General features: G+C 70.1%; 50 protein-coding genes and 1 pseudogene (1 of these 51 running past the window's edge). 27 read left to right on the top strand and 24 right to left on the bottom strand.

The window, feature by feature from the left end:
• Positions 1 to 152: 152 nt before the first annotated feature.
• Positions 153 to 1142, top strand: a complete 990-nt coding sequence (locus tag FNH04_RS02370) for a DUF5926 family protein (RefSeq protein ID WP_152779810.1) — start codon at positions 153 to 155, stop codon at positions 1140 to 1142.
• Between the two features lie 276 nt (positions 1143 to 1418).
• Here the strand turns inward: FNH04_RS02370 and FNH04_RS02375 are convergent, their stop codons facing one another.
• Together FNH04_RS02375 and FNH04_RS02380 are read right to left on the bottom strand one after the other, a co-directional pair.
• Positions 1419 to 2282 (bottom strand): hypothetical protein, encoded by an 864-nt coding sequence (locus FNH04_RS02375; protein ID WP_386575336.1) that lies wholly within the window; start codon positions 2280 to 2282, stop codon positions 1419 to 1421.
• A 55-nt stretch (positions 2283 to 2337) separates the two neighbouring features.
• Complete coding sequence (locus tag FNH04_RS02380; protein WP_152779812.1) at positions 2338 to 3003, bottom strand: bifunctional DNA primase/polymerase; 666 nt, start codon at positions 3001 to 3003, stop codon at positions 2338 to 2340.
• 620 nt (positions 3004 to 3623) lie between these two features.
• Between FNH04_RS02380 and FNH04_RS02385 the strand changes: the two genes are divergently transcribed.
• Complete coding sequence (locus tag FNH04_RS02385; RefSeq protein WP_152779814.1) at positions 3624 to 5027, top strand: PP2C family protein-serine/threonine phosphatase; 1404 nt, start codon at positions 3624 to 3626, stop codon at positions 5025 to 5027.
• Between the two features lie 100 nt (positions 5028 to 5127).
• Complete coding sequence (locus FNH04_RS02390; protein WP_152779816.1) at positions 5128 to 6618, top strand: aminopeptidase P family protein; 1491 nt, start codon at positions 5128 to 5130, stop codon at positions 6616 to 6618.
• A gap of 85 nt (positions 6619 to 6703) precedes the next feature.
• Here FNH04_RS02390 and FNH04_RS02395 read toward each other — a convergent pair whose 3' ends face one another.
• From FNH04_RS02395 to FNH04_RS02405, 3 genes are all read right to left on the bottom strand, one after another.
• Positions 6704 to 7540 (bottom strand): triphosphoribosyl-dephospho-CoA synthase, encoded by an 837-nt coding sequence (locus tag FNH04_RS02395; RefSeq protein WP_152779887.1) that lies wholly within the window; start codon positions 7538 to 7540, stop codon positions 6704 to 6706.
• Between the two features lie 39 nt (positions 7541 to 7579).
• Positions 7580 to 8518 (bottom strand): intradiol ring-cleavage dioxygenase, encoded by a 939-nt coding sequence (locus tag FNH04_RS02400; RefSeq protein ID WP_152779818.1) that lies wholly within the window; start codon positions 8516 to 8518, stop codon positions 7580 to 7582.
• Positions 8519 to 8675: 157 nt separating this feature from the next.
• A complete protein-coding gene (locus tag FNH04_RS02405) occupies positions 8676 to 9173 on the bottom strand; it encodes a bifunctional DNA primase/polymerase (RefSeq protein ID WP_228030999.1) in 498 nt (165 codons plus the stop codon).
• Between the two features lie 371 nt (positions 9174 to 9544).
• Here FNH04_RS02405 and FNH04_RS02410 point away from each other — a divergent pair, with 371 nt between their 5' ends.
• Complete coding sequence (locus tag FNH04_RS02410) at positions 9545 to 10834, top strand: MFS transporter (RefSeq protein WP_322722477.1); 1290 nt, start codon at positions 9545 to 9547, stop codon at positions 10832 to 10834.
• A gap of 161 nt (positions 10835 to 10995) precedes the next feature.
• On the opposite strand, the gene FNH04_RS02415 is transcribed toward FNH04_RS02410, so the two are convergent.
• Entirely contained in the window at positions 10996 to 11448 is a 453-nt protein-coding gene (locus FNH04_RS02415; protein WP_152779822.1) for an ATP-binding protein, read from the bottom strand.
• Positions 11449 to 11760: 312 nt separating this feature from the next.
• On the opposite strand from FNH04_RS02415, the gene FNH04_RS02420 reads away from it, so the two are divergent.
• The 9 genes from FNH04_RS02420 to FNH04_RS02460 all read left to right on the top strand — a co-directional run bounded on the left by FNH04_RS02420 (position 11761) and on the right by FNH04_RS02460 (position 22629).
• The gene (locus tag FNH04_RS02420) at positions 11761 to 12624 is read left to right on the top strand and encodes a hypothetical protein (protein ID WP_152779824.1); all 864 of its coding nucleotides are present in this window, start codon (positions 11761 to 11763) and stop codon (positions 12622 to 12624) included.
• Between the two features lie 288 nt (positions 12625 to 12912).
• Positions 12913 to 13659: a YcnI family copper-binding membrane protein gene (locus FNH04_RS02425; protein WP_152779826.1), complete on the top strand. Its 747-nt coding sequence runs from the start codon at positions 12913 to 12915 to the stop codon at positions 13657 to 13659.
• A gap of 134 nt (positions 13660 to 13793) precedes the next feature.
• A complete protein-coding gene (locus FNH04_RS02430; RefSeq protein ID WP_152779828.1) occupies positions 13794 to 14540 on the top strand; it encodes an SCO family protein in 747 nt (248 codons plus the stop codon).
• Positions 14537 to 15091, top strand: a complete 555-nt coding sequence (locus tag FNH04_RS02435; RefSeq protein WP_322722482.1) for a copper chaperone PCu(A)C — start codon at positions 14537 to 14539, stop codon at positions 15089 to 15091. The genes FNH04_RS02430 and FNH04_RS02435 overlap by 4 nt, the downstream gene beginning before the upstream one ends.
• 23 nt (positions 15092 to 15114) lie before the next feature.
• Positions 15115 to 17376 (top strand): copper resistance CopC/CopD family protein, encoded by a 2262-nt coding sequence (locus FNH04_RS02440; RefSeq protein WP_322722516.1) that lies wholly within the window; start codon positions 15115 to 15117, stop codon positions 17374 to 17376.
• An 8-nt stretch (positions 17377 to 17384) separates the two neighbouring features.
• Positions 17385 to 18698: an iron uptake transporter deferrochelatase/peroxidase subunit gene (gene efeB, locus FNH04_RS02445; RefSeq protein ID WP_152779830.1), complete on the top strand. Its 1314-nt coding sequence runs from the start codon at positions 17385 to 17387 to the stop codon at positions 18696 to 18698.
• 232 nt (positions 18699 to 18930) lie between these two features.
• Positions 18931 to 19866: a prephenate dehydratase gene (pheA, locus tag FNH04_RS02450; RefSeq protein WP_152779831.1), complete on the top strand. Its 936-nt coding sequence runs from the start codon at positions 18931 to 18933 to the stop codon at positions 19864 to 19866.
• A 667-nt stretch (positions 19867 to 20533) separates the two neighbouring features.
• Positions 20534 to 21811 carry a serine--tRNA ligase gene (serS, locus tag FNH04_RS02455; protein ID WP_322722486.1) on the top strand — a complete coding sequence of 426 codons (1278 nt, stop codon included), beginning with the start codon at positions 20534 to 20536 and terminating at the stop codon, positions 21809 to 21811.
• On the top strand, positions 21808 to 22629 hold the full coding sequence (locus tag FNH04_RS02460; protein ID WP_322722488.1) for an HAD family hydrolase: 822 nt from the start codon (positions 21808 to 21810) through the stop codon (positions 22627 to 22629). Before serS ends, FNH04_RS02460 begins: the two co-directional genes overlap by 4 nt.
• 480 nt (positions 22630 to 23109) lie before the next feature.
• Here FNH04_RS02460 and FNH04_RS02465 read toward each other — a convergent pair whose 3' ends face one another.
• From FNH04_RS02465 to FNH04_RS02485, 5 genes are all read right to left on the bottom strand, one after another.
• Positions 23110 to 23367, bottom strand: a complete 258-nt coding sequence (locus tag FNH04_RS02465) for an SGM_3592 family protein (RefSeq protein ID WP_152779833.1) — start codon at positions 23365 to 23367, stop codon at positions 23110 to 23112.
• Positions 23368 to 23495: 128 nt separating this feature from the next.
• Positions 23496 to 24215: an ABC transporter permease gene (locus FNH04_RS02470; RefSeq protein WP_152779836.1), complete on the bottom strand. Its 720-nt coding sequence runs from the start codon at positions 24213 to 24215 to the stop codon at positions 23496 to 23498.
• Between the two features lie 10 nt (positions 24216 to 24225).
• Positions 24226 to 25137, bottom strand: coding sequence for an ABC transporter ATP-binding protein (locus FNH04_RS02475; RefSeq protein ID WP_322722492.1), 912 nt, complete (start codon positions 25135 to 25137; stop codon positions 24226 to 24228).
• Positions 25134 to 26075: an ABC transporter permease subunit gene (locus FNH04_RS02480; protein WP_152779838.1), complete on the bottom strand. Its 942-nt coding sequence runs from the start codon at positions 26073 to 26075 to the stop codon at positions 25134 to 25136. The genes FNH04_RS02475 and FNH04_RS02480 overlap by 4 nt, the downstream gene beginning before the upstream one ends.
• Positions 26065 to 27063: an ABC transporter ATP-binding protein gene (locus tag FNH04_RS02485; protein ID WP_322722517.1), complete on the bottom strand. Its 999-nt coding sequence runs from the start codon at positions 27061 to 27063 to the stop codon at positions 26065 to 26067. Before FNH04_RS02485 ends, FNH04_RS02480 begins: the two co-directional genes overlap by 11 nt.
• Before the next feature lie 395 nt (positions 27064 to 27458).
• Between FNH04_RS02485 and FNH04_RS02490 the strand changes: the two genes are divergently transcribed.
• The 5 genes from FNH04_RS02490 (at position 27459) to FNH04_RS02510 (ending at position 32948) form a co-directional block, all read left to right on the top strand.
• Positions 27459 to 29237 (top strand): SDR family oxidoreductase, encoded by a 1779-nt coding sequence (locus FNH04_RS02490; RefSeq protein WP_152779840.1) that lies wholly within the window; start codon positions 27459 to 27461, stop codon positions 29235 to 29237.
• A gap of 94 nt (positions 29238 to 29331) precedes the next feature.
• Positions 29332 to 30276, top strand: a complete 945-nt coding sequence (locus tag FNH04_RS02495; protein WP_322722495.1) for a MerR family transcriptional regulator — start codon at positions 29332 to 29334, stop codon at positions 30274 to 30276.
• Positions 30277 to 30425: 149 nt separating this feature from the next.
• On the top strand, positions 30426 to 30974 hold the full coding sequence (locus tag FNH04_RS02500) for an RNA 2'-phosphotransferase (protein WP_152779842.1): 549 nt from the start codon (positions 30426 to 30428) through the stop codon (positions 30972 to 30974).
• A gap of 79 nt (positions 30975 to 31053) precedes the next feature.
• Positions 31054 to 31956: an LLM class flavin-dependent oxidoreductase gene (locus tag FNH04_RS02505; RefSeq protein ID WP_152779844.1), complete on the top strand. Its 903-nt coding sequence runs from the start codon at positions 31054 to 31056 to the stop codon at positions 31954 to 31956.
• Positions 31957 to 32072: 116 nt separating this feature from the next.
• A complete protein-coding gene (locus tag FNH04_RS02510) occupies positions 32073 to 32948 on the top strand; it encodes an HAD family hydrolase (RefSeq protein ID WP_322722498.1) in 876 nt (291 codons plus the stop codon).
• A gap of 33 nt (positions 32949 to 32981) precedes the next feature.
• Here FNH04_RS02510 and FNH04_RS02515 read toward each other — a convergent pair whose 3' ends face one another.
• From FNH04_RS02515 to hisC, 6 genes are all read right to left on the bottom strand, one after another.
• On the bottom strand, positions 32982 to 34046 hold the full coding sequence (locus FNH04_RS02515; protein WP_152779846.1) for a M23 family metallopeptidase: 1065 nt from the start codon (positions 34044 to 34046) through the stop codon (positions 32982 to 32984).
• Between the two features lie 150 nt (positions 34047 to 34196).
• Positions 34197 to 34595, bottom strand: a complete 399-nt coding sequence (locus FNH04_RS49270) for an ATP-binding cassette domain-containing protein (RefSeq protein WP_386575379.1) — start codon at positions 34593 to 34595, stop codon at positions 34197 to 34199.
• Entirely contained in the window at positions 34546 to 37719 is a 3174-nt protein-coding gene (cydD, locus tag FNH04_RS02520) for a thiol reductant ABC exporter subunit CydD (RefSeq protein WP_386575346.1), read from the bottom strand. Before cydD ends, FNH04_RS49270 begins: the two co-directional genes overlap by 50 nt.
• A gap of 108 nt (positions 37720 to 37827) precedes the next feature.
• A complete protein-coding gene (gene cydB, locus FNH04_RS02525; RefSeq protein WP_152779848.1) occupies positions 37828 to 38832 on the bottom strand; it encodes a cytochrome d ubiquinol oxidase subunit II in 1005 nt (334 codons plus the stop codon).
• Between the two features lie 20 nt (positions 38833 to 38852).
• A complete protein-coding gene (locus tag FNH04_RS02530) occupies positions 38853 to 40361 on the bottom strand; it encodes a cytochrome ubiquinol oxidase subunit I (protein WP_322722500.1) in 1509 nt (502 codons plus the stop codon).
• A 376-nt stretch (positions 40362 to 40737) separates the two neighbouring features.
• A complete protein-coding gene (gene hisC, locus FNH04_RS02535; protein ID WP_322722502.1) occupies positions 40738 to 41817 on the bottom strand; it encodes a histidinol-phosphate transaminase in 1080 nt (359 codons plus the stop codon).
• Between the two features lie 418 nt (positions 41818 to 42235).
• Between hisC and FNH04_RS02540 the strand changes: the two genes are divergently transcribed.
• From FNH04_RS02540 to FNH04_RS02550, 3 genes are all read left to right on the top strand, one after another.
• Positions 42236 to 43348, top strand: a complete 1113-nt coding sequence (locus FNH04_RS02540) for a LacI family DNA-binding transcriptional regulator (protein ID WP_152779850.1) — start codon at positions 42236 to 42238, stop codon at positions 43346 to 43348.
• Between the two features lie 221 nt (positions 43349 to 43569).
• On the top strand, positions 43570 to 44664 hold the full coding sequence (locus FNH04_RS02545; protein WP_322722518.1) for a metallophosphoesterase: 1095 nt from the start codon (positions 43570 to 43572) through the stop codon (positions 44662 to 44664).
• 195 nt (positions 44665 to 44859) lie between these two features.
• Positions 44860 to 45732 carry a hypothetical protein gene (locus FNH04_RS02550; protein ID WP_152779854.1) on the top strand — a complete coding sequence of 291 codons (873 nt, stop codon included), beginning with the start codon at positions 44860 to 44862 and terminating at the stop codon, positions 45730 to 45732.
• Positions 45733 to 45953: 221 nt separating this feature from the next.
• On the opposite strand, the pseudogene FNH04_RS49275 reads toward FNH04_RS02550, so the two are convergent.
• Positions 45954 to 46262, bottom strand: a pseudogene (locus FNH04_RS49275) (DUF4241 domain-containing protein); the annotation flags it as partial.
• A 239-nt stretch (positions 46263 to 46501) separates the two neighbouring features.
• Positions 46502 to 48331 (bottom strand): phosphomethylpyrimidine synthase ThiC, encoded by a 1830-nt coding sequence (thiC, locus tag FNH04_RS02560; protein WP_152779856.1) that lies wholly within the window; start codon positions 48329 to 48331, stop codon positions 46502 to 46504.
• 221 nt (positions 48332 to 48552) lie between these two features.
• Here thiC and FNH04_RS02565 point away from each other — a divergent pair, with 221 nt between their 5' ends.
• Entirely contained in the window at positions 48553 to 50061 is a 1509-nt protein-coding gene (locus FNH04_RS02565) for a YibE/F family protein (protein WP_322722506.1), read from the top strand.
• 67 nt (positions 50062 to 50128) lie between these two features.
• On the opposite strand, the gene FNH04_RS02570 is transcribed toward FNH04_RS02565, so the two are convergent.
• The 4 genes from FNH04_RS02570 to FNH04_RS02585 form a co-directional block, all read right to left on the bottom strand.
• The gene (locus FNH04_RS02570) at positions 50129 to 50566 is read right to left on the bottom strand and encodes an SsgA family sporulation/cell division regulator (RefSeq protein ID WP_152779858.1); all 438 of its coding nucleotides are present in this window, start codon (positions 50564 to 50566) and stop codon (positions 50129 to 50131) included.
• 98 nt (positions 50567 to 50664) lie between these two features.
• Positions 50665 to 51456, bottom strand: a complete 792-nt coding sequence (locus tag FNH04_RS02575) for an IclR family transcriptional regulator (RefSeq protein WP_322722509.1) — start codon at positions 51454 to 51456, stop codon at positions 50665 to 50667.
• Between the two features lie 393 nt (positions 51457 to 51849).
• A complete protein-coding gene (locus tag FNH04_RS02580; RefSeq protein WP_152779860.1) occupies positions 51850 to 52062 on the bottom strand; it encodes a DUF5326 family protein in 213 nt (70 codons plus the stop codon).
• Positions 52063 to 52230: 168 nt separating this feature from the next.
• Positions 52231 to 52548 carry a cupin domain-containing protein gene (locus FNH04_RS02585; RefSeq protein ID WP_152779862.1) on the bottom strand — a complete coding sequence of 106 codons (318 nt, stop codon included), beginning with the start codon at positions 52546 to 52548 and terminating at the stop codon, positions 52231 to 52233.
• A 60-nt stretch (positions 52549 to 52608) separates the two neighbouring features.
• On the opposite strand from FNH04_RS02585, the gene FNH04_RS02590 reads away from it, so the two are divergent.
• The 5 genes from FNH04_RS02590 (at position 52609) to FNH04_RS02610 (ending at position 56355) form a co-directional block, all read left to right on the top strand.
• Positions 52609 to 52986, top strand: a complete 378-nt coding sequence (locus FNH04_RS02590; RefSeq protein ID WP_152779864.1) for a phage holin family protein — start codon at positions 52609 to 52611, stop codon at positions 52984 to 52986.
• 9 nt (positions 52987 to 52995) lie between these two features.
• Entirely contained in the window at positions 52996 to 53487 is a 492-nt protein-coding gene (locus FNH04_RS02595) for a low molecular weight protein-tyrosine-phosphatase (RefSeq protein WP_152779914.1), read from the top strand.
• The gene (locus FNH04_RS02600) at positions 53484 to 54620 is read left to right on the top strand and encodes a cystathionine gamma-lyase (RefSeq protein ID WP_152779866.1); all 1137 of its coding nucleotides are present in this window, start codon (positions 53484 to 53486) and stop codon (positions 54618 to 54620) included. The genes FNH04_RS02595 and FNH04_RS02600 overlap by 4 nt, the downstream gene beginning before the upstream one ends.
• Positions 54621 to 54835: 215 nt before the next feature.
• Positions 54836 to 55741 carry a LysR family transcriptional regulator gene (locus FNH04_RS02605; protein ID WP_152779868.1) on the top strand — a complete coding sequence of 302 codons (906 nt, stop codon included), beginning with the start codon at positions 54836 to 54838 and terminating at the stop codon, positions 55739 to 55741.
• A 131-nt stretch (positions 55742 to 55872) separates the two neighbouring features.
• On the top strand, positions 55873 to 56355 hold the full coding sequence (locus FNH04_RS02610; protein ID WP_152779870.1) for an NUDIX domain-containing protein: 483 nt from the start codon (positions 55873 to 55875) through the stop codon (positions 56353 to 56355).
• 11 nt (positions 56356 to 56366) lie between these two features.
• Here FNH04_RS02610 and FNH04_RS02615 read toward each other — a convergent pair whose 3' ends face one another.
• Positions 56367 to 57671: the 3' portion of a globin domain-containing protein gene (locus tag FNH04_RS02615; protein WP_152779872.1), read on the bottom strand. Its footprint extends 249 nt past the window's final position; the window shows 1305 of its 1554 coding nt (coding positions 250-1554); its start codon lies off the right edge, out of view; the stop codon is at positions 56367 to 56369.

Below are 57671 nucleotides of genomic sequence, written 5' to 3' on the forward strand. Positions count from 1 at the left end.
GCCCCGCCCCGGCCCACGGGCTTTCGCGCCCCTGTACAGAACCGGTGCTTCCGCGGCGGCTCGGTGCGTTGCTCGTAGGGTCCCGTCGGGTGCCGTACGAGCGGCTAGGCTCGCGCCCGTACGAGACGAGCCGTAACCGGGAGACACCCACCATGGCCAAGAAGCGACCCCAGACGAAGGCCAAGCGCCCGCAGACCGCAGGCGGAGCCCGCGCCGCAGGCGCTGATGGGCACGTTCCGGTCGTCGGCGCGCGCGAGCCCTGCCCCTGCGGCAGCGGCCGCCGGTACAAGGCCTGTCATGGCCGGGCCGCCGCGCACGCGGTGACCGAGTTGGTTCAGCGCCCCTTCGAGGGCCTGCCGGGGGAGTGCGACTGGGTCGCGCTGCGCGAGCTGGTGCCGGCCGCGACCGTCCAACTGACGCTGAAGGACGACCTCCCGGAGGACGTCCCGTCGGTCACGCTCGCCACCGTCCTGCCGATGGCGTGGCCCGCGCTGCGCCGCGACGACGGCTCGGTGCTGCTCGGCCTGCAGAACGACACGGCGTCGGGTGACATCAGCCGCGACCTGGCCGACACCCTCCAGCGCGCGCTCGTCGCGGAGCCCGGCACCCCGGTCCAGGGCCGCCGTACCCCGTCCGACGGCCCGCGCCTTCAGGATCTCCTCGCTCCTGAAGGCGCGTTCGAGCCAGTTGTACACACGGGCTTCGAATTCTGGGTTCCGGACGCGGAGAACGCGGCTCCGGAGGTCGCCGCGTCCCTGGAGCGGGCCAACGCCGCCGCCATCCCGACCGTCAAGCTCACGGGTGTGGACGCCGCGTACTGGTGCGAGACGCCCGACAAGAACCACCTGCGCTGGGTCATGCCGCACCCCGAGGAGCAGCTTCTGGACGCCCTCGCGCGGCTGCACGCGGCCGGGCAGTCGAGTCTCGGCGAGGGCACCCGCCTGGTGGGCTCCTTCCGCGCGCACGGTCTCACGGTGCCGGTCTGGGACCTCCCGAGCGGTGTCGGCGCGGAGGACGTGGAGAAGCCCGCCGCCGAGTTCGGCGAGCGCCTCGCCACCGCCCTGGCCTCGGACGCGCTGCTCACCGCGGACGAGCGCCGGGCGCGCGGCGGTCTCACCAACCGGCAGGTCACGCTCAGCTGACGCACCGAGCCGGCTGACCGAACAGTCAGCCGGCTCAGCACCTACGGAATGGGTGACTCCTGTCACAACTCCCCGTCGTGACAAGGGAATCCGTGTCCGAATAGGCGAGATCGAATTTGCGAACCGCCGATCTCTTGTTACCGTTCCAGTAGCCCGGTTGCTGGTGCATCCCCCGTCGCCAGCAACCGGGTCTTTTCATGTTCGGGTCATGCCTGGGTCATGTCCCAGTCATGTCCGGGTTCGGACGCGGCCGACCGGGCGGAACGGGGCCGGTCGTCAACCGACCTGTCCCCCGGGCGAGTTGCTGCCGGCGCGCAGGAGCAGCGGCCCGCGCCCGGAACTCGACGCGAACTCCGCGACGGCCGTGTACGCCTCCAGACCGCCCTGTGCGCGCTCCTTCGGGGTCTCGCACACTCCTGGCTCGTCCTGCGCGCCCACGAGGCAGTGCATGCGCACGGAGTGCCCGTCCGGGGACATGAGGCTGAGTACCAGGCTCAGCTCCTCGCCGGTGGCGTTGCGGTAGTAGGTGCGGGCCCAGGTCTCCTCGCCCTGCGTCAGTACACAGGTCTGGGCCTCGATGCCGTCGGGCGAGGTGAGCTCGGCACCGCACCGGGTGGCGGTGGCGAGCCCGATGCCGAGCGACAGAGGCGACCGCGAGGGGGCCTGCGCCTCCGCGCCGCCCGTTTCGCCGACAGGCCCTTCTTCGCCGCCGCGTGACTCGCCGCCGCGTGACTCGCCGCCGCGTGACTCGTCGGTGCGTGACTCGTCGCCGCGTGACTCGTCGGTGCGTGACTCGTCGCCGCGTGACTCGTCGGTGCGTGACTCGTAGGCGGGCCATTCCTCGCCGGACACCTTGCCGTCACCCGATGCCGCGTCCCACGTCGTCCCGTCATGACGCGCCTCGCCGTCACGCGAGCCGCTCTCCGCGGCTCGCGCCCTCTCGTCGGCGAGTCCGGACACACGGGCGACGGCGCGCCCCGCGTCACCGAGGGGCCCCGCGGATGCCACGGCGAGCGGCAGGGCGATGGCGGCCACCGCGAGGCCGGCCAGCGCCACCAGGCGAGCCCTGCGGGCCCGCGGTCCGCCGCGCCGCGGCCATGAGGCCCTGTGCCGCCCGTGCCGCCCAGATTGAAGATTCATGAACGGAAGATAACGGCCCAGAACGGACGCCCGGCTTCCCGCGCGCCCAAACCCCTCACATCTCGGGGGCGCTCACACCCGTACGAGTGAGGGCCTCCACGACCGCGTCGACCACGGCCTCCACATCGGGCACCCAGGGCGCGGCCGAGCCGGGCAGCGGCGCCCGCTCCCAGCAGACCTGACCGAGACCGGTCTCGGAGGGGGGCAGCGCCAGATAGCCGCCCTCGCCGTGGAAACGCAGGGAGCCCGGCACGAAGTCCTTGGCGTACAGCAGCTCGCCCAGCTGCTCCATGGAGTACGGCGCCACGAGGATCGCCCAGCGCGCGCGGGTCGCGACGACCGGGCCCAGACGCATACCCATGCGGCCGAGGGCGTCGAGGGCGCGGGCACCCGCGAGGGCCGGCAGGCTCACCGCGCAGGGTGCCTGGCCTCCGGTCGCCATCACGATGGGCGCCGAGGGCCGGTTGGTCCACCACCAGCGCACCATGCGCTCGTCGGTGGTGGCCGCGAGGAGGCCCGGGTCGAAGGGGTGGGCCCCGGGCACCACGCACTCCGCGTCGGGACATCCGCACCGGTCCCGTCCCTGCGGGTCAGGTGCCACACCGGGGAGTACCGGCCACTGCCATTCGCTCGCGAACGTCAGGGCCTGCTGGAGCATCTCCGGCCTCCCGCCGTTTCGCCTGGACAGGAGCCTGCGTCGCCTTCCGAGGATCTCGCGCATGAGCGCTCGTTCCTTTCCGTTGCACGCCTGGCAACACTGTGGGCCACATCACATCATGTGTCGATCACTTCACTGTGCGTACCTGCTGGCGCATCACACCCTTGTCTCGGACAAGGGGAACCCCTATGGGTCGAGCGTTGGCTGCGTCCGCGTCCATACTGCGTCTATCAAAAGCATGGGCATGGCGTGGGGGTGGCGACGCCTGGCGTTTTGCCGTCCCGCTATTGCTCGGCGCCTCCGCCACGGGAGGATGGGGCACGGTCGTCGGTGGATAGGACGCCCGGTTCGGGCGCCAGGTTCCGGGCGGTTCCCCAGTACTCCTGGCCTTCACCGAGTACGTACCCATCACGACCGCTGTGACGCTCTGTTGAACAAGGCCAGTCGACCGCAGCACCTCGTTCCCTAAGGCAGTTTCAAGCCAACTTTGCCATTTCGCAAGAGACTCACACAGCCCCACGGACACCACTAATCCCAGCAGGACAATGCTGGACATCCCCTCACGAGTCCGTGTAGATGTGGAGACACTGCTAGCGGCGCAAAACGACATGGGGGTTTGCGATGCTATGGAGCAATACGCACCGGTCGGAAAGCCGGGAACGCCGGTCGGAAAGCCGTGAAACATGAACGCCCCTCATCTTCCGAAAGTGGCCGGAATCGATTCAACCGTTCCCTCGCCCGCACACACTGTCGCGCCCTCGCCCACCTCCACGGGCCCCTCCCGAGTCACGCCGCGCATGGCCCCAGGGGCCGCTCTCCAGGACAGACTCGCCGGCTGGGTCTCCGATCTCACGACCCTCCACGAACTCACCGAGCGCCTGGCCCGCACGGACGCACTCGCCGACACGCTCCAGGAGCTGTTGCGCGCGGGAGCCGCCCTCGTGGGCGCCCGGCGCGGTCTCGTCGTCCTGGAACCGGGCGACGGACTCGGCCCGGACACGACCATCGGCCTCGGCCTCGCCCGCGCCGATCTCGGCCATATCGAGACCGTGCCGCGCGCCTCCATGTCGTACGGAAGGCTCCTCGACACACCGGCCGGGCTGCCCGGCGGTCTGGGCGAGATCGCGCAGCCGGATCTCTTCGCCGAGGACGGGCTCGACCCCCGTCACCGCGAGGTGGCCGCCCGTCTCGGCTACGCCGCCAGCTACGCGCTGCCCCTCGCCACTGAGGCGGCGGGGCGTCTGGGCGCCGCCGTCTGGCTCTACGACGAGCCGACCGCACCGGTCGAGCAGCAACGGCACCTGATCGGCCTCTACTGCCGCTATGCGACCGAGCACCTGGCCAGGATCGTCGAAACAGAGCGCACGCGCGCGTGCATGACGACGCTCTCCGAGGAGCTGCTGCCCTCACGGCTCCCCCGGATCGCCGACGTCCAGCTCGCCGCCCGGCACCGCACCGGTCCGCGCGGGGGCGGCGACTGGTACGACGCGCTACCGCTGCCCGACGGCGCGCTCGGTCTCGCGGTCGGGTCGGTCACCGGATCCGGGCCCAGCGCGATCGCCGCGATGGGCCGACTGCGGGCCTCCCTGCGGGCGTACGCCGTGATGGAGGGCGAGGACCCCGTCGCCGTCCTGTCCGATCTGGAACTGCTCCTCAGGCTCACCGAACCCGCCCGCTCGGCCACCGCTCTCTTCGCCTACTGCGAGCCCGCCCTGCGGAAGATCACGCTGGCGGGCGCCGGACACAGTCCGCCGCTGGTCATCGGGCGGCGGCGCACGGAGTTCGTGGAGACGTCGCTGTCGGCCCCGCTGGGGATGCTTGCCTGCTGGGAGGCGCCAAGTGTCGAGCTGTGCGCCGAGCGGGGCGAGACGGTGCTGTTCTACACCGACGGTCTGCTGCGGCGTACCGGCGACTCCATGGACCGCGCCTTCTCACGGCTGCACGCCGCGGCGGTGAGCACACCCAGGGCGCTGCGCGACGACGCGGGGGCCGTCGCCGACCACGTGCTGCGGAGCGTGCTGCCGGACGGTCTGGACGAGGCCGACAGCGAAGAGGACGTGGTGCTGCTGGCGGCACGCTTCGAGTGATTCGAGTGAGCCGCCGGGGCTCGCGCACAGGTCTCGAAGGCACCGGGACGTGTACCGCACGACCGTACGATGGAGCAGGTCCTGTGCCGTATCGAGGAGGATGACCGTGGCGGACGAGCTCGAGCCGGAGACCCCGGAGACCGAGGCGGCCGAAGCCGAACAGCCAATCAAGCAGCGCAAGAACGGCCTGTACCCGGGAGTGTCCGACGAGCTGGCCGAGAACATGAAGTCCGGCTGGGCCGACACGGAGCTGCACGGCCTGGAGCCGGTCCCCCAGGCGACCGAGACGGCCGCCCGCCGCGCCGCGCTCTCCGCGCGGTTCCCGGGCGAGCGTCTGGTCGTCCCCGCGGGCAACCTGAAGAGGCGCTCGAACGACACGGACTACCCGTTCCGTGCCTCCGTCGAGTACGCGTACCTCACCGGCGACCAGACCGAGGACGGCGTCCTGGTGCTGGAGCCCACCACCTCCCCGAACGGGGAAAGCAGCCACAAGGAGACGATCTACCTCCTGCCGCGCTCGGACCGCGAGAACGGCGAGTTCTGGCTCTCCGGCCAGGGCGAGCTGTGGGTCGGCCGCCGTCACTCGCCGGCCGAGGCGGAGCAGCTGTACGGCATTCCGGCCGGTGACGTGCGCGAGCTGCCCGACAAGCTGAAGGAGGCCACCGGGCCCGTCCGGGTGGTGCGGGGACACGACGCCGGCATCGAGGCGGCGCTGCACGACAAGGTGACCGCCGAGCGCGACGCGGAACTGCGCGTCTTCCTCTCGGAGGCCCGGCTCGTCAAGGACGAGTTCGAGATCGGCGAGTTGCAGAAGGCCGTCGACTCGACCGTGCGCGGCTTCGAGGACGTGGTGAAGGTGCTCGACAAGGCGGAGGCCACGTCAGAGCGCTATATCGAGGGAACGTTCTTCCTCCGCGCGCGCGTGGAGGGCAACGATGTCGGCTACGGCTCCATCTGCGCCGCCGGTCCGCACGCCTGCACCCTGCACTGGGTACGCAACGACGGTCCCGTCCGTTCCGGGGACCTGCTGCTGCTGGACGCGGGCGTGGAGACGCACACGTACTACACGGCGGACGTCACGCGCACGCTGCCGGTCAACGGCACGTACAGCGAGATCCAGAAAAAGGTCTATGACGCCGTGTACGACGCCCAGGAGGCCGGTATCGCGGCCGTGCGGCCGGGTGCCAAGTACCGGGACTTCCATGATGCCGCGCAGCGGGTGCTGGCCGAGCGGCTGGTGGAGTGGGGGCTCGTCGAGGGGCCGGTGGAGCGGGTCCTGGAGCTGGGGTTGCAGCGCCGGTGGACACTGCACGGCACCGGTCACATGCTCGGCATGGACGTCCACGACTGCGCCGCGGCGCGTGTCGAGTCGTATGTGGACGGCACGCTGGAGCCGGGCATGGTGCTGACCGTCGAGCCGGGACTGTACTTCCAGGCCGACGACCTGACGGTGCCCGAGGAGTACCGCGGTATCGGTGTCCGTATCGAGGACGACATCCTGGTGACCGAGGACGGCAACCGGAACCTCTCGGCCGGGCTGCCGCGCCGGTCCGACGAGGTCGAGGCGTGGATGGCGTCGCTCAGGGGCTGATCGCTCAACGGTCCGGGGCGCGTGTGGGGCGTGCGTGACGCGGTGGCCTTCCTCGACACGCACGCGCACCACCGCGCCGCGGGCGCTACGCGGCCGGCGACGGCGTGCCCACCAGGGGCAGCGAGTCGGCGAACAGGGCGCCCGCCAGCAGTGAGCCGCTGCCGCGCGGGCTCCACGCGCGCGCGTGGAGGTCGGCGTCGAGAGCCGTCAGGGCCTCGCGGCCGGCGTCCGTGGACGTTCCGCCGGCCTCCAGGACCGCTCGGGCGCCCGCCTGCACATGGCGGAGTCCGTGGGGGCCCGCGGTGTACAGCAACTCGGTGTCCTGAAGTGTGGACATGACGGTCAGGAGGGCGTCGAGCCGGGCGTTCGGTTCAAGGGCGCCCGAGGAGCGGGTCCTGGACAGGGCGTCCAACGCCCGGCGCACATGCGGGAATCCGGCCCGTGCCTCGCCCCGCGCCCCGGCCGCACCGTACTTCGCGGAGACGGACGAGCCCCGGGAGGGCCGCCGTGGCGCCCGGCGGTCGGGGTGGGCGGCGATCTTCTTGGCGATCGCGGCGAGTTCACGGCCCCGGGCGCGGGGGTCCATGGCCGCCGCGGCGACCAGGAGCCCGAGCACCCAGGTGGCGCCGCGGTGGCCGCCGCCGGCCAGGGCCACCGAGTGCTCGCTGGCCCGGCCGATGTCCCCCAGTTCGGCCCGGAGTTCGGGCGTCGGGGCTCCGGAGCGGCGCGCGGCAGCCGCCATCGCCGCGAAGCCTGGTGCCAGCGCCTTCGCCGACCAGCGCAGGGCGCAGTGGTCCTGGCGGGTGACGCGGGCGCCGAGGTCACGCGGATCGGGGAGTCCGGGCTTGGGGGCCAGCTCCAGCTGCCGGGTCAGCGCGGCCACGGCTGCCTGCGCCAGCGCCTCGTCCTCGCGGCTGCCCATACCCGCCGCCTCGCCCACGTGGCTGCTCATCCCGTCACCTTACGAGGAGGCCGGGGTGGACGGGGTGTCGCTCGGGGCGTCGGCCGGTGGCTCGCCCGAAGGCGGGGTGCCGCCACCGCCTTCGCCGCCACCGCCGGCACCGGTGTTCTCGGCGTCCGGGTCGATCCCGACGGTGATGTAGCCCTTGTAGCCCTTGGACGGGTCCTTCTTGTGGACCGGCTTCAGGGTGAGCAGGCCGCTGGAGGCGCCGCCGCCGTCGTAGACCATGTCGTCGTCGAGCTTGGTGTAGGTGCCCGAGTGCTGGTTGTACGGCTCCAGTTCGAAAATCTGCTCGACCACATCGTCGTCGAAGAAGAACTGGCCGGTGAAGTTCACCGTGCCGCCCTCGTAAGTGCCGTCCTCCTTCTCACCGCCGGTGTGCACCTTGACGTGGATGTGGCAGGTCCGGGGCGTGTACCAGCCGGGGATGATCGTCTCGAACTTCACGACGCCATTGGCATTGGCGATCTGGTAACCGCGCAGGTAGGTCTGGTCGTTGGCGTCCGAGCCGTCCTCACTCTCGGCGGGTGCGGAGCCTCCGGGGTTGGCCGTGGTGTAGCCGGAGTAGTAGCCCCAGGCGTCGCAGTGCCAGATCTCGACGGCCGCGCCGGCGACCGGGGCGCAGGAGTCGGTGGTGTCCTGCACGACGATGCGCAGCGTCAGGGGGACGCCGGACTTGCCCTCGGTGATGTCCTTCCGCACCAGGGCGCCGTCCAGGTAGTACGGCCCCTCGGTGACACTCGACATCAGCACGCACTGGCTGCTGCTGGTGGAGGTCGTCGAGGCGGAGGCCGCGGCTTCCGTCGTGGTGGTGGCCGTCTCGTCGGCGAAGGCCGCCTGGTATCCGGCGACCGCGAGGCCACCGGCCGCAACCGTGCCTCCGGTCACCGCGAGGGCGCGGCGCCGGGTGAGCGTCTTGTTCCTGTGGTTTCCCGTCATGGCCGAGAAGTTAGGGAGGCCGCCAGTCAGGGGGCTGAGGGAATGCTGTGAGTGCCCTGAGAGTCCGTAGCCGCACAGCCGTCCCCCGCCTCCGAACGCGGGTGCCGCCTGATCCGGTGCGGTGCGTGGCGGGGCGCCGGCGTACCAGGTGGTGAGGTCAGTCGGGCCGGTCGTCGGCGTGGGGCGCCGAACCCGTGGCCGGGGCACCGCAGGTGGGACAGGGGCGCTTTGTTTCGCTTTGGGCTGCCAGTCTGCCGAGGGCCAGGTGCAGGGCCAGTTCCACCGCCGCGGGGACGAACAGGGCTCCGGTGCCGTCGGGTGGGACCAGCCAGCGCAGGCGTCCGGCGGCCTGGTGCGGGGCGGGTGCCGCAATCCACGAGCCCTTGCCCGCGTACCGGATGCCCGAGCCGATCCAGCGGCTCTCCGGGTCCGGCGGCAGGAAGAAGGCCACTCTGCGGGAAGCGGCGTCCGCGAGGACGGGGCCTGGCGCCTCCGGAATGCGCAACAGGGCGTCCAGGGCCAGCACGCCCAGGTCCTCCGGCACGCTCAGCACATCCCAGAGCCGTCCGCAGGCCAGCACCGCGGTTCCGCTCTCGTCGTGCCACTGCCGCTTGCAGGCCCGCGGGTCGGTCGCGGCGGCGGCGAGCCACTCCATGGCCTGCTTCGTGCCTGTTCGCAAGGTGTCCCTCCGGGATCCGTTGCCCGCGCCAGCGGAACGCGCTCTTTCTCTCACTGCCAGGGCGGCCGACCAGGCGTTTTCATGCTGGTGGATATCTCTCCCGCGCGGAAGGGGTGGCGAACCCTGGCGAATGCCTTCGGTGTGTTCGCCTCCAGCACAGCCGTTCCCACAAACCGGCCGCCCGGTGTGCGCGTTATGACGGTTTCACCGTCGCCCGCCCACCGGAAATTGCGCTTACACGCACCGCCTCAGGTGTTTGGCGCCGTCGAAGAGCGGTGCAGAGTCCGGGAGTTGGCGTGGTCGGCGAAGGCGGCACACGCCGGATGCGGGACGGAAAGGACATCGACGTGAGCCGGATCATCCCTCCTGGGGGCCCTCAGCGGGTGCTTGCCCTGGCACAGCTGACCAATTCGGTGGGTGACGGCGCGTACTACGTGTGCTCGGCGCTGTACTTCAGCCGGATCGTGGGCCTGACACCGACACAGATCGGCGGGGCCCTCACGCTCGGCTGGGCGATCGGGGCGTGCGCGGGTGTGCCGCTGGGGCATCTCGCCGACCGGCGCGGGCCGCGGGGCATCGCGATGCTGCTGTCGGGGGCGACAGCGGCCGCGGTGGCCTCGTTCCTCTTCGTGCGGTCCTTCTCGGCGTTCCTGTTGGCGGTGTGCGTGTACGCGTGCTGCCAGTGCGGGCTGGCGGCGGCGCGGCAGGCGCTGCTGGCGGGCCTGGTGGAGCCGGCACGGCGGACCGAGACCAGGGCGTACCTGCAGTCGACGGTGAACGCCGGACTGGCGGTCGGGGCGGCGCTCGGCGGTATCGCCCTGCATCTCGACAGCAAGGAGTCGTATCTGACGGCGCTGGCGATGGACGCCGCGAGCTTCCTGCTCGCGGTCCTGGTCATGCTGCGGCTGCCGGTGGTGCCCGTGTCCGGGGGGACCGTGAAGGGCGAGCCGCGGCTCGCGGTGCTCAGGGACGCGCCGTACGCGGTGGTGTCGCTGCTGAACATGGTGATGCTGCTCTACATGCCGCTGCTGAGCGTCGTACTGCCCCTGTGGATCGTGGAGCGCACCGAGGCGCCCGGCTGGATGGTGTCGGCGCTCCTAGTGCTCAACACCGTGGGTGTCGTGCTGTTCCAAGTGAGGCTGGCCGCCCGGGTGAAGGACCTGGCGTCGGCGTCCCGGACGGTGCGGCTCTCGGGAGTCGTGCTGTTCCTGGCGTGCGCGGCCTTCGCGCTGTCCGCCATGGGCACCTCGCCCTGGATGGCGGTGGTGGTGCTGGTGGTCGCCGCGTGTGTCCAGGTCTTCGGGGAGATGCTGCTCGGCTCGGGCTCCTGGGAGATCGGCTTCGGGCTGGCACCGGCGGCGAAGCAGGGCCAGTACCAGGGCTTCTACGGCAGCGGGACCGCGGTCGCACGTCTGATCGGCCCGCTGCTGCTGACCACGCTCGTCCTCGGCTGGGGAGCCCCGGGCTGGCTGGTTCTCGGGGGGCTGTTCCTCGCCGCGGGTGCGGCCATGGGCCCGGCGGTCCGCTGGGCGGAGCGGGCACGGGCGGCCGCACCGCAGCCCCGGGCGACGCCCGTCGCGGTGCCACGGTCGGCGGAGGCGCAGCCGACGGAGCCGCAGCCCACGGAGCCGCAGTGAGAAGCGGCAGGTCAGGGCTGGTGAGCGGCTTCGGCCGACGGTGCAGTCCTGGACCGCTCCGCCACGCCGAGGCCTTCGCCATGATCAAATCTGTCGGCGTTGACCACACTCGTGATCGATACACCGGGCGCCAGACCGACCGCCGCCGGCTGTGCCGTCAGCTATACGGCCATCAGCGGAGCGTCCTCGCGCCACTTGAGGATCTTGTCGAAGCTCACCACCGCACCGCCCCGGCCCGGCTTGTTGCCGATGTGGACATGGTCGGCGAGTTCCTGGATGAGGCAGAGACCGCGGCCGTGCTCGGCGTCGGTGCGGGCCGGACGGATCGACGGGCGGTCTCTCGTGGCGGGGAACCCGGGTCCCGAGTCGGTGACCTCGATGCGGCACTTCTCGCCGTCGAGGTACGCCGTCACCCGGTAGGCCTCGGACGGGCCGTCAGGTGTGTCCCCACCATGCTCGACGGCGTTGGCACAGGCCTCACTGAGCGCGACGGAAAGGTCGTAGGAGACATCCGGGTCGACGCCCGCGGTCTCCATCGTGCCGAGCAGAAGCCGCCGGGCGAGCGGCACGCTGGCGGCGTCGCGCCGCAGATGGAGTGACCACCAGATGCTCATGCTCCAGCCTCCTGGCCGCGGCTCGACATACCGTTACGTATTGCCCTCGGCGCGGGGGTGTAAGCCCCTGGATCGCGTGATACCGCCCATACAGCGGATGCGCGGACGGCGGACATCGGTGTATGCGGGGATTCGTCCACAGCGGGATGCGTCACGGATCCCAATTCGTTACTTACCCCCTTCCGCCACCCTGAACATCCAGCTCAGCAGCCACGTGCGGATCTCGGTGAACAATGCCCCCCTTCCACCCGTACGTCACGTCGTGGACCTGCCGTACGGGGCTGGTACGGCCAGTGCGATGATGAGCCGGCCATGACTGCCCCCCACCAGTGCACGCGCGCGGGAGATGATCTCCGGCTGCTGAGGGCCGCGATGTTCGCCGCGGTCTGCGTCGTGCTGGCCGCGGCAGGTCACGCGCTCGCCTCCTGCGACACGATCCCGGCGTGGAGCCTGGGCGCCGGATTCGTCGCCGTCTTCGCCGTCGCGGCGCCTCTCGCCGGAAGGCAGCGCTCGCTGGCGGGCATAGCGGCGATGCTGGCGGTGGGCCAGACCGTGCTGCACACGCTGTTCGGGCTCGGCCAGCACGGTACGCCCGCGGCCACCGGCACCTCTGCCGCTCTGGATGCCGCCCTCGTCGAACGCGCCGCGCGCCTCGTGTGCGGGGCGACCGCGGCGGCGATCAGCCCGGCGCAGGCCCAGCGCATCCTCGCGGACGCCGGGCTCGGCACAGCCGGTCCCGGCACGGGCGGTCCCGGCGCGGGCGGTCCCGGCGCGGGCGGTCTTGGTGCCGGCGGTCTTGGTGCGCATGCCGCGCACGACCCCGCGGATGCCATGTCGACGGCCATGGGCTTCCCGATGTCCGTCCTGCCGTCCGTGCCGATGCTGCTCAGCCACCTCCTCGCGGCCGTCGCCGCCGGATGGGTGCTGCGGCACGGGGACCTCGCCCTGCTGCGGATCGCGAGACTGTCCACGGAAGGGACACTCGTAGGGTCCCTGCGCGCGGCCCTCTCGCTGGTGCGGGCCCTGTTCTCTGGTCTCCCGGGCACCCCGGACACGGCACCCCGCGGACCGTGTCCCGCACACGAGGCGGCACCGTCGCCCCGTACGACCGCGCTCCAGCACACGGTGATCCGGCGCGGGCCGCCGTCCGCCGCCGTACTCGTCCTCGCTGCCTGACGCGACGCGCCACTCCACCGGAACACCGGAACACCGGAACACCGGAACACCGGAACACCGGAACACCGGGAGGGGCCGCCGCCGTCGGCACGCGCGCGTGCCCGCCGTTCTCGACGCCCCAGGGACCCGGCCCGGTCGTTCTTCGCCGTCGCCGTTCCGGGGAGCTCGTTCCCGGCGGAGTCACCGGCGGACCTCCCCCGGAGCCGTTTCGCGCTCCCGGTGGCACCGTCGCGCACGCACACCCCTCTTCTTCTTCGGATCATCCGTCACAGTGGAGTGTCATCTGCCATGAAGGCTTCTCGTATCGCCGCCGTCGGCGCCGTCGCCGCCTCGGCCGTCGTAGTCCTGTCCTCCCCCGCGTTCGCGCACGTCAGCGTGGCGCCCGAGGGCACCGCGGCCAAGGGCGGGTACGCGACCGTCAACTTCAAGGTCCCCAACGAGCGCGACGACGCCTCGACCACCAAGCTCGAGGTGAACCTCCCCATGGACCACCCGCTGGCCTCGGTGCAGCCGCAGGCCGTCGACGGCTGGAAGGTCGAGGTCACCAAGTCCAAGCTGGACAAGCCGGTAGAGATGCACGGCGAGAAGATCGACGAGGCCGTGTCCAAGGTCACCTGGACCGCCACCGGCAAGGGCATCGAGCCGGGCTTCTTCCAGAAGTTCCCGCTCTCCATCGGCCAGCTCCCCGAGGACACCGACGAACTGGTCTTCAAGACACTCCAGACGTACTCCAACAAGGAGGTCGTGCGCTGGATCGAGGTGCCGCAGGAAGGCAAGGAGGAGCCCGAGAACCCGGCGGCGGTCCTCGCCCTGTCCGCCGCGACCGACGACCACCACGGCGCGTCCGGCGCCGACCAGGCGTCCGACTCCGACGACGCCGACGACTCCGAGGCCGCCTCCGCCGACACGTCCGCCGCCGAGCACACCGACAGCAGCGACACCACGGCCCGCGTCCTGGGCGTCGTGGGCATCGTCGTGGGCGCCGCGGGCGTGGCCTACGGCGTAATGGCCGGCCGTCGGCGTACGACCGCCTGATCCCCCGCCCCTCGGGGCGCACGCGGGGCCCGTACGACCTCGTCGGCACGGCAGAGGATCCGGAGGATCTCCGTCACGCCATGGCCGTACGGCCCCGGTGCGCGCCGGGACTCGAACACCTGGGACTTTTCTCTATGCACACCGAGAACACCAAGAGCTCGAAGACCGCCAAGGGCCCGAAGGCCGCCGCCAAGGGCCCGAAGGTTTCGAAGAGCTCGAAGCACACGTACGCCGCGGCCGCCCTGCTCGCCGTGGCCGCCCTCACCCTCTCCGGCTGCGGCAGCGGCGGTGACGACGCGAACGCGCCGGTCGCCGAGGTGTCCGCGGAGTCCGGCTCGGCCAAGGCGGCCACGGTGCTCGACAAGCCGTTCGAGAAGCCGGACCTCGTCCTGACGGACACGCACGGCAAGAAGTACGACCTCCGCAAGGAGACCGCGGGCAAGCCGACGCTGATCTACTTCGGCTACACCAACTGCCCCGACATCTGCCCCCTGACGATGAACAACATCGCCGTCGCCAAGAAGGAGGTGTCCAGGAAGCTGCCGAAGTCGGAACTGGCGAACCTGCGGATCGTGTTCGTCACCACCGACCCGGAGCGGGACACCCCGAAGGCCCTCGGCGAGTGGCTCAAGGGCATCGACACCGACGTCGTGGGCCTGACCGGCGACTTCGACACGATCCAGGCCGGCGCCCGCACCATCGGCATCTCCATCGATCCGCCGAAGAAGGAGAAGGACGGCAAGGTCACCTCGATGCACGGCACCCAGGTCATCGCGTTCTCGCCGAAGACCGACGGCGGATACGTGCTGTACGGGGAGGACGCAACCGTCGAGGACTACGCCAAGGACCTGCCGAAACTCCTCAAGGGAGAGAACCCGTGAGGCGTCTCACCGGGGCGGCCGTGGTCATGACCTGCGCCCTCGTCCTCGCCGGCTGCGGTGGCGGGGACACGGACGGGGACCAGGGGAGCGGGTTGCGGATCCGGTCCGCGTACATGCCCCAGCCGGTCACCGCCGCGATGGCGGCCGGTTACCTGGTCATCGAGAACGACAGCGACCAGCCGGACACCCTCCGGTCCGTCAGCAGTGACATCGCCCAGGAGGTCACCCTCCACAAGACGTCCGGACAGACCATGGAGAGCGCCGGCGGCGACGACCGCGCCATCCCGGCCCGCGGCAGGCTCGTCATGGAGAGCGGCGGCATGCATCTGATGTTCGAGAAGCTGAAGCGCAAGCCGAAGGAGGGCGAGACGGTGTCCGTGGAACTGCACTTCGGCAAGACCGATCCGATCACGGTGAAGATGCCGGTGAAGCCGGCCACGTACCGGCCGGCGTCGGACACCTCCGCGATGTCGGACACCGCCGCGACGTCGAACACATCCGTGATGTCGGACACGTTCTTTTCTTCGTCGTCCTTGTCGTCGCACCACTGAGGGAGAGACCACCGTTGAGCCCCGTGAGGCAGGCCATCACTCCCCGTATCCGGGCGCTGTTGCTGCTGTTCGTCGCCGTGATCGGCGCCCTGATCGCCGGCACGGCACCGGTCTCCGCGCATGCCGCGCTGACCGCGAGCGACCCACAGCAGGGCGCGGTGGTCGACAAGGCGCCGTCGCAGGTTTCGCTCACCTTCTCCGAGAAGGTCGCGATGTCCGACGGCTCGGTGCGGGTCTACGACCCCAAGGGCAAGCAGGTCGACACCGGCAAGACGTCCGACCTGGGCGGCAACAGCTACGGGGTGAAGCTGCACTCGGGGCTGCCCGAGGGCACGTTCACCGTCACCTACCAGGTGGTCTCGGCGGACAGCCACCCCGTCGCCGGCGCGTTCACGTTCTCCGTGGGCGCGCCCTCGAAGACCACGGCCCCGGTGCCTGAGCAGACGGCGGGTGGAGGTGTCGTCGGCGGGCTCTACGGGTTCGCGCGCTACCTCGCGTACGCCGGCTTCATCCTCCTGACCGGGGGTGCCGCCTTCGTGCTGGCCTGCTGGCAGCGGGGTGCGGGGGTACGGCCCGTGCAGCGGCTCGTGGTCGCCGGGTGGCTCGCGCTGACCTCGGCCACCCTCGCGATGCTGCTCCTGCGCGGCTCGTACACCGGCTCCGGGAAGATCGGTGACATCTTCGACCTGAGCCTGCTCGGTGCCGTACTGCAGACCAAGGCGGGCGCGGCACTGGTGTCCCGGCTGCTGCTGCTCGCGGCTGCGGCGCTGTTCATCGCGGTGCTCTTCGGGGCGTACGCGCGACAGGACGATACCGGGCAGGACAGCGGCGATCAGGGCGTCGACGGTGGTCAGGACGCTGACGCTGGTCAGGGCGCCGATGTCGACGCGGACTCGGACGCCGGCGCGGACTCGGACTCGGACTCGGACGAGATGGCCGGTCGGTACGCCTCCCAGAAGGACCTCGCCTTCGGGCTCGCGGTCGGCGGGAGCGTGGTGGCGGCGGGTCTGGCCGCGAGCTGGGCCATGGCCGAGCACGCCTCGACCGGCATCCAGACGGGGATCTCGATGCCCGTCGACGTGGCGCACCTGCTGGCGGTCGCCGCCTGGCTGGGCGGACTGGCCGCGCTGCTGGTGGCACTGTTCCGGGCGCCCGCCGACACCCAGATCGAGACGGCGGCCGTACGCCGCTTCTCGCGCGTCGCGTTCATCAGCGTGCTCGTACTGACGGCGACCGGCATTTACCAGTCCTGGCGCCAGGTCGGCACCTGGTCGGCGCTGACCGGGACGTCGTACGGACAGCTGCTGCTCGTGAAGATCGGGCTCGTCGCGGTGCTCGTGGGGATCGCGTGGATCTCCCGGCGGTGGACGAACCGGCTGGCCGAGGTGCCGGAGGGCACTGTGGCCTCCACCGCCGCGGCGGTCTCCGTGGAGGCCGTCGCGGGCCGGCGTGCCGGTGTGGCGCGTATGGCCGTGGCCTCGGGTGGGGCCACGAAGGGCTCGGGAGCCTCCGGGCAGAATCCCGAGGACGCCGAGCAGGACACCGAGAAATCAGGGCAGACCCCGCAGGACTCCGGGCAGGATGCGCAGGACTCGGGGCAGACCCCGCGGGACTCAGGGCAGGACGCGCAGGACTCAGGGCAGACCCCGCGGGACTCAGGGCAGGACGCGCAGGACTCAGGGCAGGATGCGCAGGACTCCGAACGCGCCGCCCAGCTCGCGCGGCAGCGGGCCGCCGTGGCCACCGCGCACGACAAGCGCGTCCGGGACTCCGATCCGGGACGCAGGGGACTGCGCCGGTCCGTGCTCGCCGAAGCGGGCGTGGCCGTCGTCCTGCTGGCCGTCACGACCGTGCTGACGTCGACCGAACCGGGGCGGACCGTGGAGGAGGCCAAGGCGGCCACCGCGTCGGCCGGGCAGCAGCCCGACGTGGCCGGGGAATCCGGGGCACTGACCCTGGACATCCCGTTCGACACGGGGGGCGAGGACGGCAAGGGAGTCGTACGGGTCGACATCGACCCCGCGCGCGTGGGCGGCAACGAGATGCATGTCTACGTGCAGCGGCCCAACGGCAGGGCCTTCGACGTCCCCGAGGTGAAGGTCGCCTTCACGCTCGAGGCGAAGGACATCGGGCCGCTGCCCGTGGTCCCCGACCGCATCGCGACCGGACACTGGACGGCCACCGGGGTGCAGATCCCCATGGCGGGCGACTGGGAGGTCGCCGTGACCGTGCGGACGTCCGACATCGACCAGGCGACCGTCAACAAGAACGCGCAGATCGGCTGAACCACACCATGGCTGAACAGTCCACACCCGAGGCTCCGGCACCGGGAACGCCCTCCCTGAGACCTTCGCCGAAGCCCTCCTCGGAGCCCGTCCCGAGCAGAACCATCTCGCGCCGTCAGCTGCTCGGGACCGCCGGGGCGACCGGACTGGCGCTGGGCGCGGTGGGCGGAGCCGCCGGATACGCGGCGGCTCCCCCGGCCGACCAGGCCACACCGCTCAGCTCGGTCGGCGCGGACCAGGCGATGTTTCACGGGAAACATCAGGCCGGGATCACCACCGCGCTCCAGGCCCGGGGGCACCTCGTCGCGTTCGACCTGGCGGCGGGCGCGGGCCGCAAGGAGGCCACGGCGCTGCTGCGACGCTGGTCGGAGACAGCCCGGCGCCTGATGGCCGGCGAGGCGGCCACACAGGACGACACGGACGTGGCGCGCGACGCGGGCCCCTCGTCCCTGACGGTCACCTTCGGCTTCGGCCACAGCTTCTTCGCCCGTACGGGACTGGAGAAGCAGCGCCCGGACTCCCTGGACCCGCTGCCCGACTTCTCCTCCGACCATCTCGACAAGGCCCGCAGCAACGGCGATCTATGGGTGCAGATCGGCGCCAACGACGCGCTGGTCGCCTTCCACGCCCTGCGCGCCGTCCAGAAGGACGCGGGTGGCGCGGCGCGGGTGCGGTGGCAGATGAACGGCTTCAACCGCTCACCCGGAGCCACCGCCCACCCCATGACGGCCCGCAATCTGATGGGCCAGATCGACGGCACCCGCAATCCGAAGCCGGACGACACCGACTTCGACGAGCGCATCTTCGTGCCCGCGTCGGGCTCCGGCGACCCGGAGTGGATGGCGAACGGCTCCTACGCCGTCGTACGCCGTATCCGCATGCTCCTCGACGACTGGGAGAAGCTCTCGCTCAAGGACCAGGAGGACGTCATCGGGCGCAAGAAGTCCAACGGCGCTCCGCTGACCGGGGGTGGCGAGACGGCCGAGCCGGACCTGGAGAAGACCGACGCCGACGACAGGCTGGTCATCCCGATCAACGCCCACGCGCGGATCACCCGCCCCGACCAGAACGGGGGCGCGGCCATGCTCCGCCGCCCGTTCTCCTTCCATGACGGCTTCGACGCGGACGGCCTGCCGGACGCGGGTCTGCTCTTCGTCTGCTGGCAGGCCGACCCGCTGCGCGGCTTCGTGCCGGTGCAGCGCAAACTCGACCGGGGCGACGCGCTGTCGAAGTTCATCCGCCACGAGTCGAGCGGCCTGTTCGCCGTGCCGGGCGGGGCGGCGGAGGGCGAGTACGTGGGGCAGCGACTGCTGGAGGGATGAGGGGGCTTGCCCTGGGGCTTGCTTGTTGCTGGGCTTACGGGGGCTTACGGGGGCTTTCTCCTGGGGTCGTGAGGGCGCCTCGGCGACCCCTTGGGGGCACTCTTGGGGGCCCGCCTTGCCCGGGCCGTCGCGGGCCGCTGGCCAAGTGCCTTGCCGCGCCGTGCCCGGCCTTCACGGGTGGCGCGGGCGGAAAGCGAGCGCCGGGTCACGCAAGGCCCATTAGGGTGAGGCCATGCCAGCCAGTTACGCGTACCTCGGTCCCGAGGGCACCTTCACCGAGGTCGCCCTGCGCACCCTGCCGGAGTCGGCCACCCGGGAGCTCGTTCCCGTGGTCTCCGTCGCCGCCGCACTCGACGCCGTCCGCAACGGCGAGGCCGAGGCCGCGTTCGTACCGATCGAGAACTCCGTCGAGGGCGGCATCACGGCCACCCTCGACGAACTGGTCGCGGGTGCCCCGCTGATGATCTACCGCGAAGTACTCCTCTCGATCACCTTCGCCCTGCTGGTCAGGCCGGGCACGAAGCTGTCGGACATCAAGACGGTCACCGCGCACCCGGCCGCCCAGCCGCAGGTCCGCAACTGGATGAAGGCGAACCTGCCGACCGAGGTCGTCTGGGAGTCGGCGGCCTCGAACGCGGACGGCGCCCGGCTGGTCCAGGAGGGCCGTTACGACGCGGCCTTCGCGGGCGAGTTCGCGGCGGCCCGATACGGTCTGGAGGCCCTGGAGACCGGGATCCACGACGCGGAGAACGCCCAGACCCGCTTCGTCCTCGTCGGCCGCCCCGCCCGCCCCGCGGCACCGACCGGCGCGGACAAGACGTCGGTGGTCATCTGGCAGCGCGACGACCACCCCGGCGCGCTGCGCGACCTGCTGGGCGAGTTCGCCGTGCGGGGCGTGAACCTCATGCTGCTGCAGTCCCGTCCCACCGGCCAGGGCATCGGCAACTACTGCTTCGCCGTCGACGCCGAGGGACACATCACCGACCGGCGGGTGGCGGAGGCCCTGATGGGGCTCAGGCGGATCTGCCTGGAGGTGCGGTACCTGGGCTCGTACCCGCGCGCGGACGCCACCGTGCAGGACGTCCCGACGCCGCGGCAGGGGACATCCGACGAGGAGTTCGTGGCGGCGGCCGACTGGGTTGCCCGCTGTCAGGACGGCAGGTTCTAGCCCGGCGGTTCCAGGGTCGGGCTGCGGTCCCGGGTGCGGCTCCGAGCTGCGGTCCGGCCTGCGGTTCCGGTTGTGCACAGCGTTGGCAGCCTGTCCTACCTGCTGATTTTCTCCACCCTCAGAAGTTATCCACAGGCTCGCTTCTCGACCTGGGGACAAGTCGACAACGGGGTGTCACTCAGTCGACAAATCCCCCTGGACACCCCAGCTCCCCAACGGCCCTGCACATCACCCCTCGCCCACTTGTTTCACGCAGGCAATCCCTCAAACGACCCTTTTCCACTCGAAAGTGAGCGCGGCGAGAGTTTGGGCAGGAAATTTCTCGCTTCGCACACCACTTCCGGGGGCGACGGTCTTCGTAGTCCACAGATCTTTCACACAGCCTGTGGATAACTCCATGAGCCTGTGGATTTCCCTGGGCACCCGATACGTGAGCCCCGCCCTCCCAAGGAAGTCGAGTCAACCCGAGACCACCACACCCACCCCCTTTCAGGGAACGGATCTTCTGCCCATTGACACTCGGCGACACTCGGCCTCACTCGGCAGCGACCTGAGGCCGATCCAAGAACGGCCTGAGCGGGATCGGCATTTCACTCAAAGGCAAATAAAATTCTCATATCGCCTTTTCAAGTCGTGGGCGGGAACCGCGCACCGGTAGCCTTGAGGGGTGATTGACCTTCGCCTGCTCCGTGAGGACCCCGACCGTGTGCGTGCGTCGCAGCGCGCCCGTGGAGAGGACGTCGCGCTCGTCGACGCCCTCCTGTCTGCCGACGAGCGGCGCAGGTCGTCCGGCGTCCGCTTCGACGAGCTCCGCGCCGAGCAGAGGTCGCTCGGCAAGCTGATCCCGAAGGCCTCGGGCGACGAGAAGGCCGAGCTGCTGAAGAAGGCGAGCCAGCTGGCCGCCGACGTCAAGGCGGCCGACGCCGAGCGGGACGAGGCCGCGGCCGAGACCCAGGAACTCCTGGTCCAGCTCGGCAACCTCGTCCACCCCGACGTGCCCGTCGGCGGCGAGGAGGACTTCGTCACGCTCGAGACGCACGGCGAGATCCGCGACTTCACGGCCGAGGGCTTCGAGCCCAAGGACCACCTGGAGCTCGGCCAGATCCTCGGCGCGATCGACGTCGAGCGCGGCGCCAAGGTCTCGGGCTCGCGCTTCTACTTCCTCACCGGCGTGGGCGCCCTGCTGGAGCTGGCCCTGGTGAACGCGGCGATCGCGCAGGCCACGGCCGCCGGTTTCACGCCCATGCTGACCCCGGCGCTGGTCCGCCCGCAGTCGATGGCCGGCACCGGCTTCCTCGGCCAGGCCGCACAGGACGTCTACCACCTCGACAAGGACGACCTGTACCTGGTCGGCACGTCCGAGGTGCCGCTGGCCGCGTACCACATGGACGAGATCATCGACGCCGACCGCCTCCCGCTGCGCTACGCCGGCTTCTCGCCGTGCTTCCGCCGCGAGGCCGGTTCGCACGGCAAGGACACCCGCGGCATCTTCCGCGTCCACCAGTTCGACAAGGTCGAGATGTTCTCGTATGTCGCTCCGGAGGACTCGCAGGAGGAGCACCGGCGTCTGCTGGAGTGGGAGAAGCAGTGGCTGACGTCGCTGGAACTGCCGTACCGCGTGATCGACGTGGCGAGCGGTGACCTGGGCTCCTCGGCGTCGCGCAAGTTCGACTGCGAGGCGTGGATCCCGACCCAGGGCAAGTACCGCGAACTGACGTCGACCTCGGACTGCACCGAGTTCCAGTCCCGTCGTCTGTCGATCCGTGTCCGCGACGGCAAGACGGTCCGCCCGCTGGCGACGCTGAACGGCACGCTCTGCGCCGTTCCACGCACCATCGTCGCGATCCTGGAGAACCACCAGCAGGCCGACGGCTCCGTACGGGTGCCCGAGGTACTGCGCCCCTATCTGGGCGGCCGTGAGGTCCTGGAGCCGGTAGCCAAGTGAGCGACGAGGCCGCTGACCGGAGTTTCCCCTACAAACTGCTCGCGACGGACCTCGACGGAACGCTGCTGCGCTCCGACGGAACCGTCTCGGAGCGCACCCGCGCCGCGCTCGCCGCCGCCACGGCGGCGGGCGCCGCGCACATCGTGGTCACCGGGCGTGCCGTGCCGTGGACGAAGCACATCCTGGAGGACCTCGGCTACCGGGGCCTCGCGGTCTGCGGCCAGGGAGCGCAGGTGTACGACGCCGGGGAGCACCGGCTGCTGACCGCGGTGACCCTGGACCGCCAGCTCGCGACCCTGGCCCTGGCCAAGATCGAGGCGGAGGTCGGTCCCCTGCTGCTCGCCGCGAGCCGTGCCGGCCTGGACGGCGACATCGTCGTCGCGCCCGGCTACCGCGTCCATGACGGCCCACTGCCGTACCAGCCGATCAAGGACGCGGAGGACCTCTGGTCGGCGCCCCTGAACAAGCTGTACGTCCAGCACCCGACCCTCTCCGACGACGAACTCGCCGACGTGTCCCGCCAGGTCGCGGGCGGCCTGGTCGGCGTGGTGATGGCCGGCAAGGGCATCGTGGAGATCCTTCCACTGGGCCTCACCAAGGCCACCGGCCTCTCTCTGGCCGCCCGCCGCCTCGGCTTCCGCGCCCCCGACACCATCGCCTTCGGCGACATGCCCAACGACATCCCGATGTTCTCCTGGGCCGCACACGGTGTCGCCATGGCCAACGCCCACGAGGAACTCAAGTCCGTCGCCGACGAGGTGACCGCCTCCAACGAGGACGACGGCATCGCGGTCGTGGTGGAGCGCCTGCTGGGCTAGAGGCTTGCCAGGCCACGCGGATGCCTCATGACGCGGATGCCTATGACTTCTGGTCAGCCTGCGTCATGGCGGGCACCGCTGTTCCTCGCCGGCCCGACCGGAAAGGCGGGCCGGCGAGGAACTCCGCCACGAAGCGGCGAACCGAAGTCCGCCGAACCCAGCGGCAGCGCCCGGGTGGGCGGCCCGCGCGAGATCGCGCGCTCGAAGCGGCCGCCCCGGGCAGCTCCCCGTGCGGAACGGGCTCGACGGAGGTAGCGCTCCGGAACCCGCCGCGGGCTGCCCTGTCGGGAACCTGACGCACGGATCGCCAGGCCCCGCTCCCAGACCGTGACACCGGCTCACACCGGCATCGGGGACAGATCCACTGTGCCCGGACGCCAAGTCGGACGCCACCGAATAAAACACCACCCAGCACCCAAAGCCCCCAGCGACCAGCGACCAGCGACCAGCGAGCCTCTATCGGGTGACCTGACCGGGCACCTACCGGCGGCGCCACTTCCGGCGGCGGGCCTTGCTGAAGAACCAGCCCGCGGGCGGCTCGTCGGACCGCCAGGGCTGAGGATCGGGGGCCTGGTCGCGCCAGCGGGCCGCGAGCATCCGGGCCCGCGCGGACGGCTCGGAACTCTCCGCGGACCGTATGAAGTCCTCGTCCAGGACCAGGTCGTCCCAGACGTCGTCAGACCCGGCGCCGTCCCCGGAAGCCCCCTGTGCCTCGCTCTTCGACTCCTCGGCTGCCATCCCCGTTCCTCCTGCTCGTCCATCCCCTTTGCCCAGTGTGCCCGGACACTTGTGAAGCCACCGTCAAGAGCGGCGTCTCCACGAGTGCGTGCCCCGCACGTGGCTTCCGCCCGGCCCGCAGGGCCCCGTCACTCCTCCCCGGCCAGTTTCAGCGTCCGCAGCTTCTGACCCGCGTACCAGGTCGCTCCCGCGGTGACCGCGGCCAGCAGGATCACCGCGGTGGACAGCCCCACGTCCGAGGTGACGAGGTCCCCGCCCGCGACCTTGTGGGCGACCGCGAGGGCCCACTGCTGGACGCTGAGGGTGCGCGCACCGGGCACCAGGGAACCGAAGAGAGCTTCCCAGACGAGCGCGTAGACGAGGCCGAAGATGACCGCGTGCCGGGTCACCGTCCCCAGCAGGAGGAAGAGCGCGGCGTACGCGATCGACGCGACCAGGGCCGCCACCGTGTACGCGAGCGCGATCTGCTGACCGTTGCCGTTGAGGATCAGTCCCGCGACGAGTGTCGGAACCGCCGAGAACACCATGGTCACGGCTATCGCCACGATCAGCTTGGTGAAGATGATCGTGGGCCGCTTCACCGGCTTGGACAGCAGGTACACCACCGAGCCGTCGTCGATCTCGGGCCCGATCGCGCCCGTTCCCGCGATGACACCGATGATCGGCACCATGGTGGCGAGCGCGAAACCGCCGAGCACGTCCGCGGCCACCTGGTCATCGGCCCCGCTGAAGGTGCGCACGGCCGCGGAGATCATGATCAGCAGAATGGGCAGCGCGCCGAGGATGAGGGCTCGGCGGCGGCCGAGCAGGGCTCGGTAGGTGAGCCGGGCGACTGTGGGGTCGTACATCTTCGGCCTCCTACGCCGCGACCAGATACGAGAAGACGGACTCAAGGGACTCGTCCGAGGGCGAGACCGTCAGCAGGCGGATGCCGTGATCCCTCGCCACCTGCGGCAGCAGGGCCGTGAACCGGCCGAAGTCGACGGCCTGGATGCGCAACGCCCCCTCCGCCAGGTCCACCTCGATCCCCGCCGTCGACGGGTCCGCGATCAGTGCGGACGCGAGCGCGCGGTCGTCGCTGGAGCGGACCAGGTAACGGTGCGGGCGGTCGGTCATCAGGCGGCGGATGCGCCGGAAGTCACCGCTCGCCGCGTGCCGCCCCGCGACGATCACCTCGATATGGGCGGCGAGTTGCTCGACCTCCTCGAGGATGTGGGACGAGAACAGCACCGTGCGGCCCTCGTCGCCCATGCGCCGCAGCAGGTCCATGAGCTGCATGCGCTGGCGCGGGTCCATACCGTTGAAGGGCTCGTCGAGCAGGAGCAGGGACGGGTCGTGGACGAGGGCGCTCGCCATCTTCACGCGCTGCCGCATGCCCTTGGAGTACGTCGAGATCTTGCGGTCCTGCGCGTACTCCATCTCGACCGTGGCGAGGGCCTTTTGGGCGGCCTTCTTGCCGAGGCCGTGCAACTCGGCGTTGGCGACGACGAATTCGCGGCCCGTGAGGAAGTCGTACATCGCCTCGCGCTCGGGAACGATGCCGATGTGCCGGTAGATCTGCTCGTTGCGCCAGACCGGCTTGCCGTCGAGGGTGACGGAGCCCGTGGAGGGGGCGAGGAAGCCGCCCATCATGTTGATGAGGGTGGACTTCCCGGCGCCGTTCGGACCGAGCAGGCCGGTGACGCCGGGGCCGATCGTCATGGTGATGTCGTTGACGGCGACCACGTTGCCGAACCAGCGGGACACGTGGTCGATGTTCAGCGTGGTCACAGCCCGACCTTTCGATAGCGGCGCATCAGCAGGCCGTAGCAGCCCGCGATGAGGCCCAGGACGACGAGGACGTAGACGACTCCCTGCCCGTTCGAGGGCCCGACTCCGCCGGGGAAGGCGGAGGATGCGCCCAGGAAGGCGGACTGCACCCCGTCTATGAGCGTGATGGGAGAGAAGAGGCCGAGCCAGGGGATGACGTCGCTGCTCGACTGTTCGAAGGCGATGGCCTGGACGACGGACACGGCTCCGTAGGAGATGGTCATGACGGCGATGACGGCCGCGACGCCGAAGCCGCGACGGGGTGTCACCGCCGAGATCACCAGGCCGATGCCGGCGAAGAGGAGCGAGAGCAGTGCCACGGAGAGCAGTCCCTGGGCGAATCCCTTTGTCTGGTCGGTGAAGTCGAGCTTGGCCAGCAGCGCGCCCACATAGAGCACGACGAGCGGCGCGGCGGTCAGGATGAACAGCGCCGAGGCCAGCCCCGCGTACTTCGCGCGCACGTAGTCGGCGGTCTCGATGGGGCGGGAGAAGTACAGCGGCACCGTCTTGAAGCGCAGGTCGCGCGAGACGGCCTGCGGTGCCTGCGAAGCGAGGTACAGGCCGATCAGGGCCTGCATGATGACCGCGTACCGCGTGTAGTCGACGGGCAGGTCGTTCGCCTGTGTGGCGACCGCGACCGCCACCATGATCAGTGCGGGAACGCACATCACTGTGAAGAGCAGCATCGGCAGCACCTTGGACTTGGCCGAGCGGCCCAGCCCGTACGCGCCGCGCAGGGACTGCGAGTAGAGGGACCGGCGGGCGTACGCGCGGCCCAGGCGCGGGCCGTCGTAGCTGCGGTAGCCGATGTCGTGGATGCGGGTCTGCTCACCCGCGCGCGCGGTGGGCTGCTCGCCCGCGCGTGCCGGGGCCTGGGTCCTGGACTGCTCAACCGCCATGGCCGACCGCCTCCTTCCGTACGTCCGTCGCGTCCGCCGGGACGTCCGCCCGCTCGTCGCCGTCCTTGAAGACCTCCGAGATGTGATGCCTGCGCTGCTCCATGCGGACCAGTCCGAGGCCCAGGTCGGCGACCACGTCGCGCACGAGGTCGTACGTTTCCTCCCCCTGTGCGGTGAGCAGCAGGATGTGGCCCGCGCCGGGAAGGCCGGCGCCCTCGTGGGTCTCCACCCCGCGCGCGTGGAGCGCCTCGCGCATCACACGTGTGCCGTCGGGGTGCTCGTCGGTGTCGGTGACCTCGATCGCGAGCGTGGTCGTGATCTGGGTGAAGTCCTTGGTGGAGCTGGACCGCAGGAGCTTGCCGCCGTCGATGACGACCACGTGGTCGCAGGTGCGCTCCAGCTCGCCCAGCAGGTGGGAGGTGACCAGGACCGAGATGCCGAAGTCCGTGTGGATACGGCGGATCAGACCGAGCATCTCGTCACGGCCGACCGGGTCGAGGCCGTTGGTCGGCTCGTCCAGGAAGACCATCTGCGGGTCATGGACCAGGGCCTGGGCGAGTTTGACGCGCTGCTTCATGCCTGTCGAGTAACCGCCGATGGGGCGGTAGCGCTCCTCGTAGAGACCGACGTGGCGCAACGTGTCCGCCGTGCGCTCGCGGGCCGCGGTCGGGGGGAGCCCGGACATACGAGCCATGTGCACGACGAACTCGGTGGCCGAGACGTCGGGCGGCAGGCAGTCGTGCTCCGGCATATAACCGACCCGCTCGCGGATGGCACCACCCGACGACGGGTCGGCGACGTCGAACCCGAGCACTTCGGCTCGGCCCTCCGTGGCGGGGGACAGACCCAGCAGGATCTTGATCAGTGTGGACTTGCCGGCTCCGTTGGCACCGACGAGTCCCGTCACACCGGGCCCGACGTCCACGGAGAGCCGGTCAAGCGCGGTCACCCTGGGGAACCGCTTGCTCAGGCTTTCGGTCGCGATCACAGTCACGCCTTCGACGTTAGTGGCGCAGACCACAGCCGTCGTCACCCCGCAGAGCTGTCTGCGAGTCAGCCTCGAGTAGTACGGGCCCGTAGGGGTCCACCCCTGAGGTCGAACAACCGGGCGAGTGCGACGGACATCGGCGGAAGGGGCCCTCATCCGTACGAGCCGGATGAGAAGAGGTACTGAGCGCATCACGACAAATACGGGATGGGTCAGAAAGGGCCAGACAGTGACGCCAGCCGGTCGGCCAGCCAGCCAGCCAGCCAGCCAGCCAGCCAGCCACGTTATCCACAGGCCTCGTACGCGGCTATTGACGCACCCGTCGGTCATTGTCACATTCGTCAGTGTCAAGTTCGGACACGTACCGAAGTCGGCATCGACCGGGGGGCAGGGCAATGGCGAGGGGACCGGTGACGGGCGAGGGACTCACGGCCGCGCGGGAACGCTGGGTGCGGACGGGTGGCATCGAGCTGTGCGTCGCGGAGCTGGGCGACCCGGGCCGGCCCACGGTCATACTCGTGCACGGCTACCCCGACTCCAAAGAGGTGTGGTCCGAGGTCGCGCCCCGCCTGGCCGACCGCTTCCACGTCGTTCTCTACGACGTCCGCGGGCACGGCAGGTCCACGGCGCCGCAGCCGCTGCGCGGCGGATTCACCCTGGCCAAGCTGACCGACGACTTCCTCGCGGTCGCGGACGCGGTCAGCCCCGACCGGCCCGTGCACCTGGTGGGGCACGACTGGGGATCGGTGCAGTGCTGGGAGTTCGTGACGGTCGGGCGCACCGAGGGGCGGATCGCCTCCTTCACCTCGATGTCCGGGCCTTCCCTCGACCACTTCGGGCACTGGATCAAGCAGCGCGTGAAGCGCCCGACGCCCCGCAAGGTGGGCCAGCTCCTCGGCCAGGGTGCCCGGTCCTGGTACGTGTATGTGCTGCACACCCCCGCCCTGCCGGAGCTCGCCTGGCGCGGCCCTCTCGGCAAGCGGTGGCCCGGGATGCTCCAGCGGACGGAGAAGCTCCCCCCGGGTGACTACCCGACCCCGTCGCTGGCCAAGGACGCGGCGCACGGCGCGTGGCTGTACCGGGACAATCTCAGGGCACGGCTGTCCACCCCCCGCGACGACGCCTACGCACACGCGCCCGTGCAGCTCGTCACGGCCCTGAAGGACACGTTCCTGTCGGAGCGGCTCTACGACGGGCTGGAGCTGTGGGCCCCGCGGCTCACCCGCCGTACGCTCCCCGCCAAGCACTGGGTCCCGCTGACACGGCCCGATCAACTGGCCACCTGGATCACGGAGTTCGTCACGGCCACCGAGAGCGGCTCGCCCGCCCCGGCGCCCACCGGCAAGCACGCCGACCGCTTCGGCGGGCAGCTCGTGCTGGTCACGGGCGCGGGCAGCGGCATCGGGCGGGCCACCGCCGTCGCGTTCGCCGAGGCCGGCGCGCGCGTGGTGGCCGTTGACCGCGACGCGGAGAGCGCGGCCCGTACGGCGGAGCTGTCACTCCTGACCGGCGCCCCCGAGGCCTGGGCCGAGCCGGCCGACGTCTCCGACGAGAAGGCCATGGAGGAGCTCGCCCGGAAGGTCGCCGCCGAGTACGGCGTGGTGGACGTGCTGGTGAACAACGCCGGGATCGGGCTGGGCGGCGCCTTCCTCGACACGACTCCCGAGGACTGGAAGAGAATCCTCGACGTCAACCTGTGGGGAGTGATCCACGGCTGCCGGCTCTTCGGCAGGCAGATGGCCGAGCGCGGGCAGGGCGGCCATATCGTCAACATCGCGTCGGCGGCCGCGTTTCTGCCGTCGAAGTCCCTGCCCGCCTACAGCACCTCCAAGGCGGCCGTGCTGATGCTCAGCGAGTGCCTGCGCGCGGAGCTGGCCGGGCAGGGGATCGGGGTGTCGGCGATCTGCCCCGGCTTCGTGAACACCAACATCACCTCGACCGCGCGCTTCGCGGGTGTCGACGCCGACGAGGAGAAACGGCTCCAGAAGAAGAGCGCGCGGCTGTACGGGCTGCGCAACTACCCGCCGGAGAAGGTCGCGGACGCGATCCTGCGTGCGGTCGTGCGCGACGAGGCCGTCGTCCCCGTCACCCCGGAGGCCCGCGGCGGCCGCCTCCTGTCCCGCTTCGCGCCGAAGGCGGTGCGCGCCCTCGCCCGAGTGGAGCCACCCCTGTGAGCACGCGAAGAGCGGCCCGGGCGGCGGGCCGGCCCAGAGGCATCACGCGCGTACGTGGCGGGACTTCACGCCCGGACGGGGAAAGGCAGGGGCCGTGAGCGACGGATCGGCCGGTGTCGCCCACCGCATCGAGGACCTGGCACACCACAGCGGCGCCACGGTCCGGACGATACGTGCCTATCAGGACCGCGGACTGCTCCCCCGCCCCGAGCGCCGGGGCCGGGCCAACGTGTACTCGGACGCCCACGTGGCCCGCCTCCGCCAGATCGCCGACCTCCTGGGCCGCGGATACACGCTGGCTTCCATCAAGGAGCTCCTGGATGCCTGGGACACGGGCCGTGGCCTCGGCGGGATCCTGGGCCTGGTCGCCGGGTTCGACAGGCCGTGGACCGGCGAGGAGACCCTGCGGATCTCCCGGGCCGAGCTGGAGGAGCGGTTCGGCGGCGGCCCGGGTGACGCGGCGGTGCCGGACGCGGTCGAGCTGGGCGTACTGGCGCCCGTTCCCGGTGAGGACGATCTGTTCCACGTGTCGAGCCCCCAAGAGCTGTCCCTGGCAGTCCAGTTGCACACCGCCGGGGTCCCGCTGTCCGCGGTCGCCGGTCGGCTGCGGGAGTTGAGGGAGCAGGTGGAGCATCTCACCTCCCGCTTCCTGGAGTTCGCCGACGAGCAGGTCGTCACGCGCCACCTGGACCGGCACCACCCTTCTGACCACGCGGAGGCGACCGAGGCGGCATGCGTACGGCGGCTGCGCCCACTCGCGCGGCAGACCGTGGACGTCGAACTGGCGCGTGCCATGGGTGCGTTCACCGACCGGCACCGGGAACACGACCTTGGTACCGGTCAGTCCTTGGAGCCCGCGGAGGGGACGTGTCCCGTACCGATACCGGTCGCGACAATGCGGGCCGTGGAAGCATTGGTCGGCCCCGAGCACAGCGCCCAGTTCGTCACGATCGCCGCCGAACGAGAGGTACGGGCACGGGTTTTGGACTCACTCACAGCAAACCGCACCAAAGAGACGGAAGTTACCCAAATACCCTGAACGACCCTGAGGTTGTCCACAGATTCGCCAATTCCCCTGTGGATAACTGCACTTGCTTGTGGATCAAACATCCGGATCAAAATCGCGTGCGTGATACGCGTCTCCCCAGGCACGCTGACGGGATGAAGGAACAACAAGGAGCGAGACGCATGGACGACCGACGCACCGTCAAGGTGTCCAAGTACCTCGCCAAGCACCTGCGACACCAGCCCGAGCGGATCGGGCTCACTCTCGACGACCGCGGCTGGGTGGAGATCGACACGCTCCTCGACGCGGCCGCCGCACACGGCTTCCGGCTCACCAGAGCCGAACTCGACCACGTGGTAGCCGTCAACGACAAACAGCGCTTCGCCGTCGAGGGCACCCGCATCCGAGCCAGCCAGGGCCACACCGTCGAGGTCGACCTCGGCCTGTCCCCGGCGACGCCACCGCCGTACCTGTACCACGGGACCGTGGCCCGCAACCTGGAGGCCATCCGGACCGAGGGTCTGCGCGCCATGAACCGGCACGCCGTGCACCTCTCACCCGACCGCGAGACGGCCACCCGTGTGGGCGCCCGCCGCGGCCGTCCCGTCGTGCTCTCCGTGGACGCCGGTGCCATGCACCGCGACGGCCATGTGTTCCACGTCAGCGACAACGGCGTATGGCTGACCGAGGCCGTACCACCGCGGTACCTGCGCTTTCCGGGACCTCACTGACCGACCCGGGGCGCACCGGGCGCGAGTGCCGGGCCTCGCGGCCCCGCACCAGGCCACGACGCCGCTTAGGCTCTGAACCATGAGTCTGCGTCTGAGCACCGTGATCCTCCCGTACGTCCGCTGGCACGAGGGCGGACGATCCGCGTGGCAGCGGGCCGAGCAGCTCGGGTTCCACACCGCCTTCACGTACGACCACCTGTCCTGGCGGAGCTTCCGGGACGGGCCCTGGTTCGGAGCGATACCCACTCTGACGGCCGCGGCCGCCATCACCGACCGCCTGCGTCTGGGCACCCTGGTCACCTCGCCGAACTTCCGGCACCCGGTGACCCTCGCCAAGGAACTGATCTCCCTCGACGACATCTCGGGCGGCCGTGTCACCCTCGGCGTCGGCGCCGGCGGGACCGGCTTCGACTCCACCGCGCTCGGCCATGAGCCGTGGACACCGCGCGAGCGCGCCGACCGCTTCGCCGAGTTCGTCTCCCTGCTCGACCGGCTGCTGACCGAGGACTCCGTGTCCTACGAGGGCGACTTCTACTCGGCACACGAGGCACGCACCATCCCCGGCTGCGTACAGCGCCCCCGGCTGCCCTTCGCGGTGGCCGCCACAGGGCCACGGGGCATGAAGCTGGCCGCGCGGTACGGCCAGGCATGGGTGACCACCGGGGACCCCAAGCTGTACGAGACGGGCACTCCCGAACAGTCGGTCGCGGCCCTGCGCGGGCAGACCGAGAAGCTGACGGACGCGTGCGTCGCGATCGGCCGTGACGTGGCCGGCCTCGACAAGGTGCTGCTCACCGGTTTCACCCCCGACCGCGGCCGTCCGCTCCAGTCGCTGGACGCCTTCGTGGACTTCGCGGGCCGCCACGCCGAGTTGGGCTTCACCGACATCGTGATCCACTGGCCCATCCCCGACTCCGACTTCTCGGCCGACGAGAAGGTCTTCGAGCGCATCGCCATGGAGGCACCGGCACAGCTGCGATGAGCGCGGACGAAACGGAGCCGACCATGACGGGCCACAACGCCGCTGGTGAGGACAGTGATCACTCGCCTGCGCGAGCTCCCGTACGGGCGCGAGGACCCATACGCGAGAATGAGGCGGTGACCTCAGCGACGAGACAGCCCGAGACTCCGGCCCCGACCGTTCCGCCCCGGCTGATCGCCACAGACCTCGACGGCACCCTGCTGCGCGACGACCAGTCGGTCTCCGTGCGCACCGTCGCCGCCCTCGCGGCCGCCGAGGAAGCGGGCATCGAGGTCTTCTTCGTCACCGGCCGCCCGGCCCGCTGGATGGACGTCGTCAGCGAGCACGTCCATGGCCACGGCCTGGCGATCTGCGGGAACGGCGCCGCCGTGGTCGACCTGCACGGCGGCCCGGGCGCCCACCGCTTCGTCAAGGTCCGGGAGCTCGCACGCGAGAACGCCCTCGACGCCGTACGGCTGCTGCGCGCGGCCGCGCCGGGGACCGTGTACGCCGTCGAGCAGACATACGGCTTCCACCAGGAGCCGGAGTACCCGAAGCTGCACATGGAGATCCCCGACACCCTGGAGCCCGCGGAGAAGCTGCTGGCCCCGGACGGCGTCGCCGCGGCGGAGCCGGTGCTCAAGATCCTCGCGTACCACCCCGAGATCGACCCCGACGCCTTCCTCGCCACTGCCCGCATCGCCGTGGGCGGCCGGGCCACGATCACCCGGTCCAGCCCCAGCGCCCTGCTGGAGATCAGCGGCCCCGGCGTCTCCAAGGCGAGCACGCTCGCGCTGTGCTGCGCCGAGCGAGGCATCTCCCACGAGGAGGTCGTCGCCTTCGGGGACATGCCGAACGACGTCGAGATGCTCACCTGGGCGGGCCGTTCGTACGCCATGGGAAACGCGCACCCCGACGTGATCGCCGCGGCTTCGGGGCGGACCGTCGCCAACAACGAGGACGGGGTGGCCGTCGTGATCGAGCAGCTGCTGATGGAGCACCAGCAGTCGTAGCCCGATGGCTCGACCGTAGTCGTAGCGGATGGGCTAGAGCTCGACCCCATGCCGCAGCAGCCACGGGACCGGGTCGATCCCCGAGCCGAGCTCCGGTGTGACCCGTACCTCGAAGTGCAGATGGGGCCCGGTGGAGTTGCCGGTCGTGCCCGACTGGCCGATCCACTGCCCCGGGTCCACCCGCTCACCCCGGTCGACGGTGACGGCGGCGAGATGGGCGTACTGCGTGTAGTAGCCGTTGGCATGCCGGATCACGATCTCGATGCCGAAGGCGCCCCCGCAGGACACCCGCACGACCCGACCCGCCCCGACGGCCCGTACCGGCGTGCCGATGGGCACCGCGAAGTCCTGCCCGGTGTGCCGGTGCGCCCAGCGTTCACCGCCGCTGCCGAAGCTCGCGGAGAGTTCGTACGTCTCCACGGGCGCGACCCATGCGCGCGTGGAGCCCCTGTGGAGCTGGTCCAGCCGGGTGGCTCCGCGGCACGCGCCCGCTGCCACTGAAGCATCCGCCTGGCCCTGGAGCGTCCACCGCGCCGCTTCGAGCTTCTTCTCGATCGCCCGCCTGGTCTCGGCGAGTTCGGCGTTCCACCGCTCCAGCTTCTGCCATTTCGCGGCCGCCTCCGCCTCGTCAGCGGCGAGCCTGGCCTCTGCGCGGCGGCTTTTGACGACCGCGTTGTCGACCGCTGTGTCCGCCTGCGACACGGCCCGTTGACCGCGCATCAGCTCCTCGGGATCGTCCGCGAGGAGCATCTGCGCGGTGTACGGCAACCCTCCGCCCGCACGGTAATGGGCACGCGCGATCCGCCCGAGGTCCTCGTGCAGCACCTCCGTCCGGGCCCGCTCACGGGTCAGGAGGCCCTCCAACCGCCGCGCCTCCGCCTGCTGCGCCTCGGCTTCCCGACGCCCCAGCTCGTACTGCCGCGTCGCCAACGCCGCCTCCTCGTACAGCCGCGCCACCCGAACACTGCTCCCGGCGATGCCGTGAGCTCCGGTGCCTCCGTGGTCCCCCTCCGCCACCGCCGGCCGTGCCACGACGAGCGCGCACATGCACAACAGCACCGAGATGAGCAGCGGGTGGCGGCGACGAAGTGAACGCATGCCTGCGATCGTGGCGCGAGCCAGGGGCGAGATCCCGTTCCGGTCGTACAGCCGGGGGCCCCAGTGCCCCGAACGGACCACCCGTACTGAGCCGAACAGCGGCCCCGGCACGGCGGCTCTCCAGCACTCTGCCGGCCTGATCGCGCCCCATCAGCGGCCCCGCGCCCCGGCCGACAGCTCGCCCGCCGTCTCACGCTCCACCATCGTCCGCAACGGCCCGACCGCGGCGGCCAGTTCCGCGTACGGGCCACGCTGCACGACCCGTCCTCCATCGAGGACGACGACCTCGTCCACTGCCTCCAGTCCGGCCAGCCGGTGGGTGATCAGCAGGGTCGTACGGCCCTCGGTCGCGACCAGCAGATCCGTGGTGAGCGCGTCGGCGGTCGGCAGGTCGAGGTGCTCCGCGGGCTCGTCCAGAACGAGGACCGGGAAGTCTGCGAGCAGGGCACGGGCAAGGGCGAGCCGCTGACGCTGTCCGCCGGAGAGCCGCGCTCCGTGCTCACCGATCAGGGTGTCCAGCCCGTCGGGCAGTCCGTCGACCCAGGCCAGGAGCCGCGCCCCCCGCCAGCGCCTCCCGCAACTCCGCCTCGGTGGCGTCCTTCCGGGCCAGCAGCAGGTTCTCGCGCACCGAACTGTCGAAGAGGTGCGCGTCCTGGGCACACAGCCCGACAAGTCGGCGTACGGCGTCCCCCTCGAGCGCGTGGGCGTCCACTCCCCCCAGCGTGTACGTCCCCTCGCGCGCGTCCAGGAACCGCAGCAGCACCTGCGCGAGCGTCGTCTTGCCGGATCCCGAGGAGCCCACCACGGCGACCCTGCGGCCTCGTTCGAGGGTGAGGTCGAGCCCACTGAGCGCGTCCCGGTCCTGCTCGGTATGACGGGCAGCCAGCCCGCTGAGGACGAGGGGGAACGGCGACCCGGGCTCGGGCGCGGGCCGCTCGGGTTCACGTACGGGGTCGGGGGCGTCCAGCACCTCGTACACGCGCTCCGCGCTCTTGCGCACCCGCTGCCGGAACTGCACGGCGAGCGGCAGCCCCAGAACGGACTCGAAGGCGGCGAGCGGGGTCAGGACGACAACGGCCATGGCGACTCCACTCAGTCGGCCGTCGGCGACCGCCTGGGCGCCCACGAGTGCGGCAGCGGCCACAGTGAGACCGGCGGCCAGCGCCGTGAGCCCGTCACCGAGCGCGGTGGCGGTGGCGGCACGGGACGCGACCCGGGTCAGTGCGGCGTCAGCCCGCCGCGTCTCGGCCATCCGGGTGGGCAGGGCGCCCGCCACCGTCAGTTCGGCGGTCCCGGTGAGCAGGTCGGCCACGCGCGTGGCAAGCGTCCCTCGGGCGGGAGCGAGCCTGCGTTCGGCACGCCGCGCCACGGCACCGGTCACCAGCGGGACACCGGCCCCGGCAGCGAGCAGTCCGAGAGCGAGTACAGCGCCGGCCTCGGGCAGCAGCCACGCGGTGAACCCCACGGAGGCAGCCGACACGACGACCGCCGCTCCGGCCGGCAGCAGCCATCGCACCCAGTAGTCCTGCAGCGCGTCCACATCGGCGACGAGTCGCGAGAGCAGGTCACCACGCCGGGTGCGCCGCAGCCCCGCGGGCGCCAGCCGCTCCAGCCGCCGGTAGACGGCGACCCGTGTGGCGGCCAGCATCCGCAGCACCGCGTCGTGCGACACGAGCCGCTCCGCGTACCGGAACACGGCCCGCCCGATGCCGAACGCCCGGGTAGCCGTCACGGCGACCATCAGATACAGCACGGGCGGCTGCTGAGAGGCCCGCGAGATGAGCCATCCGGACGTGGCCATGAGCCCGACGGCACTGCCGAGAGCGAGGCTGCCGAGCAGCAGGGCGAGAGCCAGCCGACCGCGGCGGGGCCCGGCCATGGCACGTACGCGGGCCAGCACGCCTTGCCGAGGGGAGACGGACGCGTCGGGCCGACTCCCGTCACCGTCGTCCAGCCCGGACGCCTTCGTGACGTGCCCGTGCCCGACCGCCTCTCTCTGCGCAGGGATCGGCCTGTGGGCCCCGCCTGCCGCCGGCGACTGTTCCGGGGTCTCCAGCCGCACCACCCGGTCCGCGACCCCCAGCAATGCCGGCCGGTGCACCACCAGTAGCACGGTCCGCCCGACCGCGAGGCGTCGTACCGCGTCCACGACCTCCGCCTCGGTCTCGCCGTCCAGGGAAGCCGTCGGCTCGTCGAGCAACAGCACGGGCCGGTCAGCGAGGAAGGCCCGGGCCAGGGCGAGCCGCTGGCGCTGCCCGGCGGACAGCCCCGCCCCGTCCTCGCCCAGGACCGTGTCCCGGCCGGAGGGCAGCGCGTCCACGAACTCCAGCGCCCCCGCGTCGGCCAGCGCCCGCCGCACGTCCTCGCCGTCCGCGTCCGGCCGCGCGAGTCGTACGTTCTCGTCGATGGTCCCGGCATGCAGATGAGGCCGCTGCGGCACCCAGGCCACCCGCGAGCGCCACTCCTCCACATCGAGGGAGGTGATGTCGGCGCCCCCGATACGCACCCGCCCGGCGGCCGGCTCCACGAACCCCAGCAGTACGTTCAGCAACGTGGATTTGCCCACACCGCTCGGCCCGACGAGAGCCACCGTCTCCCCTGACGCAACCTCGAAGGAGACGTCCGAGACGGCGTCGTACGACCGACCCGGGTACCGGACGGTCACCCCCTCGAAGCCGATTCCGCCCTCCGGCACGGGCAATGATCCAGAGGGCCGCGCCGGGGTCTCCAGCACCTCGAAGATCTCCTCGGCCGCCGCCAGCCCTTCGGCGGCCGCGTGGAACTGCGCCCCCACCTGCCGCAACGGCAGATACGCCTCGGGTGCGAGCACGAGGATCACCAGCCCCGTGTACAGGTCCATCTCGCCGTGTACGAGCCGCATCCCGATGGTCACCGCGACCAGCGCGACCGAGATCGTGGCGAGCAGTTCCAGCGCGAAGGAGGACAGAAACGCGATCCGCAGCGTCCGCATGGTCGCCCGCCGGTATTCACCGGTGATGCGCTTGATCGACTCGGCCTGTGCCTTGGCCCGGCCGAACACCTTGAGCGTGGGCAGCCCGGCGACCACGTCCAGGAAGTGCCCGGACAGCCGGGAGAGCAGTCGCCACTGACGGTCCATCTGTGACCGCGTGGCCCAGCCGATCAGCACCATGAAGAGAGGAATCAGCGGCAAGGTGCCGACGATGATCGCCGCCGACACCCAGTCCTCGGTGACGACCCGCGTCAGCACCGCCACAGGCACGGCCACCGCGAGTCCCAGCTGTGGCAGATAGCGCGAGAAATAGTCGTCCAGGGCGTCGACCCCACGCGTGGCGAGGGCCACCAGCGAACCCGTGCGCTGGCCGCTCAGCCAGCCGGGCCCCAGAGTGGTGGCCCGCTCCAGCAACCGCCCTCGCAGCTCCGACTTCACCGCCGCGCTGGCCCGGTGCGCGGCGAGCTCCGTAAGCCAGGAGACCAGCGCCCGACCGGATGCGACGGCCACCAACAGCAGCAGGGGAGTGCGGAGTTCGGCGACCGTCATCCCGTGCTGGAAGGCACCGACTACCACCTCGGCGATGAGCATCGCCTGCGCGATCACAAGCCCCGCCCCGAGGACGCCCAGGCCGACGACGGCTCCCAGGAAGAGGCGAGTGGCTCGGGCGTACCTGAGGAGGCGCGGGTCGATCGGTTTCACGTGAAACACACCCTCTTCTCAACAGACGTGTTTCACGTGAAACACGCCCTTCGGTCCGGAGAGGCGTGTTTCACGTGAAACAGCGCGCAACCCGCCTCGCCACCGGACTCAGTGCACGGTCCCGGCAATGTGCTGTGTGCCGATCCGCTTCCGGAACACCCAGTACGTCCACCCCTGATAGAGCAGGACAACCGGTGTGGCGATCCCCGCACACCAGGTCATGATCTCCAGGGTGTAAGGGCTCGACGAGGCGTTGGTGACCGTGAGACTCCAGTCCTCGTTCAGCGATGACGGCATGACATTCGGGAAGAGCGTCAGGAAGAGCATCGCGACAGCCGCCACGATGGTGATCCCCGACAGCGCGAATGCCCAGCCCTCACGCCCCACTTGAGCCGCACCCAGCGCGGCGACGAGTGCGACCACCGCCACGACCAGCGCGACCAGGGACGCGGTGTCGCCCTTGTCGGCCTGCGTCCAGAGCAGGAAGGCGAGCGCCAGCACGGCCGTCACCAGGCCTACGCGCAGCGCGAGCTTGCGTGCCCGCTCCCGGATGTCCCCGACGGTCTTGAGCCCGACGAAGACCGTGCCGTGGAAAGTGAACAGCGACAGCGTGACCAGGCCGCCCAGGAGAGCGTACGGGTTGAGCAGATCGGCAACACCGCCCACGTACTCGAAGTCGCGGTCGATCTTCACCCCGCGCACGATGTTGGCGAAGGCCACACCCCACAGGAAGGCCGGGAGCAGCGAGGTCCAGAAGATCGCGGTCTCCCAGTTGCGCTGCCAACTCTCCTCCTGCCTCTTCGCCCGGTATTCGAAGGCGACCCCGCGAACGATCAGACAGACCAGGATGAGCAGCAGCGGCAGATAGAAGCCGGAGAAGAGCGTGGCGTACCACTCGGGGAAGGCGGCGAAGGTCGCGCCGCCCGCCGAGAGCAGCCAGACCTCGTTGCCGTCCCAGACGGGTCCGATGGTGTTGATGAGGACCCGCTTCTCCGGACGGTTGCGCGCGAGCAGCTTGGTGAGGACGCCGACCCCGAAGTCGAAGCCCTCCAGGAAGAAGTAGCCGATCCAGAGGACCGCGATGAGGACGAACCAGACGTCGTGAAGTTCCATGATTGTGCAGCTCCCTCGGCCTAGTACGAAAAGGCCATCGGCTTGTCGGCGTCACGGGAGTCGCCGCCGATCTTCGTGGGCGGGTTGAGGTCGGCCTCGGTGAGCTCGGGCGGCCCGGCCTTGACGTACTTGGCGAGCAGCTTGACCTCGACGACGGCGAGGATCGCGTACAGCGTGGTGAACACGACCATCGAGGTGATGACCTCGCCCTGCGAGACACCGGGGGAGACCGCGTCACGGGTGCGCAGCACGCCGTAGACGACCCACGGCTGGCGGCCCATCTCGGTGAAGATCCAGCCCCAGGAGTTGGCGATCAGCGGGAAGCCCAGAGTGAGGATCGCGATGCGCCAGTACCACTTGGTGAGCGTGGGACCGAGGGCCTTCCCGGGCAGCAGCACGAGATGCGGCACCTCGTCGTCGCCCACCCTCAGGTGCTGGGGCAGCAGGAACTTCTTGCGGGTCAGCCAGAGTCCGACGACGCCGAGGGCGAAGGACGTCATGCCGAAGCCGATCATCCAGCGGAAGCCCCAGTAGGCGACGGGGATATTGGGCCGGTAGTCGCCGGGACCGTACTTCTCCTGCTCGGCCTTGTTCACGTCGTTGATGCCGGGGACGTACGAGCTGAAGTCGTCCTTGGCGAGGAAGGACAACAGGCCCGGTATCTCGATGGCGACCTTGTTGTGGCCCTCGTCGACATCACCGACGGCGAAGACGGAGAAGGGTGCCGGGGCCTCCCCGTCCCACAGCGCCTCGGCGGCGGCCATCTTCATCGGCTGCTGCTCGTACATGACCTTGCCGAGGAGGTCACCGCTGATCGCGGTGAGCATGCCACCGATGACCACGGTGACCAGGCCGAGCCGGAGTGAGGTCTTCATCACGGACACGTGCCTCTTGCGGGCGAGGTGGAAGGCGGCGATGCCGACCATGAAGGCCCCGCCCGTGAGGAAGGCCGCGGAGAGGGTGTGGAAGACCTGGGTGAGCGTGGTGTTCTGGGTCAGGACGAGCCAGAAGTCGGTGAGCTCGGCACGGCCCTTCTGCTCATTGATCCGGTAGCCGACGGGGTGCTGCATCCACGAGTTGGCGGCGAGGATGAAGTACGCCGACAGGATGGTGCCGATGGAGACCATCCATATACAGGCGAGGTGGATCTTCTGCGGCAGCTTGTCCCAGCCGAAGATCCACAGGCCGATGAAGGTCGACTCGAAGAAGAAGGCGATCAGGGCCTCGAAGGCCAGCGGGGCACCGAACACGTCGCCGACGAAACGCGAGTAGTCGGACCAGTTCATACCGAACTGGAACTCCTGCACGATGCCGGTGACGACACCCATCGCGATGTTGATCAGGAAGAGCTTGCCCCAGAACTTGGTGGCCTTGAGGTACTTCTCCTTTCCCGTGCGGACCCATGCCGTCTGCAGGCCGGCCGTGAGCGCGGCGAGCGAGATCGTCAGGGGGACGAAGAGGAAGTGGTAGACGGTGGTGATACCGAACTGCCATCGTGCCAGGGTCTCCGGCGCCAAAGCGATGTCCACGTCTTCTCCTTACATGCCGTGGTCATGGCGGCAGTTTGTCCCGTTCGTCACTCACACCTCGGGAGCAACCGGACGAGCTTGTGAACGCGTTCACATTCACAAGCATTATGCAGCATGCCCGTTCGAGGCTGGAGGGGTGGGGGGTCCCTAAGAACGGCCCGATGGGCCCTTGCCCGCGCACCGGGCATCGGCGTTCACCCGCGAACCTCGCGTCCAGCGGGTTGTCGAACGGCCGGGCGCGGTCTCCCTCCGGCCCGGCAGCAGTACTCTCCCTCAACCCCGGCGGCAGCCGCTCTGCCCCCTACGGTGGCGCCGGTGCCCCTCCCACCGGCGCCCACCTCTCTCCTGCCGCACCAGGTCCCGAGCCCCCGCGAAGCTAGAGCTCCTTGCGGAACGCCTCGGTCGCCTTCAGGAAGATGTCGTTCGCCTCGGGCTCGCCGACCGTCACGCGAACCCCTTCACCGGGGAACGGCCGGACCACGACGCCGTGCTGCTCGCACCGGGCAGCGAAGTCCACCGTGTGCTCGCCCAGCCGCAGCCACACGAAGTTCGCCTGTGTCTCGGGCACCGGCCAGCCCTGGGCCCGTAGCCCCTCGACGACGCGCGTGCGCTCGGAGACCAGCGAGCCGACGCGGCCGAGGAGCTCGTCCTCCGCGCGGAGCGAGGCGATGGCCGCGTTCTGGGCGAGCTGGCTCACCCCGAACGGCACCGCCGTCTTGCGCAGGGCGGCCGCCACCGGCTCATGGGCGATCGCGAAGCCCACACGGAGCCCGGCGAGGCCGTACGCCTTGGAGAACGTGCGCAGCACACAGACGTTCGGCCGCTCGCGGTAGAACTCGACTCCGTCCGGAACATCGGCGTCGCGGACGAACTCCCGGTACGCCTCGTCCAGCACCACCAGCACATCGCCCGGCACCCGGTCGAGGAACCGCTGGAGCTCGGCCCGGCGCACCACCGTGCCCGTCGGGTTGTTCGGGTTGCAGACGAAGATCAGTCGCGTCCGGTCGGTGATCGCGTCCGCCATCGCGTCCAGGTCGTGCACATCGCCCGACGTCAGCGGCACCTGCACGGCCGTGGCCCCACTGATCTGCGTGATGATCGGGTACGCCTCGAAGGACCGCCAGGCGTAGATCACCTCGTCGCCGGGCCCCGCGGTCGCCTGGAGCAGCTGCTGGGCCACGCCGACCGAGCCCGTGCCCGTGGACAGATGCGTGACCGGCACCCCGAAACGGTCCGCCAGCTCGCTCATCAGGGCCGTGCACATCATGTCCGGGTACCGGTTGAAGGACGCGGCCGCCGCGGTCACGCTCTCCAGCACGCCGGGCAGCGGCGGATAGGGGTTCTCGTTGGAGGACAGCTTGTACGCCACGGGTCCGCCGGCCGCTGCCGGCTTGCCGGGCTTGTAGGTGGGGATCCCCTCCAGTTCGGCTCGCAGCTTGGGGCTCGTCTCGCTCACCGCAGTCCTCCTCGTCGATGCCTAATGATCCTCACTTTATGAGGATTCGGCGCCGCTGCGAACGGCCTGTGGACAACCCCGTGGGGCCCCCGTCGCTCATGTCTCCTTCCATCGCACATGTCAGGGGAACATCCTCGTACGAAGGCGCACGAAACGGGGGGCGCGCCGTCCTCCGTAGCGCGCGCCGGTGGCTCGCGCCGTGGCGCGCATCCCTCGTGAAGGTGAGTTGAGACCTCTTCGAGACATGGACTACTTGGCAGGCCTATGCCCGCCGACAAGTCACGTACTGACACAGGATCAGGCAAGTCCCTTCCGTTCAAAGGCATTTGACTATCTTTGATCTTGCAGAAACGTACCTGTCAACGGGTGCATATGCGTCCGCACTACCCCACCTCATGAGCCCTACTATCGGCTCGCCATGACAGCAGCAGGGAAGCACCAGGTGAGCCGGGCACAGACTCCCCGTCGAGGCAGCCGGCCGGGCCGGGCAGGCATCAGAGACGTGGCCGCCGCAGCCGGGGTCTCGATCACAACCGTCTCGGATGCCCTCAACGGCAAGGGCCGGCTCCCGGACGCCACCCGACGCCATGTCCGCGAGGTCGCCGACCGGCTGGGCTACCGCCCGTCGGCCGCGGCCCGAACCCTCCGTACCGGGAAGTCCGGACTGATCGGCCTGACCGTGACCACGTACGGGGATGAACCTTTCACCTTCACCGAGTTCGCGTACTTCGCGGAAATGGCGCGGGCCGCCACGTCGGCCGCGCTCGCCCGGGGCTACGCCCTGGTCATCCTTCCCGCGACCTCACGCCATGACGTGTGGTCGAACGTCGCCCTGGACGGCACCGTGGTCATCGACCCGTCCGACCACGACCCGGTCGTCAGCGAGCTGGTCCGCCAGGGGCTCCCGGTCGTCTCCGACGGCCGCCCGGCCGGCTCGCTCCCGGTCACCGCGTGGGTCGACAACGATCACGAGGCGGCCGTCCTGGGCATCCTCGACCACCTGGCCGACGCCGGCGCCCGCCGGATCGGCCTGTTGACGGGGACCTCCACGGACACCTACACCCATCTGTCCACGACCGCGTATCTGCACTGGTGCGAGCGCGTCGGCCAGGATCCGGTGTACGAGGCCTATCCCGCGCACGATCCCTGCGCGGGAGCCGTCGCGGCCGACCGGCTGCTCGCCCGACCCGACCGTCCGGACGCCGTCTACGGCCTGTTCGACCCGAACGGCACCGACCTGCTGGCCGCGGCCCGCCGGTACGGCCTGCGCGTCCCCGACGACCTGCTGCTGGTCTGCTGCAGTGAGTCCACTGTGTACGCCAGCACCGAGCCGCCCATCACCACGCTCTCCCTGAAGCCCCGCCGGATCGGCACGGCGGTGGTCCAGCTCCTCATCGACGCCATCGAGGGAGTCGAGTCGGAACAGCCGGTCGAACAGGTGATACCGACGGAGCTGATCGTGCGGACATCGTCGGAGCGGCGCGCGGCGCGCAGGACGGTCAGTCCGCCGCGGTCACCCGAGGAAGGCTGAGCACCGAACGAGGGTCCGATGAGGACCCTCGGGGGATCCGATGAGGAATTGGGCGGGGCTTTCCCCGCCCAATTCGGGAGAAAACCGTGGTGAACCGGGGTCCCGCGCCATTTCACCACCCCTGGGTCATCACATGGCGCGATCCGCATTCCTATGATGGGCGCACGACACCGCGGGCCGCCACGACCAGGCAGTCCGATCCGGTGCAGATGCGGGCGATGGTGGTGGAGGGGTCGATGACTCAGGGGGCCGGTCAGGGACCCGAGGTGCGGACGCCGACGGTGCGCGATTTCCGTGTGCCCGCGTACGTCCACGAGGCCGGTCCGTACGCCCACAGCACGCCCCCCGACGAGGTGGCCCCACAGGTCGACGAGACTGAGGACTACCCGGAGGGGTACACGCCCACCCAGCGCGACCTGCCCGTCATCAACCGGGGTGACACGGTCCTGGTCTCCGTCGACCCCGAGGCCGTGGAGGGCGAGTCGACCGATACCGGTCAAGGTCCCCTGTACGTCGTCGGGGACGTGCACGGCTACCTCGACGAGCTGATCGCGGCGCTCCAGGAGAAGGGCCTCGTCGACGCGGCGGGCAACTGGTCCGCGGGCACCGCGCGGCTGTGGTTCCTGGGCGACTTCACCGACCGGGGTCCGGACGGCATCGGCGTCATCGACCTCGTGATGCGGCTGTCCGCCGAGGCGGCCGCGGCCGGCGGCTACTGCAAGGCCCTCATGGGCAACCACGAGCTGCTGCTGCTCGGCGCCAAGCGGTTCGGCGACACCCCCGTCAACTCCGGAGCGGGTACCGCCACCTTCCAGGCGGCCTGGCTGCTCAACGGCGGGCAGAAGACCGACATGGACCGCCTCCAGGACCACCACCTGCAGTGGATGGCGCGCCTCGACGCCATGGAGGAGGTCGACGGCCACCTGCTGGTCCACTCCGACACCACCGCCTACCTCGACTACGGCGACTCCATCGAGGCGGTCAACGACACCGTCCGCGAGACCATCACGCGCAATGACGCGGACGAGGTCTGGGATCTCTTCCGCAAGTTCACCAAGCGCTTCTCCTTCCGCGACGAAGGCGGCGCCGACGCCGTCCGCTCCCTGCTGGACGTCTACGGCGGTTCACGCATCGTCCACGGGCACAGCCCGATCCCGTATCTCCTCGGCGAGGTCGGCTCGGAGGAGAGCGAGGAAGACGAGGGCCCCGCGGTCTCGGGACCGCACATCTATGCGGACGGCCTGGCCATCGCGATGGACGGTGGAGTGACCATGGCCGGAAAGCTGCTGGTCCAGCAACTGCCCCTGGATAACTAGGCGTTTTCCGGGCAGGCGTTTCCCCACGGCGGACCGGCGGAGAAACTGCCCTGGCCAGGGGCCATTTTCTGGAAACCCCCTGTCACGGCGCGCCTTCGTCGCTCTACCATCGGCTTATCCGTAGCAGGCTCCCCTCCGTTTCTGCCCGACGGCTCGTCAGCATGCCGAGCCCCAAGCCCTACGGAGCATCGGGGGATGCACATGAACAGCGTTCCGCAGCACCTGCTGAGCGAGGACCGCCAGGATTACGAGCGGATCCTCGGTGAGGCGCTGCGCTCCGCACCACACCACCCGGAACTCGCCGCTGTGGGTCAGCGGCTCAACCCGGAACAGCTGCGCACGATGGCGCTCAACGCCACCGCGCTGATCACGGCCGCCGCGGCGACCGAGTACCAGCACTACGTGAAGGTCCGCGAGGAACTGCGCCACCCGGCGCCGTCCACCCCGTCGTCCCGCGAAGGCACCTCCGGCTCGGCCGAGCCGGGCGGCGCCGCGGTGGGGCTCGCGACCACCATGGGAGAGGTCACCGAGACGGCCGGTGCGGGCGCCGGTGCCGTCGCCGCCGTCCTCGCTCCCGTCCTTGCCGGAACCGCCGCGGTGCTCTTCCTGCTGGTGGGATACGTCCTGCAGATACTCGACCCCGAGCCGGGCATCGCTCAGACCCTCACCACCACGGGGTGGGTCTTCGGCGTGGTCACGGCGGCCGCGATCCTCGTGGCCGCGGTCGGCCTCCTGCTCGCGGCCCTGCGCAACGGCGCCACCTCGTTGGCCGCCGATGCCCGGAGCGAGTTGAACGAAGAGGTGGCCCGGGCCAGGGAAGTCTGGCGCGAGGCCCTGCTGGAGCGCGGCATCATGCCGTTCTTCCGTGAGGCCCTCACCGACCCGGGCGCCGTCGCCATGGGCCGTACGGTCCCGACACCGCCGCCCAGCCGCATCCCGCATCTCGGCTACAACCGTCCGGGCTTCAGCAGCCCGGACGGCGGGCCGGCCGCGGGCCCTCGCCCCAGCTTCTCCAGCCCGGACTTCACCAGCCCGGACTTCGGAGGGCCGGAGCACCAGCCGGAGTGACGCGCCGGGGACCAGGCCGCCGCCACGCCGGAGCCGTGCTCCGGCCCCGGCGGCCGCCCCGGAAGCGTCACACCGGGCCATGGACCGAGACCGACCGCGAGGGACGGTCGGCGAACCCTTGCCAGCCTTTACCAAGCGCATCCCCGCGCGCCCTGATCACGCGTCAGTCCGTCATGCTCGCGGCTGCCGTTTCCCCTTCCACGCACCGGCAGCGCCTGCGTTCACAGCGCTCGAAGGTCTGGAAGAGATCCGGACTCGACCACGACGGACACCAGATCGCCGCCCGTCGCTCCGTAGGTGGTACGTATGTACCCCTCGCCGAGGCTCTCTCCGGCGTCGTCCTCCTGATCCAGGAGAAAGCGCCGGTAGTTGTGCGCGAGCGCCTCCCAGCCGAAGACGTCGGCGAAGCAGTCGGCGGCTCCGTCGGTGGCGAACCCGAAGAAATCGCCGTCCCGTAGGAGCCTGACATCGTCTCCCTCGGTGAGCGCCGGCTCCCGGAAGACCGGCGGCTCCGCGCCCAGCAGCAGACGGACGGCCGCGGTCTCCGCTCAGTGGACGATCACCTAGGGCTCTCCCGCACTGTCCCGTGCCTCGGCTTGAGCGCGGGAAGCGGCCCGAGCACGGTACGGGAGGACAGATCCCAGCCTTCCGCGTAGGACACCAGCACTGCCCGTTCAGCTCAACCCGCCAAGATGCCCCTCCCGGCTCCACCCGTCCGAGGAGACGGTGCTCGTGACCGGCCGACCACGAGCACCGTCGCCGGGACATCTCAGTCCGCGATCGGCAGGTACACCCGGTTCCCGCTCGCCGCGAACTCCTTGGACTTCTGCAGCATCCCCTCCGCTACCTCCTCCGGCGAGGCCCCCTCGGCGGCCGAACCACCGAACCGCTCCGTGATGCTCTGGCTGATCTTCATCGAGCAGAACTTCGGGCCGCACATCGAGCAGAAGTGGGCCGTCTTGGCGGGTTCCGCGGGAAGCGTCTCGTCGTGGAACTCGCGGGCTGTGTCCGGGTCAAGGGCCAGGTTGAACTGGTCCTCCCAGCGGAACTCGAAGCGGGCGTCCGACAACGCGTCGTCCCACTCCTGTGCGCCCGGGTGTCCCTTGGCGAGGTCCGCCGCATGGGCCGCGATCTTGTAGGTGATGACGCCCGTCTTGACGTCGTCACGGTTGGGCAGGCCCAAGTGCTCCTTGGGCGTGACGTAGCAGAGCATGGCCGTGCCATACCACGCGATCATCGCTGCACCTATGCCTGAGGTGATGTGGTCGTACGCCGGTGCGACGTCGGTGGTCAGCGGACCGAGCGTATAGAACGGAGCTTCATCGCAGATCTCCTGCTGAAGGTCGATGTTCTCCTTGATCTTGTGCATCGGGACATGCCCCGGGCCCTCGATCATGGTCTGTACGTTGTAACTCTTGGCGATCCGGTTGAGTTCCCCGAGTGTGCGGAGTTCCGCGAACTGTGCCTCGTCGTTGGCGTCCGCGATCGAGCCGGGCCGCAATCCGTCCCCGAGCGAGTACGTGACGTCGTACGCGGCGAGGATCTCGCACAGTTCCTCGAAGTTCTCGTACAGGAACGATTCCTTGTGGTGTGCCAGGCACCACGCCGCCATGATCGAGCCGCCGCGCGAAACGATGCCGGTCTTCCGCTTCGCCGTGAGCGGGACATACGGAAGGCGCACGCCCGCGTGGACCGTCATGTAGTCCACGCCCTGTTCTGCCTGCTCGATGACCGTGTCCTTGTAGATCTCCCAGGTCAGTTCCTCGGCCTTGCCGTCGACCTTCTCCAGTGCCTGGTAGAGCGGCACCGTGCCGATGGGAACGGGGGAGTTGCGCAGCACCCACTCGCGGGTGGTGTGGATATTGCGGCCCGTGGACAGGTCCATGACCGTATCGGCGCCCCAACGAGTCGCCCAGGTCATCTTCTCGACCTCCTCCTCGATGGAGGACGTGACCGCCGAGTTGCCGATGTTGGCGTTGACCTTCACCAGGAACCGCTTGCCGATGATCATCGGCTCGATCTCCGGGTGGTTCACGTTCGCGGGCAGCACGGCCCGGCCCGCCGCGATCTCCTCGCGGACGACCTCGGGGGAGACGTTCTCCCGGATGGCGACGAACTCCATCTCGGGTGTGATCTCCCCACGGCGCGCATACGCGAGCTGGGTCACGGCCTTGCCGTCACGGCTTCGGCGCGGCTGTCGCGGCCGCCCCGGGAACACCGCATCGAGATTGCGCAGTCCACCCCGTGGTGAGGTGTGCTTGATCCCGTCGTCCTCGGGACGAACGGGACGGCCCGCGTACTCCTCGGTGTCACCGCGAGCGATGATCCAGTTCTCGCGCAGCGGAGGGAGCCCCCGGCGGACGTCCGTGGTGACAGCGGGATCGGTGTACGGGCCAGAGGTGTCGTACAGGGTGACCGACTGACCGTTGGTGAGGTGCACCTGACGGACCGGCACCTGGAGATCGGGGCGGACTCCCCCGAGATACGCCTTGTGCCAGCCGATGGACTTCCTGACCTCCTGCGGCTGTTCGTCCTGAGATGGACCGGATGCTCCGTTCTTCTGACTGGAGGCAGGCGTGCGCGCGTCCTTGTTGGTCATGAGACCTACTCCCTACGCCGGCATTACCCGGTAACAGGTTCGGCGGTCGACGCAGCAGTTTCCGTGCGGCGATGTTCCACGTGAAACATCGCGTCTACGGAGGTCAGCGCCCTCTCAGCCCGGTGCTCCGAGCTCCCGCGTGTACAAAAGGTGCCTCCACGCTAGCGTCAGATGTGGCGCGGTGAACAGTGGGCCCCCGCCGTTCTTGCGATGATCGGTCGGTGACCACGACGCAGCAGCACTCGCTCCCACCCTCGGAGCCCCCGCACGGACACGGTCCTGGAAACGGCCAGGGATCCGGCCGGAGCGGTGGCCACGGCCCTGGTGGAGGGCACGGATCCGGTGGCGGGCATGGATCGGGCTGGGGCCATGGCCCCGGTGACGGCCATGGGTCCAACGACGGGCACGGCCATGGCCCCCCGGGACCTGGCGGGGGCCATGGGCACTCCCACAGTCACAGCCATGGCCCCGCCACTCCCGTCTCCCAGCACCTGCGCAAGGTCATCGCCGCGGTGCTGATCCCCTTCGCGACCGCCGTCGTGGTGGGCCTCGTCGTGCTCTGGCCCGGTGGCGCCCCACCGCACGAGCGCACCGGCGTGGGCTTCGACCGGCAGACGCAGCAGGCCACGGTCACCAAGGTGGTCGAGGTGGACTGTAAGTCCGTGAACGCCTCGGGGGTCCCGCCGACCGGTGACACGTCGACCGCCGAGGGTTCCTCCGCCCAGCAGCAGGCGACCGGCACCTGCAAGAAGGCGACGATCCGTGTCGACACCGGCAAGGACAGGGGCCGTACGTTCACTGAGATCGTCCAGCCGGACCAGTCACGGCAGTTGGAGCAGGACCAGGAGGTCGTGGTCGCCTACGAGCCTTCGGCGCCCGAGGACCTGCAGTACTCGGTCACCGATGTGAACCGGAAGTTCCCCATGGCACTGCTCGCCGGGATCTTCGCACTCGCCGTCGTGGCGGTGGGCCGGATGCGCGGTGTCATGGCGCTGGTCGCGCTGGCCATCAGCTTCCTGGTGCTGACCTTCTTCATCCTCCCCGCCATCCTGCAGGGCTCGAACCCGCTGGTCGTGGCGGTGGTCGGCGCGAGCGCCATCATGCTGATCGCGCTCTACATGTGTCACGGTCTCTCTGCCCGCACCTCGGTGGCGGTGCTCGGCACCCTGATATCGCTCCTGCTGATCGGCGTGCTGGGCTCGGGGTTCATCGACTGGGCCTCGCTGACCGGTAACACGGACGACAACACCGGCCTCATCCACGGTCTGTACCCGTCCATCGACATGAGCGGCCTGCTGCTCGCGGGCGTCATCATCGGTTCGCTCGGTGTGCTCGACGATGTGACGGTGACGCAGACATCGGCGGTCTGGGAGCTGCACGAGGCCAATCCGGCGATGGGCTGGCGCGGCCTGTACCGGGCGGGTATCCGTATCGGCCGCGACCACATCGCGTCGGTCGTCAACACTCTCGTCCTCGCCTACGCGGGTGCCGCACTGCCCCTGCTGCTGCTTTTCTCCATCGCGCAGAGCAGTGTCGGCACGGTCGCCAACAGCGAGCTGGTCGCCGAGGAGATCGTCCGGACGCTCGTCGGGTCGATCGGCCTGGTGGCCTCGGTTCCGGTGACCACGGCACTGGCCGCGCTGGTGGTCTCGGCCGACCGTCCCGGTCCTCAGGAAGCGGCAGCGGCCGCACCGGCCCGTGCGGGACGGGGGCGCCGCCGCAAGCGCTGACACGGCGGTACGGAACCCTGGGGGCGTCCGCGCAGAAGCGTTACGGCACCCTCAGGGCACCTAGAGCTCAGCCCGCGCTCTGCTCCTCCGCGAGGATGCGGCCCAGAGCCTCGTCGAGATGCGCCTCGAAGTCGGCGAGGGAACGCTCCTGCCCCAGCGGCACCAGCTTGTCCGTACGGTCGAGGAACGCCACGAGCGGCGCCGTGCTGGACCGGAACAGCGCCTGGTCGAGGCCCACCTGCAGCCGGATCAGAACATCGCCGAACGCCTCAGGATCGGCGGGAGCGATATGCACATCCCCGTCGCCGCACGGCCGCCCCACACCGTCGATCAGCAGCTCCCGCCCAAAGGCCCAGGTCACCGGGGCGTCTCCGGGGAGATGGAAGGTCAGGCGCACGGCGTAGGGATCACATGCCTCGTATCGCAGCTCCACCGGGATCCGGAAGGAGAGCTCCTCCGACACGAGGAAGCTCATCATGACCTCTGCCTGTACTGACTCGCGCATTCGCCTACCTCGTCAGTTGCCGTCGACTGGCCAGGGGGCTGCCCTGACACTGCTGGCAGTTTGCTGAAAGTACACGTGTGATCACAAGGAGTGATTTTTCAGATGCTGATAGAGAGGGCGAGTGTGCCCAGCAGTCTGCCCATCTCGTCCTGCAACTGCCGTGCTGCGGGCAGCAGTCGGCCGGCCTGGTGGAAAGGCAGGGAGATGGCCATCGTCGCGACGGTCGCCCCGATGGTGAGGGGGAGCGCGGCACAGACCGTCCCGAGGACGTACTCCTGCCGCTCGACGACCGGCTCCCTCCGCCCGATCCGGTCCAGGCGCCGCAACAGGGTCTGTTCGTCGCGCACCGTGTACGGCGTGATCGCCTGCACGGGATATCGGTCGAGGTGGTCGCGCCTGTCCGCCTCGTCGAGCTGGGACAGCAGGCACTGCCCCACCGCGTGCGCGTGCCCTGTCTCCCGGAAGTCGGCCCACTCCTCGACCGCCGGACTGCCCGGCGAGTCGGCGACACTCATGACCTTGATCTCGCCGTCCCGGTAGATCGCGTAGTACACGGGAGCGCCGATGGTGTCCCGCCACTGCGCGAGGGCGTCGCTCACCGTACTGCGACGTTTCTGCTGTGCCCCGCTGCTGCTCAGCCGCTCGGCTGCCTCGCCGAGGAAGAACAGTCCCTTGTCACGGTGCAGATAACCCTCGTGCGTCAGCGTGCGCAGCAGGTGGTACGCCGTGGGCAGCGCGATCCCGGTGTCCCGGGCCAACTGCTTGGCGGGCGCCCCGTGGCCCCGCGCGGCCACGGCCTCCAGCAGCCGCATCGCCCTCTGCACCGAGCCGATGAGGGTGGTGGAGTGCGACTCCGACGCCGCAGGGGCCTTCGGGGACGGGACACGCACCGCGGTGGCCGACCCGAGACGGGACGCACGCGGGTCCGCGGACCGGACGGGCGACTCGCCCGGTGAGCTACGAGGCTGTATGGGGGGAGCCGGTGCCCTGGTGGGAGTCGTGGGTCGGGCCTGTGGATCTGCTGGTGCGGTGTCAGCCGTGGCCAAAAGGGTCACTCCCGAAGCACGAGAAGGGCCGCCCGTGCGAGGGGACACGGGAGGGATGCGCGCCGCCGGGGGGTCACCCCCGCGACAAGTTCCGGACTTTAACGGCCCGTCATCGCCCGCAGTCGGCCCTGCCGGAAAACTTCCCTCCCCCGAGGGAACCTCGGGTTCCTGTTAGTGCCCTGCCCGTTACCGGCGGCTCACCCGGTCTCGTGTCATCCCGCTCCTCGCGCTGACGGCTCACCAGTCACTGCGCGAGGAGGAGCCCGCCATGAACTTCCGGACGACATAGATCAGCCCACCGACCAGCGCGACGAAGAGCAGCACCTTGAAGAGCAGCGCCACGACGAAGTGCAGCACGCTCAGGATCAGGCTGCCGAACACCACGAGGGCGATGACCGGCACCGCGACCCACTTCACCCACCACGGCATACCCGCGAATATCTCCCGCATCGCCCTTGTCCTTACTTCCTGTCTCCGCCCGTCGCCCCGTATTCCGGGCCTGCATCCGGGTCCTGTGATGTCCTGCCTTCGATGCTAGGGCGGCGCAGGGGGCGTTCGGGGACCGCGCGCCCCCTGTCTGTCCCTGATCGTTCCCCTAGGGAACCCCGAGTCCGGCCCTCAGCTCTCCGGCGGAGAGAACACCACGACGACCCGCAGGTCCTCGGTGATGTGGTGGAACTTGTGGGCGACCCCGGCGGGCACGTACACGACACTGCCGCGCGCCACCTGGGTGGTTTCCGTACCGACCGTGAGTGAGGCACGGCCGCTCACAACGAAGTAGACCTCGTCCTGCTTGTGCGGGTTTTGTGGGTCGAGCTCGCCGGCGTTGAGCGCGTACAGACCGACCGACATGTGCCGCTCCCGCAGAAACTGCAGGTAGGCACCATCATTGGCGGCGCGCTCCGCCTCCAGTTCGTCCAGCCGGAATGCCTTCATCGCCCTTGTCCGCCCTTGCAGCAGTACTCGTGTCCGATCTCTTCTGCCACGATCAGACACATGAAGAATTTCGTAGTCAAGACGATCGCCAACGCGGGAGCCCTGGCGGTCGCCGTATGGCTGCTCGACAAGATCACTCTGACCGGTGACAGCACGGCCAAGGAGGTCGGGACGCTGCTGCTGGTCGCACTCGTCTTCGGCCTCGTGAACGTGGTGGTCAAGCCGATCGTGAAGCTGCTCACCCTCCCGCTGTTCATACTCACGCTCGGCCTGTTCACCCTGGTGGTGAACGCCCTGATGCTGCTGCTCACCTCATGGCTGGCCGACAAGCTCGACCTGAGCTTCCACGTGGAGGGCTTCTGGACCGCGGTCCTGGGCGGCCTGATCGTCTCGGTCGTCTCCTGGGCGCTCCATGTCGTCCTGCCCGACGGAGACTGAGAGACCGTGATGACCTACCGCGTCTGCTTCGTGTGCACGGGCAACATCTGCCGTTCCCCGATGGCCGAGTCCGTCTTCCGGGCCCGGACGGCGGAGGCCGGGCTCGACGGCCGTGTCGAGGTCGACAGCGCGGGCACGGGCGGCTGGCACGAGGGCGACGGCGCCGATCCGCGCACCGTCGCCGTCCTCGAGTCGGCCGGGTACGAGAGCGACCACAGGGCCCGGCAGTTCCACGCCTCGTGGTTCGCCCGCCTCGATCTCGTGATCGCTCTCGACTCCGGCCATCTGGCGGCTCTGCGCCGTCTGGCGCCCACTCCGGAAGACGCCGCGAAGATCCGGCTCCTGCGCTCGTACGACCCCGCCGCGGGCGACGACCTCGACGTCCCGGACCCGTACTACGGAGGCATGGACGGCTTCGAGGAGTGCCTGGAGATGGTGGAGGCGGCGAGCTCCGGACTGCTCACCGCTGTACAGCAGAACGTGGAAGGCGCGGCGGTATGAGCCAGAGGACGGGGATCGGTGACGGCACTCGTGCGGTGCGGGCAGGGCTTCCCGAACCCGTCAAGCACGAGCCGGCCCTCCCGGGCCCCGTCTTCGCCGCCCACTACCACCTGCCGGGCGACCCCACAGGCCCCTATACCTACGGCCGCGACGAGAACCCCACCTGGGCCCTCCTGGAACGCGCCATAGGCGAATTGGAGGCTCCGGGCCAGGACGGCGTCGAGACGCTCGTCCTCTCCTCCGGCATGGCCGCCGTCTCGGCCGTTCTCTTCTCCCAGCTGCGCGCCGGTGACACCGTGGTGCTGCCGGGCGACGGCTACCAGGCACTGCCGCTGGTGCGCGACCAGCTCAACGCGTACGGCGTCGAGGTGCGCACGGCGCCGACGGCCGAGGACGCGCAGCTCGACGTCCTTGACGGCGCGAGGCTGCTGTGGATCGAGACGCCGTCGAATCCGGGTCTGGACGTGTGCGACGTCCGGCGGCTCGCGGAGGCGGCACACGCGCGTGGGTGCCTCGTCGCCGTCGACAACACCCTGGCCACCCCGCTCGGGCAGCGGCCGCTGGAGCTGGGTGCCGACTTCTCCGTGGCCAGCGGAACCAAGCAGCTCACCGGGCACGGCGACCTCCTGCTGGGGTACGTGACGTCGCGCGACGCCGGCCTGATGGCTCCGGTTCGGCGCTGGCGGAAGATCGCCGGAGCGATTCCGGGGCCCATGGAGTCCTGGCTCGCCCACCGTTCGCTGGCCACGCTGCACCTGCGCGCCGACCGGCAGGGCGTCAATGCGCTGGCCGTCGCCGAGGCGCTGAAGGGGCGGCCGGAGGTGACCGGGCTGCGTCATCCCGGACTGCCCGGCGATCCCGCGCACAAGATCGCCTCGCAGCAGATGCGGCGCTACGGATGCGTGGTGTCGTTCGCGCTGCCCACGCGCGAGCGTGCCGACCGTTTCCTGGGCGCACTGCGCCTCGTGGACGACGCGACGAGCTTCGGCGGAGTACGGTCCACCGCCGAGCGGCGCGGACGGTGGGGCGGAGACGCGGTGCCGGAGGGCTTCATCCGCTTCTCGGTGGGCGTCGAGGACACCGAGGACCTCGTGGCCGATGTACTGCGCGCACTCGACGATTCGGCGAGCTGATTTCTCGCTGTTTCCAGTCGGGGGCCTGACCCCTTTCGTGCGAGCGGGCGGTCCGAACCTCCCCCCTCGTGGCTCGGACCGCCCCGGTTCCGCGCGCGAAGAACCGCGCTCACTAGGCTAGTTGACTCTGTGTCAGTGTCCAATCACAGTAGCGACAGAGACCTATCGACTTATTTATAGTTGGGCGCTCATGGGATGGGAGGGGAGGGAGCACCATGGATCTGGCCCTGCTGCGCACGTTCGTCACCGTGCACCGGGCCGGCTCCTTCACCCGCGCCGCCGCGCTGCTGGGTCTCTCGCAGCCGGCCGTCACCTCACAGATCCGCACGCTGGAACGGCAGCTGGGCCGCCCGCTCTTCCTGCGCCAGGCCCGCGGAGTGACCCCCACGACGATCGGCGACGAGCTCGCCCACAAGGCGGCCCCCCACCTCGACGCCCTGGTGGAGATCGCCGAGACCGGGCTCGACGAGGACTCCTCCTTACGAACCCTGCACCTGGCCGGGCCACCGGAGTTCACCGCGGAACGCGCCCTGCCCGCCCTCACCGAGCTGACCGGTGAGGACGGACAGGGCTTCTCGCTTCGGGCCTCGTTCGGGAACGCCGAGGAGACGCTGGACGGGCTCGCCGCCGGACATCACGATCTGGCCATCACGACGGCCCGGCCGCGTGGCGCTCTGCTCACCGCGACTCCGCTCTGCGACGAGGAGCACGTCCTGGTCGCAGCTCCCAGCTGGGCCTCCCGTGTCAACGCGGCCAAGCTGCACCGCAAGGGCGCGCACGCGCTGGAGAACCTTCCCGTGGTCGAGGTGCATGAGTCGCTGCCGTTCGTCGCCCGCTACTGGGCTTCGGTGTTCGACTCACGCCCAGCCGCTTCGGGAACCGTCATCGTCCCCGATCTCCGCGCGGTGCTCGCCTGCGCCGCCACCGGTGCAGGTCTCGCCGTACTGCCCCGTTATCTGTGCGCGTCCGCCCTGGAGCGCGGCGACGTCATGGCGCTCCTCGAACCGGCGGTGCCGCCCCTGCGGACGTACTTCCTGGTGGTCCGCACCGGCACCCTGGCCATGCCGCACGTCGCACGGGCGCACGAGCGACTGCTGCGCACGGCCTCGGGCTGGTCGTAGCTCGGTCGGATCAAGGCCATGCGGGAGTGACGTGCTCGACATGCGTCCAGGGAGGGGCTCTTCCTCTCCCGAGCTTCCATTCCGGGCTTTCGCGATGTTTCACGTGGAACCAGCCGGGCCACATTCCTCCCATGACCGTCCGACCCGTGGTCAAGCGCACCGCCCGCGCCGTGCTGCTCGATGGCGATGACCTGATTCTGATCAAGCGAACCAAGCCCGGCGTCGATCCCTACTGGGTCACACCCGGTGGTGGAGTCGAGCCCGGGGACCCGACCGTCGTCCACGCGCTCCATCGCGAGGTGCACGAGGAGCTGGGCGCCAAGATCACCGATGTGGTGCCCTGTTTCGTGGACACCGTCGAGCACATCGGTGAGGACGGCGGCGCGACCGGCGTAAAGGTCCAGCACTTCTTCGTCTGCCGTCTGGAGTCCATGGACACCTCCCAGCGGCACGGCCCCGAGGTGGATGATCCGCTCGGTGGCTACGAGATCGTCCGTGTGCCGTTCACCCGGGTCGGAATCGCCTCCGTCCACCTGGTGCCGCTGTCCCTGCGGCACTACCTCGACGGCAATATCGAGGGCGTCCGTGCGATGCACGCTCCTGACCTGGGCTGACCCGGACGGGCTCAGTCTCCGGCCGCGACCAGCTCTTCCACCGAGTCGTGCCTTATACGGCTCGATGGGATACCGATGTCCCTCAATGTGTCCACACCGCTGCGGATCATGCCGGGCGGGCCCGAGAGGTACGCGTCGTACTCGTTCCACGGCCCGTAGTCGCGTACGGCGTCGGTGAGCTGGAGCAGCCCGTGCCGGTCCACGACCGCCCGGACCTGCAGCCACGCGTGGCGCTGCTGCATCCGCAGCAGGGTGTCGATGTCGTACAGGTCGTGGTCGGTGCGAGCTCCGTAGAACACCTCGACGGGGCGGCGCGCACCATGCTCGGCGACATCCTCCAGCATGGCTTTGATGGGCGCTATGCCGGTGCCACCGCCGAGGCACAGCAGTCCGTTGTCCCTGGTGTGGTCGACCGTCATCGACCCCGCCGGCGGACCGAGCCGTATGACGTCACCGGGACGGGCACGGTGCACCAGCGCGCTGGAGACCCAGCCCGCCGGAATCACCTTCACATGGAACGACAGCAGCCCGTCGGAGCGAGGCGCCGAGGCGAACGAGTAGTGGCGCCAGATCCGCGGCCACCAGGGCGTCTCCAGGCTTGTGTACTGCCCGGCGAGAAAGGGGTACGGCTGGTCGGGCCGGACCGTGACGACCGCGATGTCCTGCGTCTTGAGTTCGTGGGAGACGACCTCGGCCATCCACCAGGGCGGGGACCGCAGCTCGTCCGCGGCCGCCGCGTCGATCATCACCTGGGAGATCGTCGTGTATGCCCGGACCCAGGCCGCCTCGGTCTCCTCGCTCCAGACGGCACCGGCATACCGGCTCAGTGCCCCGATGAGGCACTCGCCGACAGCCGGGTAGTGCTCGGGCCGGGTGCCGTACTTGCGGTGCCCCCGGCCCAGGTTCTGCAGGTACTCGACCAGGACCGGTGTGTTGTCGATGTGCTCGGCCGCCGTCAGCAGCGCCTTCAGCAGGCGGTCCCGCTGGGTGTCCATCGCCGGCGGAAAGAGCGAACGCAGCTTGGGATGCTGCACGAAGAGCAGGGCGTAGAAGTACGAGGTGACCTTGTCGGCGACCGGACCGACCTCGGTCATGGTCCGCCGGATGAGCTGGGCGTCGGGGGATGTCTCAGGAGCGAGTGCGGCACGTTGGGCGGGCAACCGCTCCTCGGCGGGGGAACGCGGCGGCGCGGAACGGGCAGGCTCCAGCCTGGTTCCTGTCACGGTGGCAGGTGCCGGGAGGGGGGCGGCCAGGCGTTCCTGCTGGGGTGCGGGAGCCGGTGCCGGAGTGTCGGAGGACACCGGCACGTCCACGCC

It is taken from the genome of Streptomyces phyllanthi (assembly GCF_009377205.1).
Taxonomy (GTDB): Bacteria; Actinomycetota; Actinomycetes; order Streptomycetales; family Streptomycetaceae; genus Streptomyces; species Streptomyces phyllanthi.

Excerpts from the sequence above, each read along its gene's own strand:
- FNH04_RS02370 (WP_152779810.1), top strand. The coding sequence starts at position 153 with ATGGCCAAGAAGCGACCCCAGACGAAGGCCAAGCGCCCGCAGACCGCA.
- FNH04_RS02375 (WP_386575336.1), bottom strand. The coding sequence starts at position 2,282 with ATGAATCTTCAATCTGGGCGGCACGGGCGGCACAGGGCCTCATGGCCG.
- FNH04_RS02380 (WP_152779812.1), bottom strand. The coding sequence starts at position 3,003 with ATGCGCGAGATCCTCGGAAGGCGACGCAGGCTCCTGTCCAGGCGAAAC.
- FNH04_RS02385 (WP_152779814.1), top strand. The coding sequence starts at position 3,624 with ATGAACGCCCCTCATCTTCCGAAAGTGGCCGGAATCGATTCAACCGTT.
- FNH04_RS02390 (WP_152779816.1), top strand. The coding sequence starts at position 5,128 with ATGACCGTGGCGGACGAGCTCGAGCCGGAGACCCCGGAGACCGAGGCG.
- FNH04_RS02395 (WP_152779887.1), bottom strand. The coding sequence starts at position 7,540 with ATGGGCAGCCGCGAGGACGAGGCGCTGGCGCAGGCAGCCGTGGCCGCG.
- FNH04_RS02400 (WP_152779818.1), bottom strand. The coding sequence starts at position 8,518 with ATGACGGGAAACCACAGGAACAAGACGCTCACCCGGCGCCGCGCCCTC.
- FNH04_RS02405 (WP_228030999.1), bottom strand. The coding sequence starts at position 9,173 with ATGGAGTGGCTCGCCGCCGCCGCGACCGACCCGCGGGCCTGCAAGCGG.
- FNH04_RS02415 (WP_152779822.1), bottom strand. The coding sequence starts at position 11,448 with ATGAGCATCTGGTGGTCACTCCATCTGCGGCGCGACGCCGCCAGCGTG.
- FNH04_RS02420 (WP_152779824.1), top strand. The coding sequence starts at position 11,761 with ATGACTGCCCCCCACCAGTGCACGCGCGCGGGAGATGATCTCCGGCTG.
- FNH04_RS02425 (WP_152779826.1), top strand. The coding sequence starts at position 12,913 with ATGAAGGCTTCTCGTATCGCCGCCGTCGGCGCCGTCGCCGCCTCGGCC.
- FNH04_RS02430 (WP_152779828.1), top strand. The coding sequence starts at position 13,794 with ATGCACACCGAGAACACCAAGAGCTCGAAGACCGCCAAGGGCCCGAAG.
- efeB (WP_152779830.1), top strand. The coding sequence starts at position 17,385 with ATGGCTGAACAGTCCACACCCGAGGCTCCGGCACCGGGAACGCCCTCC.
- pheA (WP_152779831.1), top strand. The coding sequence starts at position 18,931 with ATGCCAGCCAGTTACGCGTACCTCGGTCCCGAGGGCACCTTCACCGAG.
- FNH04_RS02465 (WP_152779833.1), bottom strand. The coding sequence starts at position 23,367 with ATGGCAGCCGAGGAGTCGAAGAGCGAGGCACAGGGGGCTTCCGGGGAC.
- FNH04_RS02470 (WP_152779836.1), bottom strand. The coding sequence starts at position 24,215 with ATGTACGACCCCACAGTCGCCCGGCTCACCTACCGAGCCCTGCTCGGC.
- FNH04_RS02480 (WP_152779838.1), bottom strand. The coding sequence starts at position 26,075 with ATGGCGGTTGAGCAGTCCAGGACCCAGGCCCCGGCACGCGCGGGCGAG.
- FNH04_RS02490 (WP_152779840.1), top strand. The coding sequence starts at position 27,459 with ATGGCGAGGGGACCGGTGACGGGCGAGGGACTCACGGCCGCGCGGGAA.
- FNH04_RS02500 (WP_152779842.1), top strand. The coding sequence starts at position 30,426 with ATGGACGACCGACGCACCGTCAAGGTGTCCAAGTACCTCGCCAAGCAC.
- FNH04_RS02505 (WP_152779844.1), top strand. The coding sequence starts at position 31,054 with ATGAGTCTGCGTCTGAGCACCGTGATCCTCCCGTACGTCCGCTGGCAC.
- FNH04_RS02515 (WP_152779846.1), bottom strand. The coding sequence starts at position 34,046 with ATGCGTTCACTTCGTCGCCGCCACCCGCTGCTCATCTCGGTGCTGTTG.
- cydB (WP_152779848.1), bottom strand. The coding sequence starts at position 38,832 with ATGGAACTTCACGACGTCTGGTTCGTCCTCATCGCGGTCCTCTGGATC.
- FNH04_RS02540 (WP_152779850.1), top strand. The coding sequence starts at position 42,236 with ATGACAGCAGCAGGGAAGCACCAGGTGAGCCGGGCACAGACTCCCCGT.
- FNH04_RS02550 (WP_152779854.1), top strand. The coding sequence starts at position 44,860 with ATGCACATGAACAGCGTTCCGCAGCACCTGCTGAGCGAGGACCGCCAG.
- thiC (WP_152779856.1), bottom strand. The coding sequence starts at position 48,331 with ATGACCAACAAGGACGCGCGCACGCCTGCCTCCAGTCAGAAGAACGGA.
- FNH04_RS02570 (WP_152779858.1), bottom strand. The coding sequence starts at position 50,566 with ATGCGCGAGTCAGTACAGGCAGAGGTCATGATGAGCTTCCTCGTGTCG.
- FNH04_RS02580 (WP_152779860.1), bottom strand. The coding sequence starts at position 52,062 with ATGCGGGAGATATTCGCGGGTATGCCGTGGTGGGTGAAGTGGGTCGCG.
- FNH04_RS02585 (WP_152779862.1), bottom strand. The coding sequence starts at position 52,548 with ATGAAGGCATTCCGGCTGGACGAACTGGAGGCGGAGCGCGCCGCCAAT.
- FNH04_RS02590 (WP_152779864.1), top strand. The coding sequence starts at position 52,609 with ATGAAGAATTTCGTAGTCAAGACGATCGCCAACGCGGGAGCCCTGGCG.
- FNH04_RS02595 (WP_152779914.1), top strand. The coding sequence starts at position 52,996 with ATGACCTACCGCGTCTGCTTCGTGTGCACGGGCAACATCTGCCGTTCC.
- FNH04_RS02600 (WP_152779866.1), top strand. The coding sequence starts at position 53,484 with ATGAGCCAGAGGACGGGGATCGGTGACGGCACTCGTGCGGTGCGGGCA.
- FNH04_RS02605 (WP_152779868.1), top strand. The coding sequence starts at position 54,836 with ATGGATCTGGCCCTGCTGCGCACGTTCGTCACCGTGCACCGGGCCGGC.
- FNH04_RS02610 (WP_152779870.1), top strand. The coding sequence starts at position 55,873 with ATGACCGTCCGACCCGTGGTCAAGCGCACCGCCCGCGCCGTGCTGCTC.